Source organism: Streptomyces sp. NPDC051018, from assembly GCF_044456085.1.
Lineage (GTDB): Bacteria > Actinomycetota > Actinomycetes > Streptomycetales > Streptomycetaceae > Streptomyces.
In genome coordinates, this window is the sequence record NZ_JBITFN010000003.1 from 512,017 (window position 1) to 568,157 (window position 56,141).

Annotated in this window: 53 protein-coding genes and 1 riboswitch (1 of these 54 running past the window's edge); of the genes, 20 read left to right on the forward strand and 33 right to left on the reverse strand. The window is 72.7% G+C overall.

All coding sequences use genetic code 11. From position 1 onward, the window contains the following. On the reverse strand, positions 1-393 hold a 393-nt coding region (locus tag ACIBCM_RS08575), incomplete at its 3' end, for a hypothetical protein (protein WP_399241202.1). Positions 394-755: 362 nt separating this feature from the next. On the opposite strand from ACIBCM_RS08575, the gene ACIBCM_RS08580 reads away from it, so the two are divergent. Beyond that, positions 756-1,778: a hypothetical protein gene (locus ACIBCM_RS08580; protein ID WP_399241203.1), complete on the forward strand. Its 1,023-nt coding sequence runs from the start codon at positions 756-758 to the stop codon at positions 1,776-1,778. Between the two features lie 138 nt (positions 1,779-1,916). Here ACIBCM_RS08580 and ACIBCM_RS08585 read toward each other — a convergent pair whose 3' ends face one another. After that, entirely contained in the window at positions 1,917-2,642 is a 726-nt protein-coding gene (locus tag ACIBCM_RS08585; protein ID WP_399241204.1) for a DJ-1/PfpI family protein, read from the reverse strand. 289 nt (positions 2,643-2,931) lie between these two features. After that, the gene (locus tag ACIBCM_RS08590) at positions 2,932-5,736 is read right to left on the reverse strand and encodes an alpha/beta hydrolase family protein (protein WP_399241205.1); all 2,805 of its coding nucleotides are present in this window, start codon (positions 5,734-5,736) and stop codon (positions 2,932-2,934) included. An 897-nt stretch (positions 5,737-6,633) separates the two neighbouring features. Here ACIBCM_RS08590 and ACIBCM_RS08595 point away from each other — a divergent pair. From ACIBCM_RS08595 to ACIBCM_RS08605, 3 genes are all read left to right on the forward strand, one after another. Next, positions 6,634-6,897, forward strand: coding sequence for a UBP-type zinc finger domain-containing protein (locus ACIBCM_RS08595; RefSeq protein ID WP_399241206.1), 264 nt, complete (start codon positions 6,634-6,636; stop codon positions 6,895-6,897). 321 nt (positions 6,898-7,218) lie between these two features. Beyond that, positions 7,219-7,905: a ClpP family protease gene (locus ACIBCM_RS08600; protein ID WP_399241207.1), complete on the forward strand. Its 687-nt coding sequence runs from the start codon at positions 7,219-7,221 to the stop codon at positions 7,903-7,905. A gap of 1 nt (position 7,906) precedes the next feature. Then, positions 7,907-8,503 carry a ClpP family protease gene (locus ACIBCM_RS08605; RefSeq protein ID WP_399241208.1) on the forward strand — a complete coding sequence of 199 codons (597 nt, stop codon included), beginning with the start codon at positions 7,907-7,909 and terminating at the stop codon, positions 8,501-8,503. Positions 8,504-8,836: 333 nt separating this feature from the next. Here the strand turns inward: ACIBCM_RS08605 and ACIBCM_RS08610 are convergent, their stop codons facing one another. The 4 genes from ACIBCM_RS08610 to ACIBCM_RS08625 all read right to left on the reverse strand — a co-directional run bounded on the left by ACIBCM_RS08610 (position 8,837) and on the right by ACIBCM_RS08625 (position 13,403). Further along, positions 8,837-9,247 carry a helix-turn-helix domain-containing protein gene (locus ACIBCM_RS08610; RefSeq protein ID WP_399241286.1) on the reverse strand — a complete coding sequence of 137 codons (411 nt, stop codon included), beginning with the start codon at positions 9,245-9,247 and terminating at the stop codon, positions 8,837-8,839. A gap of 270 nt (positions 9,248-9,517) precedes the next feature. Continuing rightward, positions 9,518-10,561: a guanitoxin biosynthesis L-enduracididine beta-hydroxylase GntD gene (gene gntD / locus ACIBCM_RS08615; protein ID WP_399241209.1), complete on the reverse strand. Its 1,044-nt coding sequence runs from the start codon at positions 10,559-10,561 to the stop codon at positions 9,518-9,520. Between the two features lie 149 nt (positions 10,562-10,710). Next, positions 10,711-11,916: a cysteine desulfurase-like protein gene (locus ACIBCM_RS08620; RefSeq protein WP_399241210.1), complete on the reverse strand. Its 1,206-nt coding sequence runs from the start codon at positions 11,914-11,916 to the stop codon at positions 10,711-10,713. A gap of 59 nt (positions 11,917-11,975) precedes the next feature. Then, a complete protein-coding gene (locus ACIBCM_RS08625; RefSeq protein ID WP_399241211.1) occupies positions 11,976-13,403 on the reverse strand; it encodes a hypothetical protein in 1,428 nt (475 codons plus the stop codon). A gap of 732 nt (positions 13,404-14,135) precedes the next feature. Here ACIBCM_RS08625 and ACIBCM_RS08630 point away from each other — a divergent pair. Beyond that, a complete protein-coding gene (locus ACIBCM_RS08630; protein WP_399241212.1) occupies positions 14,136-15,575 on the forward strand; it encodes a gamma-aminobutyraldehyde dehydrogenase in 1,440 nt (479 codons plus the stop codon). 175 nt (positions 15,576-15,750) lie between these two features. Further along, positions 15,751-16,296 carry a GrpB family protein gene (locus tag ACIBCM_RS08635; RefSeq protein WP_399241213.1) on the forward strand — a complete coding sequence of 182 codons (546 nt, stop codon included), beginning with the start codon at positions 15,751-15,753 and terminating at the stop codon, positions 16,294-16,296. 150 nt (positions 16,297-16,446) lie between these two features. Here ACIBCM_RS08635 and ACIBCM_RS08640 read toward each other — a convergent pair whose 3' ends face one another. After that, complete coding sequence (locus ACIBCM_RS08640; protein WP_399241214.1) at positions 16,447-17,235, reverse strand: IclR family transcriptional regulator; 789 nt, start codon at positions 17,233-17,235, stop codon at positions 16,447-16,449. A gap of 660 nt (positions 17,236-17,895) precedes the next feature. Here ACIBCM_RS08640 and ACIBCM_RS08645 point away from each other — a divergent pair. Further along, entirely contained in the window at positions 17,896-18,651 is a 756-nt protein-coding gene (locus ACIBCM_RS08645) for an IclR family transcriptional regulator (RefSeq protein WP_399241215.1), read from the forward strand. Between the two features lie 170 nt (positions 18,652-18,821). Continuing rightward, the gene (locus ACIBCM_RS08650; RefSeq protein ID WP_399241216.1) at positions 18,822-19,202 is read left to right on the forward strand and encodes a nucleoside-diphosphate kinase; all 381 of its coding nucleotides are present in this window, start codon (positions 18,822-18,824) and stop codon (positions 19,200-19,202) included. A gap of 277 nt (positions 19,203-19,479) precedes the next feature. Here ACIBCM_RS08650 and ACIBCM_RS08655 read toward each other — a convergent pair whose 3' ends face one another. The 14 genes from ACIBCM_RS08655 to truD all read right to left on the reverse strand — a co-directional run bounded on the left by ACIBCM_RS08655 (position 19,480) and on the right by truD (position 34,376). Further along, entirely contained in the window at positions 19,480-20,139 is a 660-nt protein-coding gene (locus ACIBCM_RS08655; RefSeq protein WP_399241217.1) for a 2OG-Fe(II) oxygenase, read from the reverse strand. Beyond that, complete coding sequence (locus ACIBCM_RS08660) at positions 20,136-20,627, reverse strand: hypothetical protein (RefSeq protein ID WP_399241218.1); 492 nt, start codon at positions 20,625-20,627, stop codon at positions 20,136-20,138. The genes ACIBCM_RS08655 and ACIBCM_RS08660 overlap by 4 nt, the downstream gene beginning before the upstream one ends. Beyond that, complete coding sequence (locus tag ACIBCM_RS08665) at positions 20,624-21,676, reverse strand: GNAT family N-acetyltransferase (RefSeq protein WP_399241219.1); 1,053 nt, start codon at positions 21,674-21,676, stop codon at positions 20,624-20,626. The genes ACIBCM_RS08660 and ACIBCM_RS08665 overlap by 4 nt, the downstream gene beginning before the upstream one ends. Beyond that, positions 21,673-22,677 (reverse strand): tyrosine-protein phosphatase, encoded by a 1,005-nt coding sequence (locus ACIBCM_RS08670; RefSeq protein WP_399241220.1) that lies wholly within the window; start codon positions 22,675-22,677, stop codon positions 21,673-21,675. The genes ACIBCM_RS08665 and ACIBCM_RS08670 overlap by 4 nt, the downstream gene beginning before the upstream one ends. Next, positions 22,674-23,876 carry a hypothetical protein gene (locus ACIBCM_RS08675; protein WP_399241221.1) on the reverse strand — a complete coding sequence of 401 codons (1,203 nt, stop codon included), beginning with the start codon at positions 23,874-23,876 and terminating at the stop codon, positions 22,674-22,676. The genes ACIBCM_RS08670 and ACIBCM_RS08675 overlap by 4 nt, the downstream gene beginning before the upstream one ends. A 366-nt stretch (positions 23,877-24,242) precedes the next feature. Further along, entirely contained in the window at positions 24,243-24,950 is a 708-nt protein-coding gene (locus ACIBCM_RS08680; RefSeq protein WP_399241222.1) for a hypothetical protein, read from the reverse strand. After that, positions 24,947-26,347 carry a hypothetical protein gene (locus ACIBCM_RS08685; protein ID WP_399241223.1) on the reverse strand — a complete coding sequence of 467 codons (1,401 nt, stop codon included), beginning with the start codon at positions 26,345-26,347 and terminating at the stop codon, positions 24,947-24,949. Before ACIBCM_RS08685 ends, ACIBCM_RS08680 begins: the two co-directional genes overlap by 4 nt. Continuing rightward, complete coding sequence (locus ACIBCM_RS08690) at positions 26,344-27,777, reverse strand: hypothetical protein (protein ID WP_399241224.1); 1,434 nt, start codon at positions 27,775-27,777, stop codon at positions 26,344-26,346. The genes ACIBCM_RS08685 and ACIBCM_RS08690 overlap by 4 nt, the downstream gene beginning before the upstream one ends. 1 nt (position 27,778) lies before the next feature. Further along, positions 27,779-28,696, reverse strand: coding sequence for a class I SAM-dependent methyltransferase (locus tag ACIBCM_RS08695; RefSeq protein WP_399241225.1), 918 nt, complete (start codon positions 28,694-28,696; stop codon positions 27,779-27,781). Beyond that, positions 28,690-29,355: a 2OG-Fe(II) oxygenase gene (locus ACIBCM_RS08700; protein WP_399241226.1), complete on the reverse strand. Its 666-nt coding sequence runs from the start codon at positions 29,353-29,355 to the stop codon at positions 28,690-28,692. Before ACIBCM_RS08700 ends, ACIBCM_RS08695 begins: the two co-directional genes overlap by 7 nt. Further along, complete coding sequence (locus ACIBCM_RS08705; protein ID WP_399241227.1) at positions 29,352-31,043, reverse strand: hypothetical protein; 1,692 nt, start codon at positions 31,041-31,043, stop codon at positions 29,352-29,354. The genes ACIBCM_RS08700 and ACIBCM_RS08705 overlap by 4 nt, the downstream gene beginning before the upstream one ends. A gap of 39 nt (positions 31,044-31,082) precedes the next feature. Next, positions 31,083-31,826, reverse strand: coding sequence for a class I SAM-dependent methyltransferase (locus ACIBCM_RS08710; protein ID WP_399241228.1), 744 nt, complete (start codon positions 31,824-31,826; stop codon positions 31,083-31,085). A 109-nt stretch (positions 31,827-31,935) separates the two neighbouring features. After that, positions 31,936-33,279, reverse strand: a complete 1,344-nt coding sequence (locus ACIBCM_RS08715; protein WP_399241229.1) for an aspartate aminotransferase family protein — start codon at positions 33,277-33,279, stop codon at positions 31,936-31,938. Beyond that, positions 33,276-34,376 (reverse strand): tRNA pseudouridine(13) synthase TruD, encoded by a 1,101-nt coding sequence (gene truD / locus ACIBCM_RS08720; RefSeq protein ID WP_399241230.1) that lies wholly within the window; start codon positions 34,374-34,376, stop codon positions 33,276-33,278. The genes ACIBCM_RS08715 and truD overlap by 4 nt, the downstream gene beginning before the upstream one ends. 556 nt (positions 34,377-34,932) lie before the next feature. On the opposite strand from truD, the gene ACIBCM_RS08725 reads away from it, so the two are divergent. The 12 genes from ACIBCM_RS08725 to ACIBCM_RS08780 all read left to right on the forward strand — a co-directional run bounded on the left by ACIBCM_RS08725 (position 34,933) and on the right by ACIBCM_RS08780 (position 45,782). After that, entirely contained in the window at positions 34,933-35,967 is a 1,035-nt protein-coding gene (locus ACIBCM_RS08725; protein WP_399241231.1) for a hypothetical protein, read from the forward strand. Positions 35,968-35,969: 2 nt separating this feature from the next. Continuing rightward, positions 35,970-36,515: a hypothetical protein gene (locus ACIBCM_RS08730; protein WP_399241232.1), complete on the forward strand. Its 546-nt coding sequence runs from the start codon at positions 35,970-35,972 to the stop codon at positions 36,513-36,515. Beyond that, positions 36,505-37,533, forward strand: coding sequence for an ATP-binding cassette domain-containing protein (locus ACIBCM_RS08735; RefSeq protein ID WP_399241233.1), 1,029 nt, complete (start codon positions 36,505-36,507; stop codon positions 37,531-37,533). The genes ACIBCM_RS08730 and ACIBCM_RS08735 overlap by 11 nt, the downstream gene beginning before the upstream one ends. Continuing rightward, positions 37,526-38,308: an ABC transporter permease gene (locus ACIBCM_RS08740; protein WP_399241234.1), complete on the forward strand. Its 783-nt coding sequence runs from the start codon at positions 37,526-37,528 to the stop codon at positions 38,306-38,308. Before ACIBCM_RS08735 ends, ACIBCM_RS08740 begins: the two co-directional genes overlap by 8 nt. Then, positions 38,308-39,036, forward strand: a complete 729-nt coding sequence (locus ACIBCM_RS08745) for an HAD family hydrolase (protein WP_399241235.1) — start codon at positions 38,308-38,310, stop codon at positions 39,034-39,036. Before ACIBCM_RS08740 ends, ACIBCM_RS08745 begins: the two co-directional genes overlap by 1 nt. A gap of 285 nt (positions 39,037-39,321) precedes the next feature. After that, positions 39,322-40,650, forward strand: coding sequence for a B12-binding domain-containing radical SAM protein (locus tag ACIBCM_RS08750; RefSeq protein WP_399241236.1), 1,329 nt, complete (start codon positions 39,322-39,324; stop codon positions 40,648-40,650). Then, positions 40,647-41,771 carry an aminotransferase class I/II-fold pyridoxal phosphate-dependent enzyme gene (locus tag ACIBCM_RS08755; protein WP_399241237.1) on the forward strand — a complete coding sequence of 375 codons (1,125 nt, stop codon included), beginning with the start codon at positions 40,647-40,649 and terminating at the stop codon, positions 41,769-41,771. The genes ACIBCM_RS08750 and ACIBCM_RS08755 overlap by 4 nt, the downstream gene beginning before the upstream one ends. Then, positions 41,768-42,466 (forward strand): hypothetical protein, encoded by a 699-nt coding sequence (locus ACIBCM_RS08760; protein WP_399241238.1) that lies wholly within the window; start codon positions 41,768-41,770, stop codon positions 42,464-42,466. Before ACIBCM_RS08755 ends, ACIBCM_RS08760 begins: the two co-directional genes overlap by 4 nt. Next, positions 42,463-43,638: an acyl-CoA dehydrogenase family protein gene (locus ACIBCM_RS08765; RefSeq protein WP_399241239.1), complete on the forward strand. Its 1,176-nt coding sequence runs from the start codon at positions 42,463-42,465 to the stop codon at positions 43,636-43,638. The genes ACIBCM_RS08760 and ACIBCM_RS08765 overlap by 4 nt, the downstream gene beginning before the upstream one ends. Positions 43,639-43,702: 64 nt before the next feature. Next, a complete protein-coding gene (locus ACIBCM_RS08770) occupies positions 43,703-44,143 on the forward strand; it encodes a type II toxin-antitoxin system RatA family toxin (RefSeq protein WP_399241240.1) in 441 nt (146 codons plus the stop codon). After that, the gene (locus ACIBCM_RS08775; RefSeq protein WP_399241241.1) at positions 44,140-45,156 is read left to right on the forward strand and encodes an SDR family oxidoreductase; all 1,017 of its coding nucleotides are present in this window, start codon (positions 44,140-44,142) and stop codon (positions 45,154-45,156) included. Before ACIBCM_RS08770 ends, ACIBCM_RS08775 begins: the two co-directional genes overlap by 4 nt. Positions 45,157-45,269: 113 nt before the next feature. Next, on the forward strand, positions 45,270-45,782 hold the full coding sequence (locus tag ACIBCM_RS08780; RefSeq protein ID WP_399241242.1) for a flavin reductase family protein: 513 nt from the start codon (positions 45,270-45,272) through the stop codon (positions 45,780-45,782). Between the two features lie 169 nt (positions 45,783-45,951). Here the strand turns inward: ACIBCM_RS08780 and ACIBCM_RS08785 are convergent, their stop codons facing one another. The 11 genes from ACIBCM_RS08785 to ACIBCM_RS08835 form a co-directional block, all read right to left on the reverse strand. Continuing rightward, entirely contained in the window at positions 45,952-46,317 is a 366-nt protein-coding gene (locus ACIBCM_RS08785) for a DMT family transporter (protein WP_399241243.1), read from the reverse strand. Then, positions 46,317-46,631 (reverse strand): DMT family transporter, encoded by a 315-nt coding sequence (locus tag ACIBCM_RS08790; RefSeq protein WP_399241244.1) that lies wholly within the window; start codon positions 46,629-46,631, stop codon positions 46,317-46,319. Before ACIBCM_RS08790 ends, ACIBCM_RS08785 begins: the two co-directional genes overlap by 1 nt. Positions 46,632-46,648: 17 nt before the next feature. Then, positions 46,649-46,712: riboswitch (guanidine-III (ykkC-III) riboswitch) on the reverse strand. A 626-nt stretch (positions 46,713-47,338) separates the two neighbouring features. Continuing rightward, positions 47,339-47,536: a hypothetical protein gene (locus ACIBCM_RS08795; RefSeq protein WP_399241245.1), complete on the reverse strand. Its 198-nt coding sequence runs from the start codon at positions 47,534-47,536 to the stop codon at positions 47,339-47,341. 17 nt (positions 47,537-47,553) lie between these two features. Then, complete coding sequence (locus ACIBCM_RS08800) at positions 47,554-47,952, reverse strand: carboxymuconolactone decarboxylase family protein (protein ID WP_399241246.1); 399 nt, start codon at positions 47,950-47,952, stop codon at positions 47,554-47,556. 198 nt (positions 47,953-48,150) lie between these two features. Further along, the gene (locus ACIBCM_RS08805; RefSeq protein ID WP_399241247.1) at positions 48,151-48,945 is read right to left on the reverse strand and encodes a matrixin family metalloprotease; all 795 of its coding nucleotides are present in this window, start codon (positions 48,943-48,945) and stop codon (positions 48,151-48,153) included. Positions 48,946-49,132: 187 nt separating this feature from the next. Beyond that, entirely contained in the window at positions 49,133-49,687 is a 555-nt protein-coding gene (locus ACIBCM_RS08810) for a S24/S26 family peptidase (RefSeq protein ID WP_399241248.1), read from the reverse strand. Then, a complete protein-coding gene (locus ACIBCM_RS08815; protein ID WP_399241249.1) occupies positions 49,684-50,412 on the reverse strand; it encodes an ABC transporter ATP-binding protein in 729 nt (242 codons plus the stop codon). The genes ACIBCM_RS08810 and ACIBCM_RS08815 overlap by 4 nt, the downstream gene beginning before the upstream one ends. Further along, entirely contained in the window at positions 50,409-52,283 is a 1,875-nt protein-coding gene (locus ACIBCM_RS08820) for an ABC transporter ATP-binding protein (protein WP_399241250.1), read from the reverse strand. Before ACIBCM_RS08820 ends, ACIBCM_RS08815 begins: the two co-directional genes overlap by 4 nt. Continuing rightward, positions 52,280-52,831, reverse strand: a complete 552-nt coding sequence (locus ACIBCM_RS08825) for a TlpA family protein disulfide reductase (RefSeq protein ID WP_399241251.1) — start codon at positions 52,829-52,831, stop codon at positions 52,280-52,282. The genes ACIBCM_RS08820 and ACIBCM_RS08825 overlap by 4 nt, the downstream gene beginning before the upstream one ends. 163 nt (positions 52,832-52,994) lie before the next feature. Then, positions 52,995-53,525 carry a MauE/DoxX family redox-associated membrane protein gene (locus ACIBCM_RS08830; RefSeq protein ID WP_399241252.1) on the reverse strand — a complete coding sequence of 177 codons (531 nt, stop codon included), beginning with the start codon at positions 53,523-53,525 and terminating at the stop codon, positions 52,995-52,997. Between the two features lie 2 nt (positions 53,526-53,527). Next, positions 53,528-56,141, reverse strand: the 3' portion of a protein-coding gene (locus tag ACIBCM_RS08835; RefSeq protein ID WP_399241253.1) for an FtsX-like permease family protein. Its footprint extends 71 nt past the window's final position; the window shows 2,614 of its 2,685 coding nt (coding positions 72-2,685); the start codon falls outside the window, past its right edge; it ends in the stop codon at positions 53,528-53,530.

A 56,141-nucleotide genomic window follows, 5' to 3' on the forward strand; every position in this document is an offset into this window, starting at 1 on the left:
GTCCAGGCAGCACAGGAACGCGTCCACATCAACCGGGAGGCCGGGAACCAGCGCGCTCTCGCCCCGGCGCTCGTCCTGCTCGCGGCGTACCTCCAGAACGCGGACCGTCTCGACGAGGCCGTCGTCGGCGCCCGGGAGGCCGTCACCGTCTTCCGGGGGCTGGGGGACCGTCCGGGGCTGGCCTGGGCCCGGCGGAATCTGCGGCGTATCGCCACCGCCCTGGGCTCCCGTCAGCCCTTCGAGGACACGGTTCCGGCCCCCTTCGTCAGGGAGGTGCCGGCCCCGGCACTGGCGCCGGTCGCCACACTCTCCCGCAACGACGACCACATGGAGGTCTTCACGGTCGCCGAGGACGGATACGTCTGGGGCGCGTGGTGGGACGGCGAGTGGCACGAGCGCTTCCGGGTCGGCACCAAGCGGTTCCCGCCGGGTACTCCGCTCGCGACGCTGTCACGCAACGAGGACCACATGGAGGTCATGGCGGTCTGGGAGGACGGGCATCTGTGGTCGGCCTGGTGGTACGACGGCGCATGGCACGACTGGTTCCGGGTCAGCGGCCAGGCTTTCCCGCTGAGGGCGCCGCTCGCCACCGTCTCCCGCAACGACGACCACATGGAGGTGTTCGGGGTCGGCGACGACGGACTGCTCCGGGGCGCGTGGTGGACCGGTGAGTGGGGCGATCTCACCCTGGGAAGCCGGGTGTTCCTCCAGGGGACCCCGCTCGCGACGCTGTCGCGCAACGAGGCATGGAGGTCATGGGTGTCCAGGAGGGCGACCGACTGTGGTCGGCCTGGTGGTACGACGGCGAATGGCACGACTGGTTCCAGGTCCGGGACACCGTCTTCCCGCCGAAGGCCCCCATCGCCACACTGTCCCGCAACGACGACCACATGGAGGTGTTCGGGGTCGGGGCCGACGGCCGGCTGTGGGGAGCGTGGTGGGACGGCGAGTGGCGCGGGCCGTTCACCGTCGGCACCCACGTCCTGCCGAAGAACACACCGGTCGCCGCCCTGTCGCGGTCCGAGGACTACATGGAGATCTTCGCGGTCGGCGAGGACGAGCGGCCGCGGGGCGCCTGGTGGGCCGACGGGGTGTGGAGCGACTGGTACGACCTCGGCACCCGGCGGTTCCCCAAGCACACACCCCTGGCCGCGCTGTCACGCAACGAGGACCATATGGAGGTCTTCGCCGTCGACGGGAACGGGCGGCTCGCCACCACCTGGTGGTACGAGGGAACGTGGCACGACTGGTCCGATCTGCCGCCCGCGCTGGTGTCGGTCCCCGACGGCGAGATCGTGTTCGGCAGCCGCCGTGAATTCACCCTCGGCCGGCCGGTCCAGCAGATCTCCACCGGCGGGATGATGGAACCGCTGGTGTGCACCGAGGCGCGGGTCGTGTGCGGCAGTGACGGTGGCTGGGAGTTCACCGCGCATCTGGACAACCACGAGACCGAGTGCGATGTCTCGTTCGAGCTGGAACTGAACCTGACCGGTACGTCCAGGCCGTTCACCTTCGTGCTCCGGGGCGATCTCAGCGCGGCGGGAGACGGCTACGCCACCAGGGTCGGGTCCCGGATCCAGGGGGTGCCGCCCAGTCGTACGTTCCGGGAGTCCGGCGCCTTCGAGCTGCTGCGCGACCCGGCGTTCTGGCGGGAGGTGTTCAAGGCGGGCGCGACGTTCACGCTCACCCGCCCGGCCTGGAAGTTCTGGCCCGAGGGCGGCGATGTCGAGGAACCGGAGGAGGCCGTCGCATCCGGCGCCGGCGCGGACCGGCCGTAGTGGCGGGAGAACGCCCCGGCCAGGAGATGCGACAGACCGGCGCCGGTGCGTACGTCCACCGGGCCCGCCGCCTTCGGGGTGTCCCGGCGTGCGGGCCCTCGGCCGGAGCGGTCGCCCGCTTCCCAGGTCGCCCGCTTCTCAGCCGCGCAGGCGCGCCAGCAGTCCGGGGTCGCCTTCGAGGGCCTGGGCCAGCAGCTCGTCCGCGAAGGGCGTGTACGCCTCGGTCCCGGCCGCCGCCCAGTCGATGCCGCCCATGGGCGGCTCGGGGTCGTACTCGATGACGAGCTGGACCAGGCGCGCCGTGTCCTCGCCCGCGAGACGGCGTACCAGATGGAGGGCCATGTCGATACCGGCGGACACACCGGCCGCGGTGACGAACCGCCCGTCCTCGACCCATCGCTCGGCGACGGGCGTCGCCCCGAACCGGGTGAGGAGATCCCGGAACATCCAGTGGCTGGTGGCCCGGTGCCCCTCCAGGAACCCGGCGGCGGCCAGCAGCAGGGAACCCGTACACACCGAACCGACGATCTCGGCGTCCGCGGCCGCCCCCCGCAGCCGGTCCAGCAGGTGCTCGTCGGCCATGGCGGCGAGGGTCGGCACCAGCCCTCCGGGCACGATCAGCACATCCGGTCGGGGTACCTCGTCGAAGGTGTGGCTCGGCACCAAGGACACCGGTGTGTCGGTGCTCATGGGCTCCTTGTGTTCACCGACCACGACCACGGTGAATTCCGGCACCAGGTCGGCCAGGGCGGAACAGACCTGGAGGGGTCCGACGACGTCCAGCGGTGTCAGGCCCGGGTAGGTGACGAAGGCGATGGTCCGGGCCCGCTCCTCGGGGTGGCCGGGGGCTGCGGGTGCGGTCATGGCGGAACCTCCTGGGGGTCCGGGGCGGCGGGGCCGCGAAGGCGGTGCCGGAACCTTCCCTTCGGGCCGTACCGGGACAAGGCTACTTCTCGCCCGTGGTCAGGCCAACCGGTATCACGGTGTGCCGCGCGGCGGCTGAGATGGTGTCAGGGCCGTTCACGGCCACGACCGGGCCGCACCGGCGCGGTCGGCCCGCATGCGGTGTGCCGCGGTGGCCGTTAACGGCCGGTGTCCCGGGACCGCTTGCCCGCGGTCCCGGGACACCACCGCCCCCGTTCGGTGCCCCGCGTTACGACGCGTCCCGCACCCTGCCGGTGAACACCTCCCCCGGCGGCGGGGCACCGATACCGTCGTCGTACTCGAACGCCTCCAGCCGCAGCGACTCCTCCGGCTCGCTCACGAAGTCCCCGACGGTCGGGACGGTCACCTCGACACCCGGCCGGCCCGCCGGGATGTAGGCCCACATCTCCGGGTTGTCCAGCTGCCACAGCGGCCGTTCCGGGACCGCCGACTCACCGAAGATGTCCTCCAGCCACTGCGCGTCGACATCCGCCGTGGACAGAGCACTGCCGGTCACCGGACGGATGGTGAACCCGAAGGCCGTGATGGGGGAGTCGGCGATCGCTGACAGCGTCACCCGCCAGGTCAGGGGCTGCCCCTCGGTGACGGTCTCCGCGACGGGCGTCACAACGGCCGTGGGTTTCGGGTCGTCGTTCTCCACCATCACCCCGCCCTGGTACGATCCGATGAGCGCGCCCCGGACCGATTTGACGAGCACATAGTGGGCGAGAACCTCGCTGTAGCGGGTGTTGCCCCGCACGGTCACCGGGAGGTCGATGGTGTGGGCGCCCGGACGCAGCGTCACCAGGCGGGGCCTGAACTCGCCCGTGACCGGGTCGGAGAGGAAGAGCCGGACCTGTGCGCCGCCCTTCCCCGAGATTCGTACCGGTACGCGGTAGGTACGGACCCCCGAGTCGCCCTCCTTCACCGTAAGCCCGCCGATGTCGATGCGGGGCAGCGCGGCCGGACGTGCGGCAGGTGTGCCCGGACGCCACCCCCACGCGTCCATCAGCCAGGCCCGCCCGGACGTGGTGCGCGGTGTCAGCTCCAGGCTCCTGACCTTCTTCAGATTCAGGCCCGCGCGGACGGCGGCGGACAGGGGCACACGGATCTCGCGCGCCCAGTACGAGGTGGTCCGCCCGGTGCCCGGCAGCCCGTCGACACGGGCCCGGCCGAGATGCGCCCGGCGGCCCTTGGTGTCGGTGACGGCGATGTCCAGTTGGGTTCCGGTGGTGTTGGGCGGCACGATCACCCGCAGCGCCAGCGCCCGCGCGCCCGTGAGGGAGACCGGACGCGCGGGGGTCACCCGGGTGGCGGCCCCCGCCCTGGACCACGTCATCGCGACGGCGTGGCGGCCCTGTTCCGGTGACATGGCCCAGGTGGTGAAGTGCGGCGACTTCGTGACATCGTCGGTGGACAGACAGACGGTCGCCGGGTTGCGATCGACCTGGTTGCAGAGCCTGCCGCCGGTCACGGCCGGCGAGGTGTCCGGGAGGAACGCGGCGGTGCGGTGGGCGCCGACGGCGTGGGTGAGCACCCGCGCGGGTCCGGCCGACGGAGCACGGCGGTCCGAACCGTCCAGCAGCGGGCGCACCCGGTCGTCGCCCGCGACGAACAGCCGGGCCGCCGCGGCTATGTAGGTCGAGCCCGCGGTCTGCTGCTGGGTGGCGGTCAGCCGGGTCCTCGTACCCGGTGAGCACACCGGGTCCGGCGATTCGTCCGACCAGAAGTCGTCATCCGCCGGTGCCTGCGCCTGGCCGGGTGTCCATTCGCTGTTGAAGAAGTTGTGGTTGGCGCCGACCATGTAGACCGCGCTGTGCAGGGCCGCGCCGCGGCTGACGCCCCGGGTCCCGTCGGCGTAGATCTGGCCCTGGAGGTCGGACACATCACCGTCGCAGCCGGGCAGGATGGTCATCGAGGGCACATCGGGAGCCGGGTTGTGGCCGAAGATCGTGGGGCCGGTCAGAACGGTGCCGCGGATCGTCCAGCGCACCGGTCCGTGGTAGCCGTCCTCGGCGGCGGGCGGTCTGCTGAGGCTGTCGAGAGCAGCCCGGTTGACGCCCTCCCCGCCCCGGGAGTGACCGACCAGAAGCACCCGGGACAGATCCGGCCGCGCCGCCTTGCGCACGGCGGCCGGGGCGCCGTCCCGGTCGGCGGCCCATTGGGCCCAGCGGGCGAGATGCAGGCGTATCAGGGACGAGCGGGCCTGCGCGCCGCCGTCGTCCGCCAGGTAGTCCTGCCCGTTGATGCCGTTGGCCGAGATGGACACCGTGACATAGCCCTGGGAGGCCAGCAGTCTCTGGTCGTGCAGATAGCCGCGGTGGCTCGGCACGGGCCGCAGTCCGCTCGGGCAGGGCCACTCCCCCGCCGTGTTGCCCGCGTCGTCGAAGCAGGTGTAGTGGCGGCCGTGCAGAAAGAGTGCCACCGGCCGGGGCCCGGGGGCGTCCACCGGCGCGACCACGACACCGCGCAGCTCCACGGGCGCGGGGAAGCCGGGCAGCCGTACGGGCGCGAGATCGTACTCGCCGGTGATGGTGCGGTGTCCGCCGGGGAGTCCGGGGTCGACCGGGTTCGCCGGGAGTGCCGCCGCGGGCGGTACCGGAGCGGCGGGGCGCCGGTCCTCCGGGGTCCGGGCGGTCCCGCCTTCGTCGAGACGGCGGCCCCCGGCGACCACCTTGAGCCCCTTCCCCGTCCCGATGTCCGCGCCGTCCAGGGTCAGCCGGAAGCTACGGCCGTCCTTCCCGGGCACCGGCCTCCCGAGGAGCCGGTCCCCGTCGTGGAACTCGACTCGGGCGTCGCCCATGGGCACCCGCTCGGCCGAGGTCCAGACGAGCTGCCGCCCGGCGCCCGTGCCGGTGAGCCGCCAGCCCTCGGGGAGGCGGCCGTCGTCGCCCGGCAGCGCCTTGGCCGAACGGTGGCCCTGGGGGGACGAACGGGGTTCGGCGGACGGCTGTGCGTGCGCCAGTCCCGGCGTCCCGGCCGCCAGCGCGATTAATGTCACGGCGGTGGTCGCCATGCGCGAGAAACGGATCACGGTGGTCCTCCTTCGTCGATCGTGCACGGGCGCCCCAGGAATCCCGGTGGCCCCACTCCCGGGAGGACGGGGACCTCTGCCCGGGGGTTGCCTCACCGGAGCCGCAATATCGTCAACTCGATGACGAAGATGACGAGTTGGGCGGGAAGCCGAGCAGGAGGAACACGTCCGCGGGCCTGCTCGGGGAACCGGCTCGGGGAGACGTTCGCCGTCGGGACCGCGCGTCGTGCCGGGACGGCCTCGGCGAGTACCCGGCCGGGCGGGCGCCGTCCGAGGGGTGATCACGGATGTGCCGTCTCACCACCAGGGACGTACGGCGCGGGTGATGGTGGCTCCTGCTGTGCGCGGGCTCGTGCCCGCGGAGGGCGGCGGTGGGGCCGGGTGACGGAGCAGGGGTTCCAGCGGCGGCCGGGTGGAGGCGGCGACACCGTCAACGGCCCGGGCCCGTCCTGACGAGACCGGTGCACCTCCGGCTGGACACCGCCCTCGGTTCTTCGGAGGCGCGTCGGCGGTCGGAGACGATCACCGGTGAAACCGGCGACCGCAGGACCTGATCGGTGCAGGGCCGTCGGCCCTCCCGTGGGGAGCCGGGAGGGCCGGCGACGGCCCGCCCGTCCGGTGGCAAGGAGCGGCACGGGGCGGGAGGGGGTGCTCCTCCGCCACGGGGGAGAGACGGAGGAGCACCGCCCGCTCAGCATGGCACTCATTTCGGCCATGCGGGAGAGTTCTGGCCGGAATCGTTCCACTCACGGCCGGACAGCATTCCCGAGGCAGTCGGAGGACGCCGACCGGGCGGCCGGTCCGCGGCCGGGGGATCCTCGCCCCAGGGGCACCTTCCACTCCGCCCGGCCGTTCACCGGCCACGGCTACGACGACGAGATCTCCGAGGAGCACGCGATGACCATGGAACCCGACCCGCATCTGTCGATGGTGCAGCCTGTGACCCCGCGTACCCCCGACGGCTGTGAGGAGTGTCTGCGGCTGAACACGCCCTGGGTCCATCTGAGACTGTGTCTGACCTGCGGGCACGTGGGCTGCTGCGACTCCTCACCGCTCAAGCACGCCCGCGGTCACGCCGGCAGTTCCGGACACCCCATCGCGCGCTCCTTCGAGCCGGGCGAGGACTGGCGCTGGTGCTACGTCCACGAGGCCATCGTCTGACGGTCGCCACCACCCCGGACACCCCGCCCGGCTCTCGGGTCCCGCCCGGCTCTCGGGCCGTTCCCGGCAGTTGCGCGGACGGGTTCACCAGCGCTCGTCCGCCGAACGGCGAGCAGGTCACCGCCGCCTCCGGCGCCTTCTCTCACAGCGACCCGCCTCATCCTGCTCCGACCGGACCGCCGGTACGGCGGACCCGGCCCACCGGAACGCTCTGCCGTCAGCAGATCTGCCACGGGCCGAGAAGGCTGACGCGTCTCCCGGCGCGCGCCGAGAGTGGGGGAAACGCGGCGACCGGCGCCGCGTTTCCAACGGGAGGCGCCCATGTCCTTCACCGCCACCACCCCGAACACCGCGCGGTGGCCGTCCGGCGGTCCGGAGCCCGGCTTCGCACCACGAGCCGCCGACGGCGACACGGCCCCGACGCCCTTCGACGACCATCTGGCCTCGCGTCTGCTGCTCCAGCGGATCATCGTCCTGGGCACCCAGGTGGACGAGATCTCCGCCAACCGGGTCTGCGCCCAACTGCTGCTGCTCTCGGCCGAGGAGCCGAAGAGCGACATCGGCCTCTACATCAACAGCCCCGGCGGATCGGTGACGGCCGGGCTCGCGATCTACGACACCATGCGGCTGATCCCCAACGACGTGTCGACCCTCGTCATGGGATTCGCTGGGAGTATGGGGCAGTTCCTGCTGACTGTCGGGACGGCGGGCAAACGCTACGCCCTGCCGAACGCACGGATCATGATGCACCAGCCGTCGGCGGGGATCGGCGGGACCGCCGCCGATATCGCCATCCAGGCCGAGAACCTCGAATTCACCAAGAAGGCCATCGAGCGGATCACCGCCGAGCACACCGGCCACAGCGAGGAGACGATCTCGCGCGACAGCGACCGGGACCGCTGGTTCACGGCCGCACAGGCACGGGAGTACGGCATGGTCGACCATGTCGTGACGTCGCTCGACGACATCCGGCCGGCGTCCGCCGGCCGTCGCAGGGCGGGGCTGTGACATGAGCCAGTACACGATTCCCACGGTCGTCGACCGCAGCCCGAGGGGCGAGCGGGCGTTCGACATCTACAGCAGCCTGCTCTCCGAGCGGATCGTCTTCCTCGGCACCGAGATCGACGACGGCGTGGCCAATGTCGTCATCGCCCAGCTGCTCCATCTGGAGTCGGCCGGTCCCGATACGGAGCTGGCGATCTACATCAACTCTCCGGGCGGCTCCTTCACCTCGCTGATGGCGATCTACGACACGATGAGCTTCATCCGCGCGCCCGTCTCGACGTTCTGTGTGGGCCAGGCGGCCTCGACCGCCGCCGTACTGCTGGCGGGTGGTGCCCCCGGGCGCCGGTTCGTCCTGGAGCACTCCCGGGTGCTGCTGGGGCAGCCCGCGAACCGCGGCCGGCAGGGGACGGTCTCGGATCTCAGTCTGGAGGCCAAGGAGATGCTCCGGATCCGCTCCCAGGTCGAGGAGGTGCTGTCCCGGCACACCTCGCACGACATCACGACGCTGCGGGCGGACATGGACCGGGACAGGGTGTTCACCGCGCGCGAGGCGGTGGCGTACGGGATCGCGGACGAGGTGCTGACCGAGCGGGGCCGTTAGGGCGTGTGCCGTCACGGTCCCGCCGGGCACGGCCTCTTGCTGGGCCCGGGGGGCCGGGAGGTACCGGGGGTCCGGGAGGTACCCCGCCCCTGGCGTCGGGGACTCGGGCCTCCCCCGTCCCCCGGGCCCGGCGGCCCGGGTGGTGCCCCCGGGCCGCGTGGTCGCGAGCACCCCGGTACATCCGTACGGGAGAGTGGTCCGGCGCCTGCTGCCCGCACCGGCCGGACCCCCGGGCCCGGTATCTCGGGCGGACGGCGCAGGGGTGAGGACACGGTCCGGGGTTTCGTTACGGACCCGGCCGGGCCGGTGTGCCCGGGGGACGGGGCAGACCGGTCATGCGGCGAGGAGGACCTCACCGCCGTACCGGGCGAGTCCTGGTTCGCCGCCGCCGGCGGTCGGCGGGAGGAACCCCCGGCCGGACGGGCCGGACCGGCCGCCGCGGTTCAGCTCGCTTCCGGTCCTGACGGACGGGGTGGCGGAGGCCCGGGACAGATCGTCCCGGGCGAGCGTGAGGAGGTCGGCCAGCCGCAGCCCGAGCGCGCGGGCGGCGGCCGCGAGAACCTCGGACGACGCCTCCTTGCGGCCCCGCTCGATCTCGGAGAGGTACGGCATCGAGATCCGGGCCTCGTCCGCGACGTCCTTCAGTGTGCGCCCCTGGGCGAGCCGTTCGCGCCGCAGCACGCCTCCGACGACGTTCCTCCAGAGGGGTTCCGCGTCCGGACGCTCGGTCCCGGCAGGGCTCACCCGTGACGGGACGGGCCGGGCACCGCCGCCGGGCCCCGGCGCGTCGCGCACCGCCTCGGGCGGGTGCGGACGAAGGACACGAAGGACACAGAGGCGGTCCGGCTCTTGGCTGCTCACCGCTTCAGAGTAGGAGGGATCGGTCCGGCGAACAGCCCACCCGCGTTGCGCCACCGGCGAAACCGCCGTGGGAACTCCCGGTGGCCCGGGTGCGAGAAGCCGGGTCGGGCCAACGGCTCGGGGCCCGGGGCTCGGGGCTCGGGGCTCGGGCGGTCAGGCCATCAGACGTCCGCCGGGGCCCGCGCGCTCACCCGCCGACCTGCGCAGATCACGGGTGATGCTCACCCGCTTCAGCCAGCGGTCGGTGCCGTCGTAGCGCGCCCGGAAGCGGGCACGGCCGTGCACCGCCCGGTAGTTGTCGACGAAGCAGCAGGTGCCCGGCTCCAGCCGTACGTTCAGCAGGCTCTTCTCGATGGAGGACATCACGCGTTTCAGCGTGCCCTCGGCCCGGTCGTCGCCCGGGGCGGTGTACATATACGCGGGGTCGATGCGCAGAAACGGGTCCGCCGGGTCGCCGAACAGGATGGGGATCGGCTCCGGAGCGCTGTCCATGTGCAGGATACGGTCGAACGACCGCGCCCCCTCCTCCCCCGCCGGGGACCTGTTCTGCTCGGGCAGATGGGAGGTGTCGGGCCTGATGTAGAAACGGGGTGCGAAGCCGCATTCGAGGTCGTCCGCGGTCAGTTCGGCCAGGTCGACGGCGCCCACGGTGGTACCCACCCGGTCGGGGTTGCGCAGACAGAGCAGCCCCACATAGTCGGCGCGGTGGGGATGGAACGCCTCCTCGGTGTGCCACATCAGCGGCGCCCGGCTGCCCGAGCCGAGCTGGGCGTCCTCCTGACCCGCGATGGGCAGGATGTCGTGCACCAGCCGGCCGTCCTGCTGGGTGGCCCAGCCGTAGACCTCCCCGAGCAGCGAGCTGTACAGCACGAGCAGGAACTCGGTGCGCCGCGCGGCGCCTGCCGGGCTCTTCTCCCGCCAGTGGGGAGGAGTAGGGCCGATGCCCTCGTCGTCGACCTCGTTCCCGGCGACGAGCAGGACCGCGGCCCCCGATCGCGGGGCCCGCGGAGCGGCCGGCGCCGGGCTCCGGAAGGTGTGCAGGGCGGCGCGCAGCCGGCGTGGAAGATCATGGGCGATCAGGGCGGCGTCATCGAGGAACGCCGGGGCGTCGGGAGCGGTGTAGGTCTCCTGGATGTCGGTCAGCAGGCCGGTGACCGTCTCCCTTTCCTGTGGTTCCAGCCGCAGGGTCATCAGCATCGTGGTCACCTTTTCCGGCTTTCTCGGCGTGCGCGGCGGCGGTGCGCCGGGGTCGGAGCGGTACGGAGCAGTACGGGTCGGGGCGGTTCATGGCGGTACGGGGGCCCGGCGCGGGACGCCGCCGGATCGGGGCCGTACGGTTCGGCGGCTCAGCGCAGTTCGGACACGGCGCTCAGCAAACGGTCGACGTCGCCCGGCTCCGTGTAGCAGGAGATACCGGCCCGGACGGCTCCTCCCGAGGTGTCGAGGCCCAGGGCCGCCATGGCCTCATGGGCGTAGAAGCTGCCGCTCCACACCGCGATCTGCCGGGCGGCCAGCTGTCTGGCGACCGAGTCCGGATGGCGGCCGGCCACGCTGAAGGAGACGGTCGGGGTGCGGTCGGTGAGTTCCCGCGGACCGTGCACGGTGATGTGGGGCATCCGGGTGAGCCCTTCCAGCAGCGGCGCGAAGAGGGACTCTTCCCGCTCCTTCAGCCGCCGCACACCGCTCTCCAGCAGGAACTCGGCCGCCGCCGCGATCCCGGCGATCGACTCCAGCGGCAGCGTTCCGGTCTGCCAGCGGTGGGGAACCTCGTCGGACGCGGGGCGTACCTGGTACGGATACAGCTCGGCCAGCAGGTGGGGCCGCGCCCAGAGGATCCCCGCGTGCGGTCCGTACCACTTGTGCGCCGAGGTGAAGACGACATCACAGCCGAGTGCGTCGATGTCCACGGGGTGGTGGGGCACCAGATGCACGGCGTCCACCAGGGCCAGGGCACCCGCGCGGTGTGCCGCGGCCGTGATCGCGGCGACATCGGGGATCGTGCCCAGGGCGTTGGAGGCACCCGTGAACGCCACCAGGCGCGTACGGCTGTTCAGCAGCGCGGTGACGTTCGCCGTCGGAAGGCGTCCCGAGACCGGGTCGAAGTCGGCGAACACCACCCGGGCACCGGTCTCCCGCGCGATCGCCAGCCAGGGCGCCACATTGGCGTCGTGGTCCAGCCGGGTGCAGACGATCTCGGCTCCGTCCCCGAGCTGCCGGGCGAGCGAGCGGGCGAAGGCGGCGGCCAGCGAGGTCATATTGGCGCCGAAGACGAACCCCGCGGGATCGGCCCCCAGCAGGGCGCCGAGCAGTCCCCGGGTCCTGGCCACGAGCGCGTCGGTCGAGACGCTGGCCTCGAAGTAGCCCTCGGTGTTGGCGTTCGTCCCGCTGGAGAGATAGTCGGAGATGGCCTGGATCACCCGGTCGAGGGCCTGGGAGCCGGCGGCCCCGTCGAGCCGTGCCCAGGGACCGCGCGCGCCCGGGAACCGGTGGCGCAGTCCGCGCACCGGCAGGGGCTCCGGAGTGAGTGGCCCGGCGTCAGGCCGAGTGTGCATGGCGGGCTCCCGTCGCTGCTGGAGTGAACTGACTGGATGGGCTCGGCGCGAGGGCCCGGTCACCAGTGCGGCGCCGTGAGTTCGGGTACCGCCACGCCCAGGGCGTCCCGGCCGAGCCGGAAGGCGGCGACGGCCTTGCCGGAGACGGCCTCGCCGCACAGGGCGTCCGGGGCGAGGCGCAGCCGCATGATGTCCCCGATACCGGAGCGTTCGGTGGACAGTACGGCCGTGGCCGGTCCGTCCTCCCCGGCGCACCGCCGCCATCGGCCGCCGCTCCACAGCAGGGGGACGGAGCCGTAGCGGGAGGGGCGCACGGGGAGGGGGATCTTCACCTTGGCGCCGCGTACGGCGTCGAGGGCGTCCAGCATCTCGGACTCCAGCTCCCCCGGTTCGAGCAGGGAGTCGTCGCCCTCCCGTATCAGACGGTTGAGCAGGTCCAGCCGCAGATCGGGCCTGCTGGTGTCGAGGTTGAGGCCCGAGCCGAGGCGGGCGTTGACCTCGGTCGGTACGAACCCCTCGGGGGACAGCACCCCGTCGAGGGTGAAGCCGCCGCGGTAGCGGCACAGGCGCCGCAGGCCCTCGCCCACCGCGCGGGCCGTCTCCCGGATGTTCCGCGCGGCGCCGGGGGGCGGGTCCCAGTGGGTGGAGGTGCCGGCGAAGACGAAGCGGTGGTCACCGTCGCGCAGGACGACCAGTTCCAGCGGGCGCAGTACGACGGTTCCCCGGGTCATCACCAGACCGTGCACCGAGCACGGCAGCCCTTCGACGAAGGGCATGACCCGGACCCGGGAGCAGCGGACCGCGAAGAAGGGCAGGTTCCGCCGGCCGTCGGCCTCGCCGCGGATCCACCGGGTGCCCTCGGCCGCCGTGTGGATTCCGCTGCGGGTGTCGGCCGCCCACACCGTGCCGCCGCCCGCGTCGAGCCGGGCGGCGGCGGACAGCAGGGCGTCCTCCCGGGGCGGCAGGACCGCGGCGGGCGGGCACGGTATTCCGGCCGCCCGCCACACCCGCTCCACCCGGGTCTTGTCCTCGGCGACGGCCCAGGCGGCACGCCGCCGGCCGTAGCGCGGCCGGCCCGCCAGCCGCTCCCCCGGCAGATCCCGGGTGTCCAGGACGAGTGCGCGCCTGCCGGGGTCGAAGCGGTCGAGTGCCGCGAGCAGCCGGGTGGACGGCTCGGCGAGAGCGCGGGTGAAGGCCGCCGCGAGCCCGTCCCGGGTGTCCGCGGTGACCGGTACGCGGTGCGTGGTCACACCGGGGCCGAACACACCGTCGGCGGGCCGGTCGGCCGTGGCGGCGAACACGCCCTCGGCTCCCGCCTCGGTCAGCGCCCTGATCACCGGGGCGATATGGGAGGCGGCGGTGCTGAACACCACACAGGCGCGGCCCGCGAAGCGCCGCCGGATCGCCGCGTCCAGACGCGCCGCCGGCTCCGTGGTGCCGGGCTGGCCGGAGGGCGGAGTGCCGTCGACCGTGCTCGATCCGGACATGACACCTGTCCCTTCTCCCGGCCGAGTGATACCGGAAAACAAGCGGTGTGAGGGGAACGCGGCCGAACGTATTTCCTCCCGGAGGCGATGTCCACGCGGAGTTTCGTTGCGCGGAACAGGGCACGGAGCGGAAAAACCGCGCCATCGCCCGTGTTCCATACAGTGAAACTCCGCGCCGCCCCGGCGGCGGAAGGAAGGAAAATGTTCGGGCGAGCTACGGGGAAGCGCACACCGCAAGGAAGTTGCCTGTGGCATCGGCCTGAAGGGAGAAGCGGTACGGCCCGCATTCCCGGGGCACTCCACGGCCCCGCCGAACCCGGCGGAGAATGACGCCGGGGAATCTGTCGGCTTCTTTCAAGAATCAGGGAATTCGTCCACCGCGACGGATGACGGAAGAGCGGATCTCCGATGCGCCGCCCCTGGCGGCGAGGCCGGAATCCACCGGTGCGCGAGAACCCGGGTCCGCTTGCCACCGCAAACCGGAAGCAAATCCTTCCCCCGAGGGCAACGGAGAGTGGCGAGGCGGTCGTCGGCCGGGCGGCGGACCGCGAGGCCGCCGGGCGGCGGGAGGGCCGGCGACCGCTCCGGGCACCACCACCCGGCACCTCCCGGCACGGCGACCCCTGTCGAGAACGACCACGGGGACAGCGGCGAGAACAACCACGGCACAGCCACCACCGACGGCCACGGGACGGGCACCACCACGCGGAACGACCATGGGAGGGACGGGACATGAGTGAGTCAGACGCTGTGGCGCGACCGGAGAACTTCATCGCGGGGGCCCGCGTTCCGGCCGCCGGCGGCCGGGTCACGGAACTCGTCGACCCGAGCACCGGGAAGAGCTTCGGCGAAGCTCCGGTCTCGGGGGCCGAGGACGTCGAAAGGGCGTGCCGGGCGGCCGGGCGCGCCCTGGAGACCTGGCGCCGGACCACTCCGGGCGCCCGGGCGCAGGCGCTGCTGGGGATCGCCGGGGCGCTGGAGGAACGCGCCGGCGAACTCGTGGCGCTGGAGTGCCTGAACACGGGCAAGCCGCGCCGGGCCATGGCCGAGGAGGAACTGGCTCCGTCCATCGATCAGCTGCGGTTCTTCGCGGGCGCGGCCCGGGTGCCGCCGGGCGTCGCGGCCGGTGAGTACCTGCCCGGCCACACCTCCGTGATCCGCCGGGAGCCGGTGGGGGTGTGTGCGCAGATCACACCGTGGAACTACCCGCTCATGATGGCGGTCTGGAAGATCGCGCCGGCGCTCGCGGCGGGCAATACGGTGGTCCTCAAGCCGGCCGAGCAGACCCCGCTCACCACGCTGCTGCTGGCGGAGATCGCCGCCCCCTTCCTGCCTCCCGGGGCTCTCAATGTGGTCTGCGGGGACCGGGACACCGGCCGGGACCTGGTCCGGCACCCCGCCGTCGACCTGGTCTCCTTCACCGGCAGCACGCGCGGCGGCCGGGAGGTGGCGCGGTCTGCGAGCGGGGATCTCAAGCGGCTGCACCTGGAACTGGGCGGCAACGCGCCCGTCGTCGTCTGCCGGGACGCCGATGTGGAGCGAGCCGCGGCGGACATCGTGGCGGCCGGGTACTTCAACGCGGGCCAGGACTGCATCGCGGCGGCCAGGGTGCTCGCCGACCGCAGGATCCGCGACGAGCTGACCGAGGCGCTGGCCGGGAAGGCGGCCTCGCTCCGGGTCGGCGGACCCGGTGAGGACGCCGACCTCGGCCCGCTCATCAGCGCGGAGCACCTCGGCCGGGTGGCCGGATTCGTGGACCGCCTGCCGCGCTGGGCACGGGTGGTCACGGGCGGCCGGCGGATCGAGGGCCGGGAGGGCTTCTTCTACCCGCCGACCGTGGTCGCCGATGTGCGCCAGCGGGACGAGATCGTTCAGGAGGAGGTGTTCGGCCCTGTCGTCACCGTGCAGGAGTTCGCCTCGGAGGACGAGGCCCTGACCCTGGCCAACGATGTACGCCAGGGGCTGGCCGCCAGTGTGTGGACCCGCGACCACTCCCGGGCCCTGCGGTTCGCCTCGGCGCTGGAGACGGGCTGTGTGTGGATCAACGCCCATATCCCGGTGGTGGCGGAGATGCCCCACGGCGGCTTCAAGCACTCCGGGTACGGCAAGGACCTCTCGGTGTACGCGCTGGAGGACTACACCCGGATCAAGCATGTGATGTCAGCCCACTGAGCGGGTTGCCGGTGCGTCCGCCCCGGTCCCGGGCCGCGGGGGCCCGCCCGGCTCCCGTACCACCGCCGCCCCGCCCGTACCGCCCCCGCCATGCCCCCTGCCACCGCCCCGTGCGCTCCCGCAGGGACCCGCTGTGCCGCCGTGCGCCCCCGGCCGTGCCTGGAACAATGAGGGTATGGCGGACCCCGTGGAGATCGTGGACTACCGGCCCTCGTGGCCCGCGTCGTTCGGCCGGCTGGCAGCGGCCCTGCGGGAGGCGCTCGGCGACACCGCGGTGCGGATCGACCACATCGGCTCGACATCGGTTCCGGGACTGGCCGCCAAGCCGGTGATCGACATCCAGGTCTCGGTGCGGTCGTTCCACCCTCTGGAAGCCTTCCGGAAGCCGCTGGAGGACATCGGTTATGTGTACCGCGCCAGCAATCCCGAACGGACCAAGCGCTACTTCCGGGAGGCCCCCGGCCACAGCCGCACCCATGTGCACGTACGGGAGCTGGGCAGCTTCTCCCAGCAGTTCCCCCTGCTGTTCCGGGACTTCCTGCGGTGCCATCCGGCCGCCGTCGAGGAGTACGCGGCGGTCAAGCGGCGGAACGCGGCGGTGTTCGCCGATGACCGGCGCGGTTACGCGGAGGCCAAGGAGCCCTACGTATGGGACGTCATCCGCCGGGCCGACGCCTGGGCCCGGGACACCGGCTGGACACCGGGTCCCAGCGACGCCTGAGCCGCAACCCCGCCGGTGGACGCGGCCGGAGCGAAGGGGCGGGGATCACGGACGGCGGGGCCGCGCTCCCGCCCGTACGGCGGACCTCGGCCCGCACGGCGGATCGGGGCGGGTGGGCGGCCCCGGGCCGTGCGGCGCGCGGCCGGAGCCTCAGATCGCGGTGTTCAGGGATCCGCGGGCGGGCGCGGCGAGCTGCTCGGAGATGGCGTCGGCCGTGGCCAGGACCAGCGGCAGCAGTTCGGGGCGGTCCTCGGGTCCGCTGTCCCTGAGGACGCCGAGGGCGGCGACGACCATGCCGCCCGCGGCTCTAACGGGTGCGGCCAGCAGGGCGGTCCGCCCGGGCTCCTGATGTCCCGTCACCGCGTACCCCTGTCTTCTGACCTGCCCGAGCACGCCCCGCAGCGCGGGGGACGTCAGACCGTCCCGGGGGCGGGAGGGCCGCAGCAGCAGGGAGCAGACCTCGTCCCGTACGGCGGGGGCGGCGTGGGCGAGCAGGACGAGGCCGGGCGCGTTGGTGTGCAGGGGTGCCCGGCCCCCCGGAGCCGCCAGGGGCGGGCGCTGGCGTCCGCCGTCGGAGATCATCTCCAGGCAGAAGGTCTCCGTGCCGTCGCGGACCGCCAGGATCACCGTCGAGGCGGCCTGGGTGCGGAAGGTCATCAGATGGGGCAGTGCGGCCTCCCTCAGCACTGATCCCCGCGGGGCGAGCGTGCCCAGCTCCCAGAGCCGCAGCCCGATGCAGTACTCCCCGGTGGCGGCGCGCTCCAGGGCTCCCCTGCTGTGCAGTTTGGCCACGATGCGATGGACCGTCGCCACCGGAAGGCCGGACCGCCGGCTGATGTCGCTGAGCGTCAGCGCCTGATTGTGCTGGTCGAAGGCGCTGAGGACGTTGAATGTACGGTCGACCGACGAGCGCTTGGGGCGGCCGGACTGAATGGACATTCCGTCATTTTCCCTTCATTGGCACACATATACGTGCACATAGGGGTCAGATGACTACCGCCTCACGCCGGTTCACCCCATGACCAGACCCCCGCACCCGGAAAGACAGCGACTCGGCAATGATTCGCAAATATACGCGCTTAGCGCTCATTCACGTCAGTGTGCCCAACGATGACGCCCCGACACACCGGGAGTAAAGAATCACCCGGGGGATCACAGGAGCGCACCACAGCGCTCATGGGAGCTCACAGGACATCCGGCACCGATCTTGCATTCCCCCGGAGCGATCCGGTTCCCCTGGCCGAAAACGGATGCCCGATCGACAGGACGCCCGCACCGGAATTCACGAACCGACGGACGAGATCCCGCCATGTCGGCGAGTCGCCTTGCACCCATAGAACAAACTTGCACTTTTCCGTTCACTGGAAAGCTTGTTGAGTAGGATCTCGAAGGATGTCAACACTGTGATACGCACAGCTTCTTGGCCACTGCCGACAGGATGTCGAAGATCACTGAATCATCCGCGATCCGCGGAATATGAGATTCAGTTCGGCACATGACGAGGGGATCGGGAATGGCGAATCATCAGGAGACCGCAAGGACCTTATTTCCCGGATCACACCCGGCGGGCAGAACCGGTGCCGCCGGAAGGAATCTCGCGTGACGAGCCAGACTCAGCCGGTACGGTCCATGCTCGCCCGGGGGCTCTCCATTCTGCACTCCTTCCGCCCGGGCGAGTCGGAACTGACCCTCTCCGAGATAGCGCGCAGAACCGCGCTGCCCAAGGCGACGGCCCACCGGTTGATATCGGAGCTGGTCGACGCGGGCATGCTGGAGCGCGCCGAGCGGGGGCTGCGTCTCGGGCTCAACCTGTTCGCCCTCGGAACGCGGGTGCCACGCCAGCGGATCGTGCGCGAACTGGCGCTCCCGCATCTGAACCGGATGCACGATCTCACCCGGCAGACCGTGTTCCTGTATCTCTCGGACGGCCTCGACGGGGCGATGGCCGACAGCCGCGGCGGGCGCGGACCGCGCGCGGCCGCGTATCTGCCCGCCGAGAGCGAGGCTTCCGCCTCCGCGGTGGCACAGGTGTTCCGCGCGCACCGGGCGCGGTCGGACCCGGCCGGACCCGACCGCGCCAGGAGATACCGCGCGCACCGGGCCGTACGCAGACTCGCGCCCGAGGAACTGGGCCGGGTGGCGGAGCAGGGATTCGCCGTCGCCCACTGCGGACTGGAGGCGGTCGCCGTCGCCGTGCCCGTACTGGACGCGACCGACTCCCCCGTCGCCGCGCTGGCCGTGGCGGGCAGTCAGGACCGGCTGCATCTGCTCAGAACGGCCTCGCCCCTGCGTGCGGCCGGCGCGGAGCTGTCACGTGATCTCAGGGGGGCACCCGGGATGGTGCCCGCCCTGTGAGGCGCCGGAAGGCACGCGGTTGGCCGCTGTCCGCCGCCGGGCGGCCTGCGGCCGGTGAGGAACCGCCCGTATCGGGGGCCGAGGACCTTCCTCCGCCGTACGCCGGGGGTCGTCCTCCGCCGTACGCCGGGGATCGTCCGGCGCCGTGCGACCGGGCGCGGGACACCCATGTGCTCGTCAAACCCGACGGGGTGAGCCGGGGGCTGGCCTCCGAGGTGATCCGCGCCCTGCGGCGGGAGGGGCTGGCGGTCGAGATCGTCGGCCGCCTCCGGCTGACCCGCCGCCAGGCGGAGCGCTGGTACCCGGAGAAGCTGAACGAGCCGGACGGGCGGCTGACGCTGGCGTATCTGTGCGAGGGGCCCATGCTCCTCCTGGCGGTGGTCGGCGACGACGCGCTGCGCCGGGCGCGCCGGGTCAAGAAGGACATCCGCCGCCGCTTCGGTACGGATGCCCGCCGCAATGTCGCCCACTGTCCGGAGACGACCGGTGAGCGGGACCATGAACGGAACGTGTTCGGTCCGCTCGTGGGGCGCGGACGGCGGGAGGACTGAGGGGGCTCGCGGGCGGTCGGGCCGCCCGCGGGACCCGGTACCGGTGGGGTCGTCGGCGTTCAGGGCCGGGCGTCCGCCACGGCCCGGGTTTCTCCGGCTCCCGGGCGCCGTCCCGCTCCCCGGCGGGACGGCGTGCGGTTCTGGGGCCTCTCCGGCTCCAGGACCTGGGGCCTCTCCGGCTCCACGTCCGGCCCGCCGCCCGGCGAGCGCCAGGCCCCGGACCGCCAGGCCCCGGGACCGCCGGGCAACCGGGCAAGGGACGCCGGGCGCCGAGCCGTCAGGTGTCGCTCGTCAGACCGCCCTGGTGGAAGACCACCTGGGCGGACAGCCGTTCCAGCCCGGGGTCGCAGTCACGTACCCGGTCCACGGCGTGCCAGCTCTTGTCCCCCCGCACCAGGAGAACCCCGGTGTTGGCCGCCGGGACGACCCGCCGGACCACGTCGTCCACGGACGAGGAGCCGAGCAGCAGCAGATCACCGCCCCGGTCCTCGGGCCACGACTCGTTGAAATAGAGCACATGGGTGACCAGCTTCTCCGGCTTGTCCACATGCGGATCGAGCCAGCAGCTGCGTCCGTACCGCCAGAGATTGACCTCCACATGGGCGTCCTCCAGCGGCAGACCGGTCAGGGCGGCGACCGCTTCCCGGTAGCCGGGGGCGGTCACCTCCGCGACGAAGTCCCGCCAGGGGCCGGGGAGTGGGGCGGCCCCGTCATCGCCGTCACCGTCGCCGTCGGCTCCGAGGGGATGGAGCAGCCGGTGGTGCATCGCGTACGACTTGTCCATGCCCGTACGGGTGACCATGCGGAAACCGTCGCCCGGGAACGTCTCGCGCAGCGCGGCGACGTCCCCGGGGCGGAAGGTGTCGATGACGTGGTACCAGCGGAACGGGTCGTCCTCGACCGTGGTGCCGTCGAGGGAGACCATGGGGGTGTTCACGGGGCCTCCGTCGCGTGCAGCGAATCACGGGTGCCGGGCAGCAGGGACTTCTCGGCGTCCAGGACGAACCGTTCCAGCTCGGCGGACCCGACCGCGAAAGGGCAGTACTCGCGGCGGATCCGGGCCACGGCGTCCTCGGCCGTCACCTCGCCCAGCACGATGTCCAGGCAGGCCAGGGCGGCGCCCGTCCGCCCGTGTCCCCCGAAGCAGGCGACCTCGACCGTGGCACCGTTCCTCAGCTCGACGGCCAGCTCCTTGACGAGCGATATCAGCAGGGACGACTCCACCGGGGCCTCAAGCGTGGGCCAGAACACGAAGTAGGGGGTGCGGGCATCCGTCTCACCGCGCCAGCGTTCGTCGAGGTAGAGACCGAAGTCGGCGGGTTCGGCGTGGGGCGCGCGCAGCCGGCGCTCCGCGCTGTCCAGCGAGGTACCCCAGGCCTCGGCGTCGCCGACGCGGTAACGGGTCCTCCAGTGGCGGTCCTTCATGGCGTGGCTATGCCTTCCTTCCGCGGTGAACCGGCGTCGGCCGCACTGCCGACGGAACCGGGGAGCCAGTAACCGGCCGTGTCGTACGCGTCCGGGCCGAAGGACGCCTTGAACGCCGTCACCGATGTGCCGGGATAGGTGTCTCCCATGTGGAGCGTCCGGGCGCCCCGTTGGCAGGCGTCCTCGATCAGCAGATACAGCAGGTAGGAGGCGGCCTTGGTCCTGGCCGCCGCCGCCTTGTCCATGGCCGCCTGCCAGTACACGATCTGCGGCCCCCGGTGCAGGGCGACCAGCGCGGCGACGGGCCGCCCCTCGTGCCGCGCCAGCCAGACACGGCAGTCGGGCCCCAGCCGCCGGGCCACGGCGGCGAACTTGGCCTGCGGGTTCTTCTCCCGCACCCGCCGCCGCACCTGGTCGGCCGGCTCGTCCGACTGCTCGGCCCAGCGCTCGATCGACAGCTCGAAGAGCCGGTAGAACTCCGGGACCAGCCGTCCCGTACCGTCCTGTTCGACCGTCAGCCCCGCGCGTTCGGCTCGCCGCACCGCGTTGCGCACATTGCGGTGGAAGCGGTGGCGCCAGATGTGGTCGAGTCCCGTGCCGAGGTCCAGGATCTGGGTGAGCCGGGGATTGCGGAGGGTCCCCGGGGGGACCAGCGTGTCCCACTGGGCCGTCGTGGCGGGGTGCGGGCGCAGATAGATCCGCCGCGCGGGCAGCGACATCAGATCGCGCAGCACCGTGCGGGCGCGTTCGGGGGTGAGACCGTCCGGGGGCACGATCACCCCGCCGATCCCCCAGCCCGCGGGCCACGAGGCGTACTCGGCGCCCTCGCCGGTGCCGGTCCGGGCCAGCGGCACCAGGATCCGGGTGCCGTCCCGCCAGGTGTGGAGCCGGGTCGCGTCCTGCCACCCCTGGGTGCACAGCGCGTCCCGCCACCCCGGTGTCTGGCTCGGCAGCACGTCCGCTCCCGCCTCGGCGCACACCTCCTGCCACAGCGCGGTGGACACGGGCGTACGGACCTGGACGCCGTCCGGTTTCGCGTACCCGCTCACCGGAGGGCCTTCTCGGTGCCGCCGGGGGCCGCCGGATCGCCGGAGCCGCCCGGGGTCGCCGCTCCACGGTCCGCCGCGGCGGACCGGACGGAGGAACGCGAGGGGAGGACGGGACCGGCCTGAACGGAATCGGCCTGGTCGGAATCGGCCTGAACGGGACCGGGCGGGACGGCGGAATCGGTGGGTACGGGACCACGCGAGACGGCGGGACCCGCCGGTACGGGACCGGGCGGTGCGTCGGAATCGGGCGGTGCCTCGGAATCGGGCGCGCCCGGGTGGGCGGGTACCGACAGCAGATCCCGTACGCGTGCCATGTCGCCGCCCGCCACCCCCACACCCGCGAGCGCGGGCCCGATACCGCCGTACCGGGCGTCCACCTCGGCGAGCCAGCGTTCCATCGTCACCGGCGAGGTACGCAGCCGGGAGAGATAGTCCTCACGGGTGTGGCCGCGGCGCAGCCACTTGTCCCGGAACCGGTCGGCCGCGGCCAGCAGATCCGCGGTCCCGGCGGCGTAGTCGGCGGCGATCTCCCGCGCGGAGGCGCCGGCCAGTGACAGCAGGGCCGCGGTCACCACCCCCGTTCTGTCCTTCCCGAAATGACAGGTGATCAGGAACGGGCGGTCGGCCACCTGGGCGAGCGCCCGGAAGAGCCGGGTCCAGCTTCCGGGGACGGAGTCGGTCAGGATGCCGTGCAGATAGCGGGCGCGGTCCGCGACATCGGGCCGCCGGGCGGCGATGGTGTCGCGCGGGTAGCCGGTCAGCGGTACGCGCAGCCAGCGCACCCCGTGTGCCAGGAAACCCCTCGGCGGTCCGTAGCGCTCCACCTCCGGCGCGGATCTGAGGTCGAGCACCGTGGCGAGACCGTGCCGCTCGGCGAGCACACCCGCCTCCTCGGCCGTGAACGCCGTGACATCACCGCTCCGGTGCGCGATGCCGGGCCTCAGGCCGGTCGCGCGCGGCATACGGTGGTTGACTCCCGGGGTGTCCGGCACGGTGTTCACCGCCCTTCCCGGCCGGGCAGCGCGAGCGCCGCGGTGATCTCGCCCCAGAACCGGGGGAAGTCCGCGTTGGCGTCCGGCCCGTACTCCACCGTCACACACGGCAGGTCGTCCAGCGCGCCGAACACCGCGGCGCGGACGTCGGGTTCGGGGCGGGGGCCCGACAGCAGGCTCAGATAGTCGCTGTAGTTCCGCAGCTCACCCCCGGCGAGGACCGAGTCGCGCAGCGCCCCCGCGCGGTCGGCGACGGGCTCGATACGCCATCCCCGCCGGTCCCGGTCGGCCCGGGGCAGGACGATGCCCGCGGGCCGGGTGCCGGTGGCGATCGAGGCTCCGGTCAGCGCGGTGAACTCGTCCAGGTCCGTGAAGAGCCGCTTCCTGCTCTCGGGCCCGGTGCTCCAGGTCCCTTCCCGCGCCGTACGGAGGTCCCCCTGCCTCCGGCGCCGCAGCCGTGCGCGCTCGAACGCACCGCGCGCGGGATGGCCCGCGAGCAGGGCCGTACCGATGCCCACGCGCTTGGGCCAGCCCCGCAGCACGGGCGGGGCCGCCTTGTGGTCCGCCCAGACGACGAGGGTGTCGTCGGACACGAAGTCCGCCCCGCACAGGGTCACGGCGAGGAACGCCAGCGACGACTTCCCCCGGTGCTTGGGGCCGAGCATGACGATCGAGGCCCCGTCGGCGGCGACCGCCGACCCGTGCAGGAACACCGCGCCACGGCGGATGAGCTGGGTGCCGAGGAGGGAACCGAGCAGCCGGACCAGGGCCCGCACCGACAGCGAGAGGCCGTCGGGCATCTCGACCGTCATCTCCCGGGCGTCGGGCCGGGCGGTGATCACCAGGGGCGCGCTGTCCTGCTCGCCGTGGCGCACGACCACGGTCCGTTCGTGGGAGCTTTCGAGGACGGCCAGCCGGGGCCCGTCCGGGTGCAGCAGCATCTGCGGTGCGGTGAGCAGTTCCTGTTCGCCCGGAAGCGCCCGCCCGGCGCGCGGCACGACCCACAGGCGGGAGGCGCCCGGGGACACCGTGTCCGTGACCTCGAACAGCGGATGGACCAGGGCGGTGACCGCTTCGCGGAGACCGGGCACCTCGCTGTGGACGGTCAGCCCGGCGGGCGGCAGGGCGAGCCCGAACGTCTGTGTTCCGGCCGAAAACGGCGGGGACGGGGGGTGGCCTGTCTCGGGTGATACGGGGGCGACGGCCATGGGCCTCCTTCGTCCAGGGGCGTGGGTGCGCGGTGTCCCGCGGGGCCGCGCCGCCGTGGTGGTGGCCCGGGTGGTGCGCGGACCGACGCTGTGATCCTGACCGGCCGGAAAGCGCCGGGGAAGTGACTTTCCCTCACAATGGAACGGCGATCGGCCCCTGGCGCGTGTGGTTCCGCGGGGCGGAACGCGTGCCCGCCGGGCGGAACGCCGGACCGCCGGTGGAGCAGTGGACGGCCGGGGGTGTCGATGGACCCGTGCCGGCGCGCGGAGAGGGCACGTGCGGTGGCCTACCGCCCGGTCTTCCTGGATGTGTTGGGCGTCCGGGTGTGTTGGGCGTCCGAGGTCTGCTGGACGGAGGAGTGGCCGTCACTCGTACCGGCTGCCGCCGGTCAGGGGTGTGGTGACGACGGTGAGGAACACACAGACGGCCGGTGCGGTGGCGGAGCTGCCCGCCGCCCCCGCACCGGCGAGCGCCGTCCCCGGGACCGCGAGCACCAGGGCGTACAGATAGGGCAGACGGCCGCGCAGCCCCGTCAGCGCGGTCCGCCGGGCCGACCGCTCCGTGGCGCGCGCGACCCGCGCGGAGAACCGGGTGTGGTGGCGCAGCAGCAGCCGGTTGAGCGGCACGGCGGAGGCGGTGTCCCGGGCGTCCTGCTCGGTCGCGGTACGCACGATACGGCGCAGCGCCCGGGCCGCGTCGGCGTCCGGGCCCGCGAGCGCCGGCACCGGGGTGGCCGGAACGGTACGGCACAGGGGCAGCAGAGCGAGGGCGAGCAGGGGGTGCACCGCGAGAAGAACGGCCAATCGGGCGCAGCGGTCGGGGATATGACGGGCCGTCGGCGGAAACCGTGTGATGCCGCGGTCCCCCGGTTCCCGTGCCGGCACGTCCCCCGTGCCCGCCCAGCGGTCCAGCCAGGCGGCGCAGCACAGGGTCGCCGCGAGGGCGAGAAGCGGAAGGGCCGTGGGGGCGCCCGTCCCCGCCGCCCGCAGCACCGCCCCGGCGGCGGGCCCCGGCAGCGCGGCGGTGGCGCTCAGCAGGGCGGCCACCGCGACGGTGAGGTGCGCCCGGCTCACCACGCGGTCTCGTCGAGTCGTACGTTCCCGTCGGGCCGCATGTCCGTACGGCGCACGGAACCGTCCCGTCGCGCGGGCGCGCCGGACGCCGGGCCCCCGTCCGGCCGGGCGTCGCGGTCACCGGACACCGCGGTGCCGTCGGGGCCGCCGGATTCCGTGGTGCCGTGGAGTTCCGTTGTGCCGTGGGGTTCCGTTGTGCCGTGGGGTTCCGTGGTGCCGCCGGGGTCCGTCCGTGGCGGTGGGACGACCCGTACGCCGGTACGGGCGGTCCAGTCGTCGAGCACCGCGGCGAGCAGGGGGTCGGGTTCCGCCGTCAGCCGTACCGCACTCGCCCCCGCCTCGATACGGGCGCTGACCCTGGCGGCGCCTATCCGCCGCCAGGCCGCCTCGTCCGGGTCGGCCCCATCGGAGAACTCCGCGGACAGCACGGTCCGCCAGCCGTGGGGCAGAGTGCGCGCCAGCTCCTCCAGCCCGCACAGCCGCACGGTGCGGGGAAGCCCGCCGGGCAGCGGATCGCGCTCGTCCAGGAGGCCGAGGTGGATGTTCTCGGCCAGATCGGCGAAGCCCAGGCGGCAGGGCCGTGCGGGCACGACCACCTCGCCGCCGGAGCGGGCCCCCGGCGGGTCGGGGAGCGTGGCCGCCGCGCGCTCGACGACCGCCAGGTGACGTTGTGTCAGCCTCCAGTGCCGTACGGCCGACAGGTCCACGCGCCCCAGCCGGTACACGGACGGAACGAGCGCGACCGCGGCGAGGAGCGGGCCCGCCGGAGCGTCGGGCCGGTCGCCGACGGTGAGCGCGGCGGCGAGGGCGGCACCCACCGCCAGGGCTCCCGCGAGGACGTCGGCCACCCGGGTCTCGCGGCGGCGCGCCGTCCAGCCCCCGCGGCCAATGCCCCGCGCGCCCGGACCTGTCGGCCGGAGCGCCAGACAGAGGGCGGCGACGGCGCAGAGGGCGGGTACGAGGGCGGCTGCCGGCGCCTGCTCCGGCGCGATGACCGCGAGGGCTGCGCACAGTGCGGCGACGGTCAGCGTGCGGGTACCGAGGTCCGCGAGGCGGACGGCGGCCTGCCCCGGCTTGGGTTCCCAGCGGATCGCGACACCGGCCGCCGCGTACAGATGCGGTTCCAGGCTCACCCACGTCCGATGGCTTCCGGAGCCGGCCAGTCGGCGCACTGCCCGCAGCAGCCGGGTGCGGGCCGCCCGGTCCCACGCGGCGGCCGTGGGGGCCTCCGCGGCCCCGCGCAGCGCGGCCCCGGCCCGGTACAGCAGCCAGCACCCGCCCAGCCAGCACAGGACCGGGAGGGCCGAGCGCACGGGGAGCAGGACAGCCGCCGCGCAGGAGGCGCTCTGGAGGAGTGCTCCGAGGAGCAGGCCGGGCGGCCCCGCGAGCCCCGTCATGTCGCCCGGGCCGGACGGTCGGGGGCGGCCACGCTCCGGACGGGCGGACAGGCGTCCAGAGCCTCGTCGGCGCGATGCCTGAGGGGGTCCCACGCCAGGCCCGCGGCGGGCGCCTCGCGCACCAGGCGGGCGATGTCCGCCGTACGGAGGGCACGGTCCCGGGAGGAGCGGCCGGACAGCGGCGGACCGGCCACAAGGCGGCCCCACGGAGCGTAGTCGTGAGACGCGCGTGCGGACCCGGGCAGGTCGTGCGTGCGTGTGTCGCGGGAGGGCCGTTCCAGGCATCCCGCGTCGGACGGCAGTACCTGTCTCCGTACGGCCGCGACCACGTACCGCCGGGTGACCCCGTGGACGAGGGGCCTCTCCCGCCCGCTCCCGGAGATCAGCACGAGACGCCCCAGCGGGGCGCAGTCGGCCGTACGCACTCCGAGGACGCGTTCGGCCTCACCCGGCGTGAACACCACCTTGGGCGGTGTCTCGGGGAGATCGGCCACCCGGCGGGACGCGCCGCCGTGCCGCAGCAGCGCGGCCCCGCGCACCCGCCCGGCCAGGCCGAGCCCCTCCAGCGTGCCCCAGCGGAACCTCGGCAGCAGTCCCGCGCCGACGGCCCACCAGCCGCCGGGTCCGGGGACGAGTACGGTCCGGTCACCGCTGAGGAGACGGCCTTCCCTGCGGGCGAGTTGCAGGGCCAGGGTGCTCTTGCCGGCCCCGGAGTCCCCGAGGAACAGGACGGCCCTGCCGGTGCGGTCCGTCGCCGCGGACGCGTGCACGGTCACCCCGCCCCGGGCCGCGAGTTCGGCCGCCACCAGTGCGCGCAGCAGGATCTGCCCGGTCCTGGCGCGCTCCGCCGGTCCGGTGGCGTCCTCGTGGAGGATCGACCAGCCCTCGTCGTCCCGGACCAGGGCGTGCCGTGGCAGCCCCGGTTCCGCCGACTCGGGCGGGCGGTGGGGGGCGCGTACCCAGGAACCGTCCCGTGCGGGGCGGTAGTACTCCTCCCGCAGCCTGCCCGGCGGGCCCGAGGCGATGCGCTCCAGCCGCTCCAGGGCGGTGGTGTGTCCCGTGGAGCGGATGTCCAGCGGCACCCGGTCGGGCCGGGGCCAGGGGGACGGCCGGGAGGTCACCAGATGGGCGGCGACGGCCGTGGACTCGGCGTCGCCCCCGGGGCCCGCCGCCGTGCCGTGCCAGGGGCCGCGCCCGGTGCCCTGCTCGGTCGTCACCCGGGCGCCGTCCGTGTATGTGGTGCCGTCCGGGGGCTCGGTGGCTTCCGGGAACCCGGTGCCGTCCGCGGTCTCGTACGCGCTGCTGTTCGCCGTATCGGTCGCCGTGGTGTCCGCCGGGGTGTTCCCGGCGCCGTTCTCCGCGGTGTAGGACCAGGTGACCGGCCCCCAGTCGGCTATGACGGTACGGGGGGCGGGCGGTGGGGGTGCCATCTCAGGACGCCTCCGCGCGCCGGGCGGTCAGCAGCGCCGGCAGCAGACGCCCCGCCAGATACTCGTCGCGCGCCGTGCTGAGCGTGCGCTCGATGAGGTCCACCGGTTCCTCGCCGTAGATGCCGGCGACGCTCCCCCGGAAGAGGCGTACGACCTTCAGCCGCTCGGCCAGCAGGGCGACCGCCCACTCGCTCAGATCCCGGCACACCACATCGGTCAGGCCCGCCTCCCGGAGTTGGCGCAGCCGCTCCGGGAGGGAGGTGACGAAGAAGACGTCCGGAGGGTGCACCTCGTGGAAGGCGTCCGACGGACCACCGCCGGCGGGCGCCAGGCTGACCTCTTCGGTGGCGACGAGCAGTCCGCCGGGGCGCAGCAGCCGGGCGGCCTCGCGCAGCACCGCGCCGGGCCGGGGGAAGTGCGGCATGGAGCCGGTCACCACCACCGCGTCGAGCGAGGCGCCGGGCAGGGGCACTTCCGTGGCGTCGGCGCAGATCTCGGTCACGTCCGAGCGTCCCTGCGCGGCGCTGATGCGCCGACTGACGGCGCAGTGCTCGGGCACGAGGTCGACGCCGTACATCCGGGCCACTCCGGGGCCTTCGGCGGCCAGTGTGTGCACCATGTGACGCAGCGCGCCGCCGAAGCCGCTCCCGAGCTCGCACAGGGTCAGTGCCGGACGCGGGACGTCCTCGCGGCCGACCGTCTCACGGACGGCGCCGGTGACGAGGTCGCACCCCTGGGGGCCGAAGTGGCCCATCTGATCCAGCCCCAGCAGCCCGCGCGGTCCGCTCTCCCCGGTGAACTCGACGATGGAGCGCTCGGTCCGCTCCCAGTCGTGCAGCGCGGGGAAGAGGTCGCGGTGGTAGCGGTACTGCACCCCCGTCTGGTCGCCCCCGGACGGGTCCGCCACCGGAGTCACCATGCCGTCCGCTCCTTCGAGACGAAGTGCACCAGCAGGACGTGCCGGTACTGTTCCGCCCGGTCGGTCACCGGCATCACCGTGTGCCAGGAGCGGGGCGAGGGAACGAGCAGGACCGAGTCGGTCAGTCCCGGCAGGACCTCGGCGGCGACGTCGTCCTCGGACGGGGAGCGCAGGATGCGCAGGGCTCCGCTCCAGTCCGGGCGCCAGCCGTCGTTGAAGTACCAGGTCTGGGTGACGATCTTGTCGGCGCGGTCGGTGTGGGGGTCGATCCACGAGCCGGGGCCGTACCGTACGGCGCGCACCTCCAGCTCGCAGCCGCCGAGGTCCTGGCCCGTCGCCTCGGCGACCGCCGTGCGGTAGGGGGCGTCGAGCAGGGATTCGACGAGGGCGTGCCACAGGGAGGTGAGCCGGCGCATGCCGTCCGGTACGGGGACGCCGTCCTGGACGAGGGAGAGGTTCCAGGTGCGGTAGCCCTTGCCCGCTCCGGTGCCCTGGGCCCGTTCGGTGAGCGTGAAGCCCTCGGAGGGGAACTCCGCCGCGAGGGCGCGCCTGGTGGCGGCCCCCGGGACGGAGTCGCCCACCAGGCCCCAGGCGAAGGGATCGTCGGCCATGGTGGTGCGGGCGATGGCCTCCCAGTCGAGTACCGAGGTGGTCGTCATGCGGCTTCTCCCGTTCCGTCCGCGCCGGTGCCGGCCGTCTCCGCGCGGTGCTTGTCCGCGTCGGCCGGCCGGGTGCCGGGCGCCTGTGCCGCGTCCTGCGGTGTGCCGGACGCCCGCGACCCGGCTGTGTGTGGTGCGTCCGCCGGTGTTCGGACCGTGTGTGTTCCGGCCGCCGGTGATCCGGCTGTGTGTGCTGCGGCCGCCGGTGATCCGACTGTGTGCGTTCCGGTTGTGTGCGTGCCGGCCGTGTGTGATCCGGCCGTCCCGGCTGGGTCGCCCGTCCCGGACGGCACCTCGATATGCGCTCCGGTGAGGGCGAGCTTCGCCGGCAGGTCCTCGTAGCCGCGGGCCAGATGGCCCACGCCGTAGAGCCGGTGGGGCGCGCCCGTGCCCAGTGCGGCGAGGAGCAGGGTGGCGGCAGCCCGGAGGTCGGTGGCGACCAGGGGCCGGGGCGCGGCGTGCAGCGGTCCGGGGGTGATGTGGAGTTCATTGTCCTTCCGGATGAGCCGGGCGCCCATGGCGCGCAGGCCCTCGGCGTAGCGGAAGCGGTCGGTCCATACCCCGTCCGTCAGCCGGGACGGTTTGTCGGCTCCGAGCAGCATCAGGGCGAACAGCGGGCCCGCGTCGCTGTACAGATGGTGCGAGCTGGCGAGGACCCGGGCGGCGTTGAGGTGTTCGGGCGGGCGTACGCGCAGCAGGGACCCGTCCCAGTCCAGGGGTACGCCCATGGCGGACAGGCACTCCAGCTCCGGGGCGAGACCCGCCCGGACCAGGTCCGGGCGCTCCAGCAGCAGATCGGCCTCACGGCGCAGATGGACCGCCCAGGCGATGAAGGTGACGACCTCCATCAGGTCGGAGGGAAGGGTGAGTTCGGCGCCGTCCAGGGGGCCGCCGAGACCCTCCACGGTGATCCGCCGCGGCGCGATCTCGATCCGGGCGCCGGCCGCGCCCAGCAGCCGTGCCAGCTCCAGGGCGTCGGGCTTGGGATAGGGGTCGGTCAGCACGGTGGTCCCGCGCGCGGTGACGGCAGCCAGCAGAGCCGTCTTGGTCGCGCCGGAGTAGTGGGGGCCGGTGAGGGTGCCGGTGCCCGGCTCGGTGTCCGCGTAGTCCGCGAGGTCGATCCGGGTCCCCCGGAGTCCCCCGGGCGGGGCGGTGGCCCTGAATCCCTCGGCGCCCGCCTCACAGCGGGCGCCGAACCGCTCCAGGACGGAGGCCATGTGGGACAGCGGACGGGCGCCGCCCGTCCCGCCTCCGATGGCACACCCTCCGTGGGCGCCGGAGACGGCCTCTCCCCGGGCGGCGAGCAGGGCCGGCAGCAGATACACCCCGCCGTGGATGCCCGCGCTCAAGTCGCCGGGGATCCGGGTCCCGCTGAGCCCGGAGGCGTCGACGGTGACGCGTGGCCCGTCGTCGACGACCGAGGCGCCCAGGTGCCGGAGTGTCGCCGAGAGCACCCTGCGGTCCTCGATGCGCGGGGCGTTGCCGATCCGCCACGGGCGGTCGGAGAGGCAGGCGGCGGCCAGAGCCGGCACCAGCAGGTGCTTGAAGCCGCCCATGCTCAGCGTGGGGCGCGGAAGGGCCTCCGTGCCCTGGACGACGTTCCAGTAGGGCGGCGCCTGTCCGTCGGGAGAGGGACGGCTGTCGGGGCGTAAGCCCTGTGCGGCGGTGGCGGATGGAGTGTTCGGCACGCGGCTGCTCCTCGGGATGTGGTCAGCCGGGTGGTGGCGTCACCCGGCCGGGTGGGCAAACCCGTCCCCGGCGCCCTCGCCCGGGTGGGCGAGGACCAGCACGAGGAACCACGGCTTGCGTGACAGCTTGTCGAACCGTTTTCCGAACTGCTCCCGGTGGGCCGGGTCGGCCCGGGGCTCGTACAGTTCGCGGAGAACGAGCCCGGCGCGGTGCACATCGTCGATCATCCGGCCGAGCGGGCGCCGGAAGAACCGGACGACCGGAGTCGGGGGCCCGAAGCTCGGCCACTCGTCGCGCAGTTCCTCCACGCGGAAGTAGTCGCCGCTGGGCGAGATCTCGAAGTCGTTGAGGGGGTGGTGGGTGGACAGGACGGCGGTCCCTCCCGGCGCCAGGACGCGCCGGAACTCGGACAGCGGCCCGGCCCAGTCCTCCAGGTAGTGCAGGGTCAGTGAGGACACCACGACGTCGATGGACGCGTCGGGCAGGAAGGCGAGCGGCTCCCGGAGGTCGTGTACGCGTACCTCGGCGCTCTCCCCCAGCCGCTCGCCGGCCAGCTTCACCAGTGTGGGACTGGCGTCCAGCGCGACGACCTCTGCGCCCTGGTCCACGAGCCAGCGGGTGAGGCGTCCGCCGGCGCATCCGGCCTCCAGCACCCGCCGGCCGTCCAGCGGCGGGCACTTGCTCTGGACGGCGGGGCGGTCGAGCAGTGTGTTGTAGATGTTGTCCGCACTGCCCTGGTCGTACTGGACTGCGAAGTCCTCGTAGCTCATGGGACGAGCCATGGTGTTCCACTCCTCATCGCGCACCGGGACGGCCGGTCCGCGGCCGGGTGTCCCGGCGCTGTGGCCGTGCCGGGGCTCTCGCTCGGCCCCGGTGACCCGAACGATGCCGTCACGGGCGGGGTACCGCCTCCCGGAGGGAACCTATCGCGCCATTCCGGTCACCGGCGGAGGCGTTTCGCGCGCCGGAACGGAATTCCCCGGGAACGGCGGCGCAGGTCGCGTCCAGGATGTCCAGCGCCTCCTCGACCTGCTCGTCGGTGGCCACGAGGGGCGGCAGCAGACGGATCACCCGGGGCTGCCCCAGGCACGGGGAGACCACGAGCCCCCGCCGGCTCAGCTCCAGCAGCACATCGCCGCCCGCCCCGGCCGGGCCGAACTCCACGCCCCACAGCAGTCCCCGTCCGCGTACGGCGGTCACCAGGTCCGGATGACGGCGCCGTAGCCGCTCCAGGCCGTCGGCCAGGAGGGACTCCAGCCGCCGGCCCCGGGGGGCGAGGTCCTCCACGGCCCGCAGTGCGGCGCTCCCGGCCGCCGCGCCGAGCGGATGGCCCGAGAAGGTCGTGGAGTGCACGAACGGGTCGTCGAGCAGCGGCGCGTACAGCTCCTCAGTCGCCACCAGGGCCGACAGGGGCTGGACGCCCCCGCCCAGGGCCTTGCCGAACAGCACGGCGTCGGGCGCGAGGGGGAGTGTGGTGCTCAGTGCCCGCTCCCCGCACCGGCGCAGACCTGTCTGGATCTCGTCGGCGATCACGAAGGCACCGTGCCTGCGTGCCTCGTCGGCGAGGGCCGCGAGGAAGGCGGGTTCCAGGGGCCGTACCCCGCCCTCGCCCTGGACCGGCTCGACGATGACGGCGGCGACGTCACCGCGGGCGAACGCCCCGGGTACGGCCGCCGGATCCGGCGGCACATGCGTCACCCCGCCGAGCAGGGGTTCGAGCGACCCGCGGTAGCGGGGGTGCCAGGTGGTGGCGAGCGCGCCCAGCGACTTGCCGTGGTAGGCCCCTTCCACGGCGACGACCCGGGCGCGGCCGGTGGCCAGCCGGGCGAGCTTGAGGGCGGCCTCCACGGCGTCGCAGCCGTTGAGGCCCAGCCAGACCTTGGTCAGCCGGCCGGGATCGGCGTACGCGGCGAGTTCGGCGGCGAAGCGGACCGTGGTGGCGTTGGCCAGGACGCGGGTGGAGACGGCCATGGTGCCGAGTTCGGCGCCGACGGCCCGGAGCACATCCGGGTGCCGCCGTCCGAGCAGGGTGACCGCGTAGCTGCCGAAGTCCAGGGCCGAGCGCCCGTCCGACAGCTCGACCCGGGCTCCCTCGCCGCCCGCCTCGACCGCGCCCGCGCCGTTCATGCCGTAGAGGAGCGCCATGCGCGGTGACTGGTGTTCGCGCAGCCGGCCCAGGACGGCTCGTGCCGTGCCCGAGGTGTCCGGGCGCCCGTCCCCGGCCGTCCCGCTCATGCCCGCCCGCCGCCCACCGCGGCGGGCCGTGCGGCGTCCGGATCGTCGAACGGGGCCTCCTCGCGGAGGCCGAGGGTCTGGACGAACCACTGGTGGACCGCCGCCGTCGCATAACCCCCGGAGGGCAGGAAGAACGAGACCGTGGCGGCGAACCGGCCGGAGTGCAGGGAGTCGGGCCCGACGCCGTGGACCGAGATCTGGGTCTGGAGCACGGTCGGCCGGGCGGCCGTGCTGCGTACGCAGGCGCCGTCCGTCCAGCGGTAGCGCACATAGTCGAGGTCGGGGCGGCGTTCCAGCAGGGCGAGGACGGCGTCGCGTGTGGTGGGGAAGGTGTAGGCGAGGCCGTCGCGTTGGACCCCGGTCACCTCTCCCCTGGCCACATCGGCGAGGATCGCCCGCACATGGCGGTTCCACTCGTGCGAGGCGTCCGCGCAGCGGTAGAAGACGGGGATACGCGGATCGAGTCGCCGCCAGAACTCCCCGGACGGCCCCTCATGCAGCAGCGCCCGCGCGCCCTCCGCCGAGCCGGAGCGGCGCAGCAGCTCGAAGGCCGTGTCCTCGTCGCCGTCGAGCAGCGCGCGGCCGATCAGATGGGTCTGCCTGGGGCCGCCCGGCACCCCGAAGCGCTGGGTGTCGTAGTAGTTGACGAAGAAGTGGTTGTGCCGCTGCGGTCCTTCGGAGAGGGTCTTGGCGGATGTCTCGTCGAGACCTCGGACCACGAGCCGGAAGTGATTGCCGTCGAGGACCCCGGTCCGCAGGGCGGTCGTGCCGGTCCCCTGTTCGGTCACCCGCCAGAGCAACTCCCCGGTGGCGGACCGCCCGTGTTCATTGGCGCGTTCGACGTCCGGCGGGGCGAGTACCCCCGCCACCGAGACGTACTGCTCGGTGATGCCGTCCTCGTCCTTCAGTCCCGCGGCGGCCACGTCCCCCGGTCCGACGCCGAGTGCGGTGGCGAGACCGGCCAGGGCCTGGTGTGTGGTGAGACCGTTCTTCCACAGGCGCAGATAGGTGTGTGTCGAGGCGTCGGGGTGTGTGGTGTCGAGCCCGAGGCTCTCCGTGACGCGGAAGTCCTCCGGCCGGACTTTGAGCAGCGGCATGGGCATCAGTGGGTCACTCCGGGGTCTCGGGCGGCCGGATGGCTGCCCGGGGTCTCGGGCGGCGGCCGGGAGGGCTGGGCTGGTGGATACCGCTGCGATGGTGGGCTGCTCCCCGTGCGGCAGCCGCCGGCACGGGTCCGGCGGGTGCGCCCCGCACTGGGGGAGCAGCTTCTCCTGGTGTCTGCTGCCCGCTGCCTTCGGCGTTTCCGTGTCCGGAGCGGTGGGCCCGGCCGCCCGGCGCACGGGCCGGACGGGCGCCTCCGCCGGATACGACCGACACGACGACCACTGAAGTGGGATCACTTGGATGCATTCATCGATTGTCAGGTGATGACTCAATGGCGCCGAGCCGTGGCGGCAGTTCTGGGCAAGTCTCAACCGGACGGGACGCCCAGGAAAAGGGGTGTTCCATGTGCCGAAACAAAATCCTGGTCCGTCTTGCTGCGCCGACGGCCCGCTGCCTATCGTGGCCGAGCTGTCCGGGCCCTGTCGGGAGTCGCGATCGCCCTTGTCGGCCCTTTCACTTTTACCCGCCGCAGGAAGGCCCTTGCCTGCCATGGAGAACTCTCTGGCTCAGGTCCCCGTTCCCGAACGGCATGTCCTCGAAAGACGACTGACGGACTTTCTGGAAGAACGCGGACTCAAAATCGACGATGTGCTCGGCGAAACCGATCAGGGCGTCGGCGCTCCGGTGCTCGCGGTGGCCTCCGGGTCCGTACTGGCCGGCTTCGGCAATCACCGGAGCGATCTCGATCTGCTGCTGGTCGTCGAGAGCGAACGGCTGACACGGTTCCCCGTCCAGTCGCACCGGCACGGCACCCTGATCGACGTCAACATCCGCAAGGCCGAAGCGGTCCGGGAGCACACCGCCCGGCTGCGCGACAGCGCCTGGCCCCGGTTCGGCTCGGTCACCCAGGACGCCTGGAACCACCGGCGCCGCACCATCAAGACGACGACCCGCCTCGCCCTCGGTCTGCCGCTGTCCGTCACCGAACCGTGGGACGCCTGGCACGCGGGCCTGGGCGCGCCCTGGCTCGCCCGGGTGGTCGAGCAGTGGTGGACCGTGGAGGCCCGCCGGCTGGCCCGCGCCGCGCGGCTGCTCGCAGCCGAGCGGCCCATGGTGGCGGCCACCCGGGGGCGCGAGGCCGTCGTGGCGGCCCTGAACTCCCGGGCCGCCGCCGCGGGGCAGCTGTACTTCACCGAGAAGTGGGCGGGTGAGAAGCTCCGGGCCTCGGCCGACCGTGAGGGCCTCGCGGCGCTCAGGGAGGTGCTCGCTCCCCCGTCGGCGCCCCGGGAGCGGGTGGCGCGCTGTCTGGGGCTGGTCGAGGAGCTGACGGGCCCGGTTGTGCCCCTGCATTCCGTGCTGCGCTGGGCGACCGGTGTCGGAGCGGCGGAGCTGGAGGACCGTACGGTCGTCGACCGCTGGCAGCTGCGGGCGCTGGAGGTGCACCGCACCGGGCTGCCGCCGGCCGGGGGCGAGGACATCCTGTGGTCGGGTCCGCCGAACGCCGATCCGCCCCCGGACATCCAGCGGCTGTTCGTGCACGACATGCTGTGGCTCGGTGTCGCGGAGCCGGACGGGGAGGGATGAGGATGACGACATCGGCGAGTGTCGGGGCACCGGAGCGGGAGGCGCTCCCCGATCTGCGCCGGCATATGGCGTTCCGGGCGCATGGAGCGGTCCGGCTGCTGCTCAAGTGCCGTGCGGCCCTGGAGGACATCGAGGGCGCGGTGGCGGCGGGGCAGCCCGAGGTCGCCGTCCTCATGGCGTACGACCTGGTGCAGCTCTCCCTGTCCGTACGGGGGCTCCGCACCCACGGCGAGCTGTCCTTCGCGGCGGAGCAGGTGAGCTTCGACCCGTTCGCGGGAGTACCGGAGGGGGAGGTCGAGGAAGGGCTGCGGCTCGCCGGGGATCTGGAGGCCGTCACCGAGGGCCGGGGCGGGGCGTGGCTCGACGAGCTGCGTGAGCATCTGGCGGTCACGGAACGGCAGTTGGGCTACTCCCGGCCGCTGCCCGACGTCCGGTCCGGCTCCGGTCTGATGAAGGGGTTCAAGCTGGCCCGCACCTGGTCGCCGCAGATGCTGCGGCTGGGGCTCCCGGACGTCATGCCGGGCAACTGGACCCAGCGTGACGACTGAGCCGCGCCCCGGAACCGGCGCGGACGGCGGCGGTCCCCCGGCGCTGGCACTGCACGGGGTGACCAAGCGCTACGGCTCCCTGACCGCGCTGGACTCGGTGGATCTGGAGATCGCGCCGGGCGAGATCGTGGGCCTGCTCGGGCACAACGGCGCGGGCAAGACCACGCTGATGTCGATCGCGGCGGGACTGCTGCACCCGGACGCGGGCCGGGTACGGGTGATGGGCGTGGATCCGGTCACCGATCCGCACGGCGCCCGCAGCCGGCTCGGACTGGCTCCGCAGGAGCTAGGGGTGTATCCGCCCCTGACGGCCCGCCAGAACCTGCTGTTCTTCGCCGAACTCGCCGGTCTGCGCGGCCGGGCGGCGCACAGCCGGATCGAGGAGATCGCCGGGCCCCTCGGGCTGACGGAGCTGCTCGGCCGCCAGGTGGCCCGGCTGTCGGGCGGGGAGCAGCGGCGCGTCCACACCGGGATGGCGCTGCTGCACCGCCCACGGCTGCTGCTGCTGGACGAGCCGACGGCCGGTGTGGACGTACAGACCCGTGAACAGCTGCTGGAGCTGGTGCGCTCGATGGCGGCCCGGGGCACCGCGATCTGCTACTCGACGCACTATCTGCCCGAGGTGGAGGCACTCGACGGCTCCGTCGCCATTGTGAACCGGGGGCGGATGGCCGCCCGGGGCACCCTCAAGACCCTGGTGCGGCGGTACGGCGACAGCGCGGTCGAGCTGACCTTCTCGGGCCGCCCCCCGGAGGCGGTGCTGCCCTGGCCCGTGGTGGCGGACGGCCGCGTCCTGCGGGTGACGGTGGATCAGCCGCATCTGGCCGCGCCCCGGGTGCTGGAGGCGCTGGGCGGGTCCGCCGGTGAACTGGTCAACCTCCGGATCGTCCAGCCGAGTCTGGAGAGCGTGTTCCTCCAGGTCACGGGCCGGCGGTACGACGCGGAAGCGGAACCGGCGGCCCGGACGGGGCCGGACGGGGTCATGGAGGCGGGAGCGGGAGAGGACACACATGGGTGAGGGTTCGCTGGGGCGGATCGCCGCGCTGGTCCGGCACGACATGCGGCTCCAGCTGCGCGATCCGGCCCCCCTGGTCGTCCGTACGGTGATGCCGCTGCTGCTCATGGGCTTTATGCAGCCGCTGTTCCGTACGGCGTTGCGCGCCGAGCGGGTCGAGGGCGCCACCGGCGCCGAGCAGGCGGTCCCCGGTATGGCGGTGATGTTCACCTTCTTCCTGGTGAACCTGGTCGGGTTCGGGGTGTTCCGGGAGCACGGCTGGAAGACCTGGGACCGGCTGCGGGCCGGACTCGCCCGCCCGGGTGAGATCGTCGTCGGCCGGATCGCCGTGCCGCTCGGTGTGGCCGCGCTGCAGCTGACGGTGGTCTTCCTGGTCGGGGGGCTCCTGTACGACCTGCGGGTGCGGGGCTCCTGGCTGGGGCTCGTCGCGGTGGGCGCGGCGCTGGCGCTGTGCGTGGTGCTGTTCGGCATGGCGCTGGTGTCGCTGTGCCGGACGGTCGCCCAGCTGGCCGTGTTCGCCAATCTGGCCGCGCTGCTCTTCGCCGGGCTGGGCGGGGCGCTCACGCCCCTGTCCTCGCTGCCCGACTGGGCCGGCCCGTTCGCGCCCGGGGTGCCCACGTACTGGGCGATGCGCGGCTTCACCACGGTCGTGCTGGACGGCGGCGGCCCGGGTGCGGTGGTGCTGCCGGTGGTGGTCCTCGCCGGGTTCTCGCTGGGGTTCGCCGTGCTGACCATGGTCTTCTTCCGCTTCGAGCACCGAAAGGTGTCGTGGTCGTGATGGTCCGGCGAGACAGGGAAGACCCGGCGGTGGCCGGGACCACGGTCCCCAGCGGTGCCGCCGGGCCGGACGGCGGCACCGTGGTGGTCTTCGACTGCTTCGGGACGATCGTCGGCGAGCTGCGGCCCATGCCCGGGCCCGAGGAGTTCACCGGCTGGGTCACCAAGACGCTGGCCGTGGACAGGCAGACGGCCGACGACATCGTGAACTCGGTGTTCACCACCCTCCTCGACGCGCTCGTCGACAAGTCCGCCCTCCAGCCCGCGACCCTCGATCTGCTGGACGAGGCCCTGCGGGAGCGCGGCGAGGCGCGTTCGGCGGAGGATCTTCACACTGCGCTGTGGTACGCGCTCGGCTGCGCCGACGACGACCGGTACGAGCTGTGCGAGCCGGCCGCGGTGGCCATGCGCCGGGTGGCGGACGCCGGTCACACCGTCCGGCTGCTGTCGAACTGCTATCTGCCGGGCGGCCTCATGCGCAGGCTCCTGGGCGGTCTGGGGGTGCCCGAGGTGTTCGACCGCGCCCACTTCACCGCCGACGGCGGCCCGAAGAAGCCCGACGCCCGCGCATTCGAACTGATCGCGGCCGGATCCTTCGGCCGCAGGATCATGGTCGGCGACTCGGCCGACAACGACATCGCCCCGGCCCGGCTGCTCGGCTGGGACACCGTACCGGTCGATCCCGCCCGTCCCGACTTCTCCGGACTCTACGCGCTGCTGGATCTGTGACCGTTTCCGGGAAATCCGTGTTCCACCCAGAGAAATCCCCCGGGATAGCCGGGTATTCACACGAATAGCCTCTGACGAGTGGCGTAACAGCGCAGCGCACGGCCCGTACGGCACGTCTTCCCACCGGACCTCCTCTCACCTCCACCCGGTCCTCTCCGTCCTTGGATCCGTCCTCCCGCCTGCCCGAACTGTTTGTCCGACTGTTTGCCCGACCGATTGGTCTGCTGCCTGATCAACCGTTTGTCCTTCCGCGTGTCTTCCTGCGTCATTCCGAAGGAGCTTCGGATGAAAGTCCTGGTCATCTGGCCGCCGCACATCCCCAGCTATTTCAACGCCGGTCACCACACCCCGCTGTACATGACGGCCGGACATCTGCGCCGGCAACCGGCCGTGGAGCAGGTCGACGTACGGGACACCGGGGTGCTGAACACCCACTGGAAGGCGGTCGGCGACCTTCTCTACCAGGGCCGGTACGACGTCATCGCGATGATGAACGACTTCGACGCCGTCGACGGCTTCGAGCGCTTCACCGCCTACGCCCGTGAGCTGTCCCCACAGAGCCGTCTGATCACCTTCGGCCGGCTCAGCAGCATGAACCCCGGCTTCTTCCAGCGCTACGGCCTGGACGCGATCGTGCAGTCCGGTGACTACGAACCAGGTGTCGCGCACTACATCGCGTCCCTGGCCGGTGGCACGAGCGGCACCGCGCTGCCCGGGGTCGCGGTGCGCGAGGGCGACCGGTGGATCGCCCCCTCGCGCGAGGGGGACAGCCTGCCCGCCGACCAGTGGACGCTGCCCGACGTACGGGAGATCCCCTACGACCACTACGACCGGCTCTACGCCCGGGACGAGGACAAGTTCTGCGGGATCCCCTTCCGCCGTGAACTGGTGGTGCCCGCGGCGCGCGGCTGCCCCATCGGCTGCGAGTTCTGCGAGGTCCACGAGATCTTCGGGCTGCGGGAGCGCAGACTGTCGGTGGACGACACCGTGGCGTACATCGAAACCAGCATGCGGGCCCTGCCGTTCGAGTACGTGGCCTTCTACGCGCCGACCTTCACCCTCGACAAGCGCTGGGTGCGCGAGCTGTGCGGCCGGTTCCTCGACGGCCCGGTGTCACCGCGCTGGAAGTGCGCCACCACGGTCCACCACGTCGACAAGGACCTCGTGGAGCTGATGGGACGGGCGGGCTGTGTCCGTATCTCGGTGGGGCTGGAGACCCTCGAACCCGACGGGCACGGCGCACTGCCCCGGGCCAAACGCGTACACGAGGAGCGGTTCCGGGAACTCGCCGCGCAGTGCGCCCGGGCCGGAATCGAGCTGAACGCGTTTGTGATCGTCGGGCTGCCCGGCACCGGGGCGGAGGGGGCCGGGCGCACCCGCGAACTCGTCGGCGAGGTCGGCGCCCGTTTCCGGCCGACGATGTACACCCGGCTGCACGACATGACACCCACGATGACGCCCCTGGAGATCAGCCGGTACAACCGCCAGCTCATCGCCGACCCCGGCCACGCACCGGACGACGGGCTCTACGACTTCCTGTTCGGCACGGAGACCCGGGTCACGTCCGTGTACGAGCGCATTCCCGTCGCCTCCTCGGCCCGGAGCGAGGAATGACAGCGCGGACCGTCCTGCCGGACCCGGCGGAAGCCGGGGAGGTCCCGTTCCCCACCCGGCGGGCCGTGTGGGAACTGCCGTGGGAGCCCCGGCGGCAGCGTCCCGGCGTACTGAATCTCAAGAGCTGCGAGCTGCGCCACCCGGAAGCCGAGGAACTGGTCCTGGCGGCGGCGGGCCGGCTGACGGCAGCCGATCTGCTGCACTACCCCTATCAGCAGGCGCTGCTGGCGGAGCTGGGCGACTACCACAGGACCGACCCGGCGGGCATCCTGCTCACCGCGGGGTCCGACAGCGCGGTCGGTCTGATCGTCGACGCCCTGGCGTCCGGGACGGGGCTCATCCTGCACGAGCCGGCGTTCGAGAGCTGGCGGTCCTACGCCGCGCTGCGGGAGGTGCCGGTCGTGAGCGCTCCCGCGCTCGACGCGGGCCTCTCCCGCCTCCGGCTGACCACTCTCCACTCCCGGATGGCGGCCCACCCGCCCGCGGTGGTGGTGCTGACCAACCCCGGGAGCCCGTCCGGTCTGGCCCTGTCCCCGGCGCAGATCCACGAGACGGCCGAACTGGCGCGCCGTACCGGCCATCTGCTGGTCGTCGACGAGTGCTACGGCGCCTTCACCGGCATCACCCATGTGCCGCTGGTCGCCTCGTCACCCCATCTGCTGGTCGTCCGCTCGTACTCGAAGACGTTCGGACTCGCCGGCGCCCGTGTCGCCTCGGTGTTCGCCTCGCCCGCGCTGGTCTCGTATCTCTCCCGCTTCCGCCCGGACAGCACCGTCTCGGCGACCGCGCTGGCCCTGCTGCGGGCGGTCCTGGCGGACGGGGACCGGTTCACCGAGGTGTGGCGGGACGTACAGGCGATACGCTCCGCCTTCATACGGCGGGTGCTGGCCGGACACCGGGGGTGGCGCGCCCTCGAACCCGGCGGCAACTATGTGACCTTCAGTACCGGTGACCACGGCGTACCCGACCGGATGGCCCGCCATCTCGGCCGGCACGGCTTCCGGATACGGTCCCTCCAGCGCGTCCCCGGGCTGGAGGGCTGTCTGCGGGTGTCGCTGGCGGACGGGCCGACCATGAGCCGGGTCGCCGATCTGATGAACGCGCCGGTGACGGCGCCATGAGCGGGGCGGCGCCGTCCCGCATCGTCGTTCTCGGGAGCCCGGGGAGCGGCAAGTCCACGTTCTGCCACGCCCTCGCGGCCGGTACCGGACTGCCGCTGATCCACCTCGACGACCTCTACTGGCGTCCGCGGTGGGTCAGGCCCCCGGCCGAGGAGTGGGAGCGGCTGGTCGAGCGGCTCGCCGCCGGACCGTGCTGGATCATCGACGGCAATTTCGCCGACACCGTACGCCACCGTGTCGAACGCGCCGACACGGTCGTGCTGTTCGACCGGCACCCCTGGCTGTGTGCCGCCTCCCTCGTACGGCGGTCCCTGCGGCTGCGCCGCGACGTCGCGCTGGGGCGCGGTCACCGGGACTACGTGCCCCGCGGTCTCGCCGGCCACGACCCGCCGGTGCGCAGCCTCACCGCCCTCGTACGCAAGGCCCTCGGCTTCCGGGCACGGGAACTGCGCGCGATGGGACCCCTGCTGGCACGGACGTCGGCCCCGGTACTGCGGTGCCGCAGCCGGCGCGAACAGGCCCGGCTGCTGCGGTGGCTGTCGGCCGAGGTACGCCGGGGGCCGGGCAGCCCCGTCCCGCCGGATCCGGAGGTGGTGTGTGCCTGCGCCGAGCGGCGGCCCCACGCGGCCGCGGCCGGACCCACGGCGGCGCGGACGGGGCACGCCCGTCCGCCGGCACAGGAGAGGAACGCATGACGATGGAAGTGAGCGCGGAACAGGGGCGGACGGAGAACTTCACCGCACTGCTCGGCTCCGGGTGGTACAGCCCCTGGACGCCGCCTCCTCCGTCGGCGTCACCGCCGACGGAGGAGAAGGACGGCGGCGCCGACCGTATCCGGGCGGTGGCCGAGAGCGGATTCGCCGCGCTGGCGGTCCCCCGGGAGTTCGGGGGATCGGGGGCCGGCCTGGTGGAGGTGGCGTCGGCGCAGCGCGCGCTGGGCACCGCCGACCCCTCGGCCGCGATCGCCCTGAACATGCACTCGTTCACGGTGGGTCTGATGACCGACTACTGGCTCCGGCACCGGGACACCAGCTGGATGCTGCTGGAGGGCATCGCGGGGTCCCAGGCGCTGGTCGCCTCCGCCTTCGCCGAGCCGGGCGGCAGCCCGAACTTCATGAGCAGCCGCTCGTCGGCGACCGAGACGGGCAAGGGCTATGTGGTGTCGGGGACCAAGTACCCGTGTTCCCTGGCCTCCACGGCGACCCTGGTGTGTCTGACGGCACACATCGAGGCGAGTGACGAGACGATCCTCGCCCTGTGTCCCGCGGGCTCCCCGGGGCTGACGGTGGAGGGGGACTGGCCCTCCCTCGGCATGACCGCCTCGGACACGGCCCGGCTGGTGCTGCGGGATGTGGAGCTGGACGAACGGCTCGTCTTCCACCGCGGTCCGGCGGATGTGGTCGACGACACGGTGGTCTCGGGGATGGTGTGGTTCGCGGTGCTGCTCAGCGCCACGTACCACGGGATCCTCACCTCGCTGCTGGATCTGGCGTTCCGTCAGGTGAGCGCGTCCGGGCAGTACGGGCCGCGCGCGAACCTGCTGGGCCGGGCGACCAGGGAACTGCTGGCGTTCGGCGGCGCGTGCCGGCAGCTCGGCCACGATTTCGAGGACGGCCGGATCTCGGGGCACGCGGCCCTCGCCGCGGCGGTCGCGCTGCGCGCCACCCTCAGCGATGTACGGGACCGTGTCGTCTCGGCCCTGACCCCGGTGGTGGGCAGCCGCCTGTACACCCGGGGCCATCCCGCGGCCGGGCTCCTCGTGGACAGCATGGCCGCACATCACCACCCCCCGAGCCTGCTCGTCTGCGACCGGGTGGTCGCGGACCACAGCACCGGCCGTGACATCGGCTTCGATCCCGTGGGCTGAGGGGCGGTCCGCGCACCGCGCGCGGACCGGGAGGAAACGTCCGTCCGAGGAAAGAGAGTCAGCAATGCCCTATGTCGAGGTGAAACTGCCGATCGCGGCGCCGGTCGAGGCGGCATGGCGGGCCGTGACCCGTCTGGAGGACTACGCGGACTACATGGACAACGTCGAGTCCGTGACCGTGCACGGGGAGTCGGGCGGCAAGCGGGTCAGCGAGTGGTCCGTACTGCTCAAGGGATCCGTACTGGAGTGGGTGGAGGAGGACGAGCTGGACGAGGAGACCCGCACCATGCGGTTCGACCAGACCTCCGGTGACCTGGACCGGTTCACGGGCTACTGGCGGGTGGAGCCTGCGGACGACGGGACGTCCCTCGTCATCTTCTGTGTGGACTTCGAGATCGGCATCCCGCTGCTGGCGGACATGCTCAATCCGGTCGCCACCAAGGCACTGCGGGAGAACTCCGAGCAGATGCTCCGGGCGATCGAGAAGCGGCTCGTGGTCTCGTGACGCCGCCCGCTCGCACCCTCGTCACCGGTGCCACCGGAGCGGTGGGCAGCGCCGTCCTGCGCAGACTGGCGGACGCGGGACACGATGTGTACGGGGTGAGCAGCCGAGGAGGGTCCGCGCCCCGGCAGTTCGCCTGGCGGATCGGTGCCGAGGAGCCGCCGCGGGAACTGCGCGGACCGTGGGACCTGGTGGTGCACTGCGCCGCGAACACCCGCTGGAATCTGTCGGCCAGGCGTGCGGAGCGGGACAACGTCGCCCCGCTGCGGGCCCTGCTGGACCGCACCGGCCCGCGGACGCACTTCATCCATATGTCCTCGTCGTACGCCATCGGGCTGACCGGGAGTGTGGAGCCCACGGAGGTGGAGGCGTACCGCAACACCTACGAGTGGTCCAAGGCCACCGCCGAGCGGCTGCTCACCGCCGAGCGTCCGGACGTGGACATCGTGCGCTTCCCCATCGTGATGGGGGCACGGCCCGACGGCGCGTTGGAGCGCTACAGCGGCTTCTTCTGGCTGGCGTCGGCCCTGTGCACCGGTGCCGTTCCGGCGCTGGTCGGCGAGGAGAAGGCGTATCTGGATCTGGTCAGCACCGATGATGTCGCCGGGTATGTCGGGGAGCTGGCCGCGGGGGGCGCGCCCGCCGCGCCGAGGCTGTCGGTCCTGGGAGGGGGCGACGGCGCCCTCCAGGTCGGAGAGACGTTCGACATCGCCCTGGACGCCCTCAACACCTGGCGGGCCGAGCGCGGGGTGGGGCCGCTCCTGCGGCTGCCGTTCGTGGGAACCGAGCAGTGGAACAGGTTCTATCTGCCGTTCGCGCAGGAGTATCTGGACCGTGCCCAGCTGCTGCGGGTCACGGCCTTCCAGGCGTACCAGAGCTATCTGTCCATGACCGAGCCCTTCGAGGCCACCCACCAGGTGGGGGACATCACCTCGACGCTCTACCGCTCCGTCCGGCGCTGGGCGGATCTCCATCCGGAGACCGCCACCAGGATCCCCCAGCCCTGGCGGCCGTGACGGAGGGCGGGCGGCGACAGGGGAGGGGGGTGCGGGCATCGGTCGGGCAGAAGACCGTGTGAGAGCGGACCGCCCCGGAGAGGACGGCGGCACGGTGAGGGGTGGTGAACAGGGTGACCGTCGCACAAGCGGAACTCCAGAGCGCGTTCCGCGCGGCCATGGCCGGTGTGTGCACACCCGTGTGTGTGGTCACCACCGTCGACCGGGGCCGGCCGCACGGGACCACCGTCAGCGCGGTCGCGTCGCTGTCGATGAGCCCGCCGATGGTGCTGGTGGCCCTGGACCGCGGCTCCGGGCTGCTGTCGCTCGTACGGCACACGGGCCGCTTCGGGCTCAATGTCCTGGCGAGCGGCCAGTCCGACCTCGCCCTGCGGTTCGCCCGCAAGGACGCGGACAGATTCGCCGGTACGACCTGGTCCGCCGAGCCGGGCTCGGCACGCCTCGCGGGCATCGCGGCGTGGGTCCGCTGCGAGGTGGCGGAGCTGGTCGGCGGAGGGGACCACATCATCGTCCTCGGCTCCGTGGTCGACGCGACCTCTACCGACGTCGCGCCGCTGACCTATCACGCGCGGACGTTCGGCACCCATCAGCGGACCGAGGAGGGGTTCGGCCGACGGGCGCTGTGATGGTGAGACCGGTCACATCGTGCGGTCGAGCGGGTTCGGAAGCCCACGGGAGACCGCGGCAGACCACGTGGTGGGCCGTCTGTACGGCCGGGGGCACCCGGCCGTCATCCAGGACAGGAGACAGGACACCGCCCGCCCCCGGAGGGGACGGGCGGTGTCCTGCGCGGCCCTAGAGGCTCCGGGCCTCGGCCGGATCCGCTTCGGCCCTGGGACCCGGCTTGGTCTTGACGAACTTCAGCCCGATGACACAGGCGATGATGCCGCCGAGGAAAAGGATCTTCAGGGCGGAGGTGGACTCCTCGCCCGTGATCATGGCGTACATCACCGTGAGCGCGGCACCGATGCCGATCCACACCGAGTACGCCACGCTGATCGGGATCCTGATCATCGCCCAGCCCAGTCCGGCCATGCTCAGGGCCAGGCCGACGAAGAACACCACGGTGGGCACGGGCTTGCTCAGCCCGTCGGACAGACCGAGCGCCGTCGCCCACACCGCCTCGAAGACGGAACTGATGAGAAGAATCGCCCAGGGCATCAGCTGACCGCCTTCAGTCCGACGACGCATCCGATGAGTCCGACCAGCAGGAACACCCGGGCCAGGGTGGCCCGTTCCTGTCCGGTCACGATCGCCCAGGTGGCGGTGAGTACGGCCCCGATGCCCACCCAGACCGCGTACGCGGTTCCCGTGGGAAGGGACTTCATGGCGAACGCGAGGCCCGCCATGCTTCCCGTCAGCGCCACGGCGAAGACGACGGATGGAACGAGACGCTTGAAGTTCTTGGACGCCGACAGCGCGGTGGCCCAGACGGCCTCCAGCACTCCGGACGCGATGAGAATGGCCCACGCCATGACAGAACCGACCTCCGAATGGCCAGTCTTGTCGCTGAGCGGGTACTGATCCGTCGTCCGCAGATCCCTCCGGGACCTCACTATCTGTATAGCACACAAAGATCGTGCGGCGAGGTGCCGTTCGTCCCGGAGCACGCGCGGAGGCCCGGAATGTGACCCACGCCTCACCGAGTTGACGCCCCCGGCTGCCATTGCGACCGCGGGGACCGCGGTGATGTTCCGCCCGGCCCGGGGCCATGCGGTGGGTCGCCCTCGTACGCGACGGACGCATGTGACTCGGCCAACAGCGCCAGGTGTGTGACAGGGATCACCGGCCGGGCGGGAGGGTGGCACCACGGCACGGGCGACCGCGGTGTCCGCCGGCGGGTTACGGCGGCTCCCCGGCCGCGGATGACAGCGGCCGGGAACGGGTCCGCGCCACGGGGCCTGCTCCCCCGCGTGCGCCTTGCGGAGTCCGCCGGGGTCGAACACGGTCATCGCGAGCATGGCCCGCCGCGCGCGGGCCGCCTTCCCGGGGTCAGGACCACCCGTCAGGGAGGGCAGCTCCGCCGGGACGACCGACCTGCCACGACACCCCGAACCGGGACTTCCTCGCACGCGCGCCCCGGGCGTTCTCGACCGGAGTTCCGCGTCCCCTGTTCCGCGCACCCCGTCCCGCCCGCACGGCAGCGGCTCTCATCGTGCAGGGCACACACCGAGGGGATCCGTCACCCGGACGGACCGGAGAGGTTCCGTACCTGGGCGTCGTAGTCCGCGAGCAGCCGTTCCAGCTGCCGCAGGGCATCGGCCGGGATCTCCGGCGGCGCGGACTCCACGACATACCGGGCCGCCGCGGTGAGGGCGGCCAGTTCATAGGCGTGGAAGGTGGCGCGCAGCACCATCGGGCGGATTCTCTCCAGTTCCATCGCTGCTCCGGGGCCGGTCACGCGGCCTTGGCGCGCACGTAGTCGGCGATCTGCGCGAGTTCGGCCGAGAACTGGTCGTAATCCTCCTGCATACCGTTGAGGTACGCGCTCCAGCCGAGGCTGGCCTTGGCGTAGTGGACGGCTTCCTGGATCTCCTCGTCCGTCGCGCCGAACAGCTTCGCCGCCTCGGTGTGGAAGAGGGTGCAGTAGCGGCACTTCGTCTCCGCGTGGAGTCCGACGCCGATGAGTTCCTTGTACTTGTTGGGAATCAGAGTCTCCCCGAGTTCGATCCGCTTGAAGATCTCCCATTCGGGGCCCAGCAGTTCGGTGGGTATCCGGGTGAAGAAGTGCGGGACGAGACCCAGCGTCTCCTTGATGTCGGCCTCGATCTCACCGCGGTTGACCGTGGTGGTCATGACGGCTCCCTTCTGTGACGACACACAGGACCCGCGTACACCCGGTTCCGGGCCTCATCGGGCCCTCGTCCCCAGCGTAGACCCGATTCCCGGGGCCGACAGCGCCGTCACCGTCAGCGATGACGGCTCTCATACGGTCATCCCTTTCGCGACGTCACGGTTACCAGACGGCGAGACCCGTCTGGAAGGGATACAGACCTAGAAGGGATACAGCGAGAGCGCGCCGTTCTTGTCGTCCGTCGCCAGGGTCCGGTGAACCGTGTTCGTGGCGATGGAGGGGAACATCACCGCGTCGGGGACGCTGGAGTGCCCCAGCCCGATGAGGTGTCCGATCTCATGGAGCGCCACCGACTCCACATCATGGGCGTTCGACACCGCCCCGATCGACCAGAAGTGCTCGCCGTTGTCGAAGTGCAGCGGCTGGGGAAGTCCCGGGACCAGTGTCTCGCACTTGGGCGGCAGATCGGCGTGCGCGATGGCGACCCCGGTCATGTCGTAGTCCTCCTCCACCGTGGAACGCCAGCCCACCATGATGTCGGGGCTGTCGGTGGGCAGGATCTCCAGGAACGTCAGCGGTGTATGGAACTCCCAGGTCTCAAAGGCGCTCCGGACTGCTCCGAACTCGTCGTCCCCGGGGATGTCGGAGGTCCCGGCGTCGAACGCGTACGTCAGGTCCCTGCGATCCCACGCGCACACCGCCGAGAAGGCGACGCTCGACACCGGGTCCGGCATTCCGCACCGGGGCTCGGACATCCGGTCGCGCGTCGGTTCGTCGAAGTCGCCGGTGACCGGCAGTGCGTTCTGCTTCTGGTACCTCTTGAGAGCCGATGACACCCGCGCGTCGAGTTCGCCACGGGCGGTGTGTCCGCGGTCCAGATAGCCGAAGCGCTCAAGGAAGCCCTCGACCCGCTCGAAGCCCGGGTCGCTCAGGCCCTTCTCCAGTGTGCGAACAGCCTTGATGTCAGAGGATTCTGCTTGGGTTTTCTCATGCATCGCCCTGACCTCCGGGTGAGTTCCTTCATCGTGGTCCCGGACCCGAGCGGCATCCGGTGGTCGCCGCTCGGGGACCAGCCGGTCGTGCGTGACGCATCGTCGGCGCACGGCGGATTCCGCGGCATCTCGGCCGCATGAACCTCCCTTTCACGTTACTGCGCGCCGCCCGGCCACACCATGTGAACGGTCATCCGGCACGCCGGCGCCCGCCGGGACGCGCCCACCTCCCCGGTCGCACCCGCACCAGGGCCGGCAGTCGGCCCGGGGACGCGGGCGGAACGTCCTCAAGTACCGGATCCCCCGGGGCAGCTCGGCCCAGGGAGCGGACCACCACGCCGAGGACCTGGTCCACCGGACAGGGCCCGCGGCGCCGGGAGTCGTCGCCCACGCTGTCGCCGACCACCGCGAGATGGCCCGCCGGTACCGGGCCGCCACCGAACGGCTCACCCGCCAGCGCCACGGCCCGCTTGATGAACCACTCGGTGGCCGTCAGATCCCCGGAGACCGGTGGCCTGTCCCGCCAGGAGGTGTACGGATCGGGGCAGGCGACCACCACGATGTCGTCGCGCCGCAGCCCGCGCGCGCCGCGTCGGATCAGCACCCGGTCGCCGTCGGACAGGGTGGGCAGCATGCTCCCCCCGCGCACGGTCACGGCCACGTAGCGGCGCCGTGCCCGCCACGCGGCGAGGGCGGCGGCGCCCGTAGGGACCAGGGCGGCGGGCAGGACCAGGGACCACCTCATGCGGTCCGGCCGTCCCGCAGCTGGACCACCCGGTCGCAGCGGGCCACGACGTCCGGGTCGTGGGTGGCCAGCACCACGGTCGTGCTGTGCCGTTCCCGCAGTCCGGTCAGCAGATCGAGGACTTCCTCACCGGCCCGGGAGTCCAGGTTGCCCGTCGGCTCGTCGGCGAGGATCAGCCGGGGGTCGCCGATCAGGGCGCGGGCGACGGCCACCCGCTGCTGCTGGCCGCCCGACAGCTTGGAGGGAAGGAACTCCGCCCGGTCCTCCAGCCCCACCGAGGCCAGCAGTTCCCGTGCCCTGGCCCGCCGGTCGAAGTCCACCCGGTACGGCAGCACGGGCGCGATGACGTTGTCCAGCGCAGTGAGCGCGGGCAGCAGATGGAACCCCTGGAAGACGAATCCCACCCGGCGCCGGTACGCCGCGAGTTCCGCCCGTCTCATCGCGGTGACGCGCTGCCCGCCCACGTCGATCGTGCCCGAGTCGGGCTGCTCCAACGCCCCCAGGAGGTACAGCAGAGTGGATTTGCCCGAGCCCGAGGGGCCGGTCAGGGCGACCGTCTCGCCCTCCTCGATCACCAGGTCCACCTTGTCGCAGGCACGTACCTGGGTCCCGGACCCCCCGGCGTACGTCTTGCACAGACCGCTGATCTCGACCAGGGGCCCGGGCCGGCCCTCAGGGTCCCGCCGGTCCCTGTGCGGCTCCGTGACGTCCACGGGGTCACTCACACCGCCACCTCCTCGTCCTCGGTGTACCCGGATGCCTGAAGTGTGAAGAGCCGTGCGTACTCGCCGCCCAGAGCGATGAGTTCACCGTGGCTGCCGCACTCGCTGATTCTCCCGTCCGCCAGGACCACGATGCGGTCGGCGCGGCGTACGGTACCCAGTCGGTGGGAGATCAGCAGACTGGTCGTTCCCGCGCGGTGGGCCCGCAGTCGCTCGTGGAGCCGCTGTTCCGCGGCGGGGTCGAGACCGGCGGTGGGCTCGTCCAGGACGAGCAGATCCCGGCCCTGGCGGAGCATCGCGCGGGCCAGCGCGAGGCGCTGCCACTGACCGCCGGACAGCGCCACTCCCGCCGACGGATCTCCCGTCCCCTCGTCGTCGGCCTCGGGGAAGGTCCGCGACAGCAAGGTGTCGTAACCACGCGGAAGTTCGGCTATGAAGTCGTGGGCGTCGGCGCGGCGCGCCGCGTCGGCGATCCGGTCGGAGTCGTCGAGGTGGCGCAGGTCCCCGATGCCGATGTTGTCCGTCGCCGACAGGTCGTAGGCCACATAGTCCTGGAACACGGCGCCGACCCGGTCGCGCAGCCGCTCCGGATCCATCTCGCGGATGTCCACACCGTCCCACCGCACGGTGCCCCGTGTCGGGTCGTACAGTCGGCAGACCAGCTTGACCAGGGTGGACTTACCCGCGCCGTTGAGGCCGACGAGAGCGATCGACTCGCCCCGGGTGATCGTCAGGCTCACGCCGCGCAGCACCCATGGGCCGTCCTCCCGGTAGCGGAACCAGACGTCGTCCAGTTCGACGCGGTCCGTGAGCGGCGCCACGGGCGCCGGGTCGGGTCGCACCGGAAGATCGGCGGGGAGGCCGTTGACCTCCACATAGTGACGGATCGTCAACAGGCTGTGGTAGCCGCCGGTGATGTGGGAGATCCCAGCGGCCAGCGCCCCCTGCACCCCGGTGGCCGCGGCGAGGAACGCGGCTACGTCCCCGGCACCGAACCGCCCCGACAGCGCGCCGTGGACCGTCCACGCCAGCCCGCCCGTGGCGATGAGCGCGCCGAGGAGGGCGGGCGGCGACTGGAGGGCGAGCACCCGCCGGTCGTGCCGTTCCTCCGCCGCGTTGATGGCACGCGTCTCGGCGTCCATCCGGCCGAGCAGGAAGTTCCCGGCGCCGAACAGACGCACCTCCTTGACCGCGGCGACGTCCAGCATCAGTCTCTGGTAGAAGAGCTGGCGCCGGTTGCGGGGGCTGATCGTCCACGCCAGCCCGGCCTCCCGCCGGGCGAGGGAGACCTGGACCAGCAGTACGGGCACCGCCGCCGCGATCGTCACGACCGTCAGCCACGGGCTGATCGCGGAGAGCACGGCGACCATGCCCGTCAGCGCGATGGCCTGCTGGACCAGGCCGAACATCGCGGTGGTGATCTGGCCGGGTGCGCTGGTCGCCGAGTCCTGGGCCAGCCACAGCCGGTCCAGGAACTCCGGATCCTCGAAACGCGACAGGCCGGTGAAGCCGTTCACCTTGCCGTACAGGCGCCGCTGGGCCAGGTGGGCGATCCCGCGCTGCAGCCGGGCCTGGGTGAAGTGCGCGGCGAGCGGCAGGAGGGACATCAGTGCCGTGATCGTGCCGATGCCCACCGCGAGGGCCGGAGGGGAGAACCCGGCGGTGTCCCGGCCGTACTGGAGCGCGTCGAAGAGCCACTTCGTCACCAGGGTGACGGCGGCGGGCAGCAGCCCTTGCGACACGGTGAGGACGACATGGCAGACGAAGGTGGCCGGACCCGCTCGCCAGGTCAGCTCCAGGGCGGCGAGCGAACCGGTGGCGAACCCGCGTACACCGCCGAGCCGGTGTGCCCCGGTGTCCCTGCCCCCGCTCACGCGGGCAGGCGGTCCAGCACCGGGTTGGTGCCGGCCCGGGCGTAGGTGACGGTGCCCTCCGCGTCGACCAGCACCGTGGTGGGCGTGGCCTGGATCGCGTACAGCGTCGACATTGGACCCGAGGCCTCCTCCCGTACCACCGTCGCGACCCCCGCCAGCGGCGCGGTCATCTCCTCGGCCGCCGTCTCGTCGTCGCCGGCGATCACCACCACCATCTGGGCGGCATCCATCCCGGTGCGCCGGGCGAACTCGGGCAGGTCACCGGCGGCGGTGGCGCAGACGGCACAGTCGGTCGACAGGAACGTGAGCGCGGCTTCCCGGCCGTTCAGGCCGTCCGAGGTCACCGGTGTCCCGTCGGTGGCGACGGCGGTGAAGGCGGGCAGGGGCTCATCCGCCGGGGGGCCCGACTCCAGGGTCCCGTAGGTCCCGAACAGCCGCTTGCGCTCCTGCTCGTGGCGGCGCAGTCGCCGGATGACCGCGAGGACCAGCACCAGGTTCAGCGCCGTGACGATCCCCAGGAGCAGCAATCCTATGGACAGGTAGATCATGCCCACTTCCTTTCCGTCTCAGGACGATTCGGGAGTTCGAGCAGTTCGGGTGGTTCGGGGGTTGCGGGAGTTCCGGGTTCTCGGGGAGTGCGGACGGTGCGGGGCCGGGGACACCGGGTTCCCGGAGCGCGGGAGCCCGGGGAGCCGGCCCGTGTACCGCGCGTCACGGGGTGGCCAGCAGGTCGGCGATGTCGTCGAAGAAGGCCGTCACCACGGTGATCACAGCCGCCGCCACGGAGCAGAGGACGACGGCGGGCGCCGCCGGTGACGTCCCGGACACCGCCCCGGTTCCTGCCAGCCCCAGGACCGCCAGGCCCAGCAGGGGCGTGTTGCGCACGATGTGCCGTCGACCGAGTCGCGCGGCGGGCCGGCCGAAGCAGGCACACGCCACCTCGGCGCGGGAGACGGTGGCCACTACGGCGGCGGCGGTGAACGCCGCGGTGAGTACGACGGCGGCGACGAGCCCGGGCCGTACCGTCTGCGCCGGACCGAGCAGGGCGAGTCCGGTAGTGCCCTCCACCGCGATCAGGGCGACGGCCGAGGGACCGGCCGAACGGCGGGCGCCGGGGCCGATACGGCGCAGGAGGCCGTCGAGCATGGCCCAGGTCTCCTCGAAGGACCGCGCCTTGGCGACCGCGGACACCAGAAGGACCCCGGCGAGCGCGAGCCGTGCCGTGAGCACTGCGTACGTCATCCTCACTCCTCCGCCAGCAGCCGGGCCGGGGACCCGCGCCGCTGGATCAGTACGGGCACCAGACCGGCCGCCCCCGACAGCACCGTGCCCCCGACGACGACCACAGCGGCCGGGACGAGCAGCGCGCCCACCCCGCCGCCGGGCGCCAGCCACAGCGCGGCGGCCCCGCCGAGCAGCGTCCCGGCGACCGCGCCCAGCAGACCGATCAACATCCCCTCCAGCAGCACCAGCCGGGCCGTCACAGCCTCGCCCCAGCCGACCGCCCGCAGCAGGGCGAACTCGGACGCGCGGTCCTCCACCCCGAGGTACATCACATCGCCCACCGCCACCGTGGACAGCAGCACCATCGTCACGACCGCGGCGATGTCGGTGGACCGCACCTGCACCGAGATGGTCTCGCCCAGCAGTGAACCGGCGAGGGTCCCCCGGAAGGTGGAGGTCGCGGCAATGAGCAGCAGGGTCGCGGCGGCCGCGGCGGCGACGGCGGCGGCGCCCAGCAGTCCCCGGCCCCGGGCGCGTACGGCACCGGCCAGTGCCATGCCCGTCACCCCGGCGAACATCCGGGTCCGGCGTCCGGTGGAGACGGCGGGGCGCAGCGCGGTGACGGGCTGGACGCGGGCGGCCAGCCACGCGGGGACCGCCCCGCTGACCAGCGCCACGGCCAGCGCGACCGGGACGGCGAGCAGCGCCCGTACGACCGGTACGTCGATGCCGAGGGCGAGGCCCGCCGCCCGGGCCGCGGCCGTGCCGAGCAGCCCGGCGACGGTTCCCAGCAGCAGCAGTTCGCCGAGGACTATGGCGAACAGCTGCCGTCGGCGCCAGCCCACGGCGGCGAGCAGCCCCAGCTCCTGGCGGCGTGAACGGACCGAGGCCGCCGCCGCGTTGGCGACGAACAGCGTGCACACCACCAGGACCAGCACCAGCAGGAGCAGCGACTTGGCGTCGGACGCCTCGACGATCCGGGCGGCGACGTTCTTCTTGCTCCACCACTCGGTGAGTCTGAGTTCGGGGCGTCCGTTCTCCCCGGCGGGCAGGGCCACGGTCCGCGCCTCGGGGGAGGAACCGAGGACGATGTCCACATGCAGCCCGGTGCGTTCCCGGATCTCCTCGGCGGCCACCCGCACCCGCTCCCGGGAGACCTCGTCGGCCCCGGTCACCCCGGCGACCCTCACCCGGATCGCGGAGACCGGCGCGACGGTCTGCCGGTGGGTGGACAGATGGTTGTACTCCGCGAGCCACCGGACCGACTCCATCGAGACGAGCATGAGAGGTGGCTGCTGGACGTACGCGGTGGGGGAGGACGCGGGCCGCAGCGCGCCGCCGCCCAGGAGCTTGCGGGAACGCTCGTCCGCGCCGGAGAGGGCCGGTTCGCCGTAGGTGCCGAGGGGCAGCCGGGTGGTGGAGTCGAACTCGGGCAGCCGCCCGGGATCGAAGGTGCCGACGATCTCGGGGAGGACGGTTCCCCCCGACACGTTCCGGTTCGCCGGCAGGATCCCGCGGAACCACGCGTCCTGTCCGTCGAGCGGCAGAAGTGTCCCGGATCGTGCGGGGCGTTCGACGCGGCGGGGCCGCAGGGTGCCGTCGGCCGCTCGGTCGTAGGTCACCGGGCCGGTGGCGGTGAACGCGCCCGTGCCGATGTCGCTGACCTTGCCGACGGGGTACTCGTGGTACCGGGTCCCGGCGTCGTACTGCTTGCGCAGCAGGGGGCGGTCCTCACCCTGGCGGGTGAGGGTCAGCGAGAGCGTGAGGTCTCCGGCGGTGCGTTCCGAGCGGAGCATCTGCATGGCCGAGGCCGGGTCGTCCGCCGGCCGGTCGCGCAGACGGGCCGGGGCCCTTGAGGCGAGATAGTCGCCCTTGGTCACCGCCGCGTCGAGCCCGAACAGCTCGGACTCGGCCTCGGGGTCGACCCCCGCGACGAGGTATGACACGGGGAAGTTGACGGCCACCCAGGTGAGCGGCCCCTCCGCCGGCTGCTCGATCCCGTCGGGCAGCCCTTTGTAGGTGATCCCGGCCCAGCTCAGACAGTTCACGCTCGCGACGAGACGGGTGGTGTTCTCCTCCGGCCGCGCGGTGCTCTTGCACACCTCGCGGCGCTGCCCGGAGGGGAGGATCTCGAAGTGGCGGTAGGTCTGATGGAATTCGGCGACGCCGGCGGTGGCGTGCTGCCGGCTCACCTCGGGGCCGGGGCGGGCCTCCAGGCGGTAGGGGGTGATGAAGACCGTGCGTCGCTGCTGCCTGGTGGACGACAGCGCCCGGTCGTAGTGCCAGGTCCGGTCCAGCCCGAAGGTCCCCCGGGTGCCCTTGGGCACGAGTTGTGCGAGGTCGACGAGGATCGCACCGGCCTCCGGCTGGTGCCCGAGGACGGCGAGCGGCGCGGCGACGTCCACGCCCGGGACGCGCCGTACGGTGTCGACCTGGTCGACGGTGATGCCGCCGTAGATGTCCGAGAGCGAGTTGGGGCGGATCAGTCCTTCGGCCTTCTCCAGTTCCTGCGCCGCGTTCCCGGGGCGGACGAGGATGTCGTAGGCGCCGCGGTTCTTGGAGACGGTGCCGGTGACGGTGAGCCTGCTGGACTCCGTGGTGGCCGTCAGCACGACGAACGCGGACACCGCCACC

Excerpts from the sequence above, each read along its gene's own strand:
- ACIBCM_RS08580 (WP_399241203.1), top strand. The coding sequence starts at position 756 with ATGGGTGTCCAGGAGGGCGACCGACTGTGGTCGGCCTGGTGGTACGAC.
- ACIBCM_RS08585 (WP_399241204.1), bottom strand. The coding sequence starts at position 2,642 with ATGACCGCACCCGCAGCCCCCGGCCACCCCGAGGAGCGGGCCCGGACC.
- ACIBCM_RS08595 (WP_399241206.1), top strand. The coding sequence starts at position 6,634 with ATGACCATGGAACCCGACCCGCATCTGTCGATGGTGCAGCCTGTGACC.
- ACIBCM_RS08600 (WP_399241207.1), top strand. The coding sequence starts at position 7,219 with ATGTCCTTCACCGCCACCACCCCGAACACCGCGCGGTGGCCGTCCGGC.
- ACIBCM_RS08605 (WP_399241208.1), top strand. The coding sequence starts at position 7,907 with ATGAGCCAGTACACGATTCCCACGGTCGTCGACCGCAGCCCGAGGGGC.
- gntD (WP_399241209.1), bottom strand. The coding sequence starts at position 10,561 with ATGCTGATGACCCTGCGGCTGGAACCACAGGAAAGGGAGACGGTCACC.
- ACIBCM_RS08620 (WP_399241210.1), bottom strand. The coding sequence starts at position 11,916 with ATGCACACTCGGCCTGACGCCGGGCCACTCACTCCGGAGCCCCTGCCG.
- ACIBCM_RS08625 (WP_399241211.1), bottom strand. The coding sequence starts at position 13,403 with ATGTCCGGATCGAGCACGGTCGACGGCACTCCGCCCTCCGGCCAGCCC.
- ACIBCM_RS08630 (WP_399241212.1), top strand. The coding sequence starts at position 14,136 with ATGAGTGAGTCAGACGCTGTGGCGCGACCGGAGAACTTCATCGCGGGG.
- ACIBCM_RS08635 (WP_399241213.1), top strand. The coding sequence starts at position 15,751 with ATGGCGGACCCCGTGGAGATCGTGGACTACCGGCCCTCGTGGCCCGCG.
- ACIBCM_RS08640 (WP_399241214.1), bottom strand. The coding sequence starts at position 17,235 with ATGTCCATTCAGTCCGGCCGCCCCAAGCGCTCGTCGGTCGACCGTACA.
- ACIBCM_RS08660 (WP_399241218.1), bottom strand. The coding sequence starts at position 20,627 with ATGAAGGACCGCCACTGGAGGACCCGTTACCGCGTCGGCGACGCCGAG.
- ACIBCM_RS08675 (WP_399241221.1), bottom strand. The coding sequence starts at position 23,876 with ATGGCCGTCGCCCCCGTATCACCCGAGACAGGCCACCCCCCGTCCCCG.
- ACIBCM_RS08685 (WP_399241223.1), bottom strand. The coding sequence starts at position 26,347 with ATGACGGGGCTCGCGGGGCCGCCCGGCCTGCTCCTCGGAGCACTCCTC.
- ACIBCM_RS08690 (WP_399241224.1), bottom strand. The coding sequence starts at position 27,777 with ATGGCACCCCCACCGCCCGCCCCCCGTACCGTCATAGCCGACTGGGGG.
- ACIBCM_RS08695 (WP_399241225.1), bottom strand. The coding sequence starts at position 28,696 with ATGGTGACTCCGGTGGCGGACCCGTCCGGGGGCGACCAGACGGGGGTG.
- ACIBCM_RS08700 (WP_399241226.1), bottom strand. The coding sequence starts at position 29,355 with ATGACGACCACCTCGGTACTCGACTGGGAGGCCATCGCCCGCACCACC.
- ACIBCM_RS08710 (WP_399241228.1), bottom strand. The coding sequence starts at position 31,826 with ATGGCTCGTCCCATGAGCTACGAGGACTTCGCAGTCCAGTACGACCAG.
- ACIBCM_RS08715 (WP_399241229.1), bottom strand. The coding sequence starts at position 33,279 with ATGAGCGGGACGGCCGGGGACGGGCGCCCGGACACCTCGGGCACGGCA.
- truD (WP_399241230.1), bottom strand. The coding sequence starts at position 34,376 with ATGCCGCTGCTCAAAGTCCGGCCGGAGGACTTCCGCGTCACGGAGAGC.
- ACIBCM_RS08725 (WP_399241231.1), top strand. The coding sequence starts at position 34,933 with ATGGAGAACTCTCTGGCTCAGGTCCCCGTTCCCGAACGGCATGTCCTC.
- ACIBCM_RS08730 (WP_399241232.1), top strand. The coding sequence starts at position 35,970 with ATGACGACATCGGCGAGTGTCGGGGCACCGGAGCGGGAGGCGCTCCCC.
- ACIBCM_RS08740 (WP_399241234.1), top strand. The coding sequence starts at position 37,526 with ATGGGTGAGGGTTCGCTGGGGCGGATCGCCGCGCTGGTCCGGCACGAC.
- ACIBCM_RS08745 (WP_399241235.1), top strand. The coding sequence starts at position 38,308 with ATGGTCCGGCGAGACAGGGAAGACCCGGCGGTGGCCGGGACCACGGTC.
- ACIBCM_RS08750 (WP_399241236.1), top strand. The coding sequence starts at position 39,322 with ATGAAAGTCCTGGTCATCTGGCCGCCGCACATCCCCAGCTATTTCAAC.
- ACIBCM_RS08755 (WP_399241237.1), top strand. The coding sequence starts at position 40,647 with ATGACAGCGCGGACCGTCCTGCCGGACCCGGCGGAAGCCGGGGAGGTC.
- ACIBCM_RS08760 (WP_399241238.1), top strand. The coding sequence starts at position 41,768 with ATGAGCGGGGCGGCGCCGTCCCGCATCGTCGTTCTCGGGAGCCCGGGG.
- ACIBCM_RS08765 (WP_399241239.1), top strand. The coding sequence starts at position 42,463 with ATGACGATGGAAGTGAGCGCGGAACAGGGGCGGACGGAGAACTTCACC.
- ACIBCM_RS08770 (WP_399241240.1), top strand. The coding sequence starts at position 43,703 with ATGCCCTATGTCGAGGTGAAACTGCCGATCGCGGCGCCGGTCGAGGCG.
- ACIBCM_RS08785 (WP_399241243.1), bottom strand. The coding sequence starts at position 46,317 with ATGCCCTGGGCGATTCTTCTCATCAGTTCCGTCTTCGAGGCGGTGTGG.
- ACIBCM_RS08790 (WP_399241244.1), bottom strand. The coding sequence starts at position 46,631 with ATGGCGTGGGCCATTCTCATCGCGTCCGGAGTGCTGGAGGCCGTCTGG.
- ACIBCM_RS08795 (WP_399241245.1), bottom strand. The coding sequence starts at position 47,536 with ATGGAACTGGAGAGAATCCGCCCGATGGTGCTGCGCGCCACCTTCCAC.
- ACIBCM_RS08800 (WP_399241246.1), bottom strand. The coding sequence starts at position 47,952 with ATGACCACCACGGTCAACCGCGGTGAGATCGAGGCCGACATCAAGGAG.
- ACIBCM_RS08805 (WP_399241247.1), bottom strand. The coding sequence starts at position 48,945 with ATGCATGAGAAAACCCAAGCAGAATCCTCTGACATCAAGGCTGTTCGC.
- ACIBCM_RS08810 (WP_399241248.1), bottom strand. The coding sequence starts at position 49,687 with ATGAGGTGGTCCCTGGTCCTGCCCGCCGCCCTGGTCCCTACGGGCGCC.
- ACIBCM_RS08825 (WP_399241251.1), bottom strand. The coding sequence starts at position 52,831 with ATGATCTACCTGTCCATAGGATTGCTGCTCCTGGGGATCGTCACGGCG.
- ACIBCM_RS08830 (WP_399241252.1), bottom strand. The coding sequence starts at position 53,525 with ATGACGTACGCAGTGCTCACGGCACGGCTCGCGCTCGCCGGGGTCCTT.